Origin of the sequence: Variovorax sp. 54 (assembly GCF_002754375.1) — a bacterium.
GTDB lineage: Bacteria > Pseudomonadota > Gammaproteobacteria > Burkholderiales > Burkholderiaceae_C > Variovorax.
Map to the genome: position 1 here is coordinate 1695614 of NZ_PEFF01000001.1, position 57671 is coordinate 1753284.

Annotated in this window: 51 protein-coding genes (2 of these 51 running past the window's edge); 18 read left to right on the forward strand and 33 right to left on the reverse strand. The window is 68.1% G+C overall.

Annotated features, from left to right (window positions below):
• From urtD to ppk2, 8 genes are all read right to left on the reverse strand, one after another.
• A protein-coding gene (urtD, locus tag CLU95_RS07615) for an urea ABC transporter ATP-binding protein UrtD (RefSeq protein ID WP_099791901.1) crosses the window boundary here: on the reverse strand, window positions 1-376 show its beginning. It extends 503 nt beyond the left edge of the window; 376 of the gene's 879 nt are visible here — the first part of the coding sequence; the start codon lies at window positions 374-376; its stop codon lies beyond the left edge, outside the window.
• Complete coding sequence (urtC, locus tag CLU95_RS07620; protein ID WP_099791903.1) at window positions 373-1590, reverse strand: urea ABC transporter permease subunit UrtC; 1218 nt, start codon at window positions 1588-1590, stop codon at window positions 373-375. Before urtC ends, urtD begins: the two co-directional genes overlap by 4 nt.
• Window positions 1587-3134: an urea ABC transporter permease subunit UrtB gene (gene urtB / locus CLU95_RS07625; RefSeq protein ID WP_099791905.1), complete on the reverse strand. Its 1548-nt coding sequence runs from the start codon at window positions 3132-3134 to the stop codon at window positions 1587-1589. Before urtB ends, urtC begins: the two co-directional genes overlap by 4 nt.
• A gap of 193 nt (window positions 3135-3327) precedes the next feature.
• The gene (gene urtA, locus CLU95_RS07630; RefSeq protein WP_099791907.1) at window positions 3328-4596 is read right to left on the reverse strand and encodes an urea ABC transporter substrate-binding protein; all 1269 of its coding nucleotides are present in this window, start codon (window positions 4594-4596) and stop codon (window positions 3328-3330) included.
• A 116-nt stretch (window positions 4597-4712) separates the two neighbouring features.
• On the reverse strand, window positions 4713-5036 hold the full coding sequence (locus tag CLU95_RS07635; protein ID WP_099791909.1) for a nucleotide pyrophosphohydrolase: 324 nt from the start codon (window positions 5034-5036) through the stop codon (window positions 4713-4715).
• Between the two features lie 97 nt (window positions 5037-5133).
• On the reverse strand, window positions 5134-6588 hold the full coding sequence (locus CLU95_RS07640) for an MFS transporter (RefSeq protein WP_099791911.1): 1455 nt from the start codon (window positions 6586-6588) through the stop codon (window positions 5134-5136).
• Window positions 6589-6659: 71 nt separating this feature from the next.
• The gene (locus CLU95_RS07645) at window positions 6660-7694 is read right to left on the reverse strand and encodes an extracellular catalytic domain type 1 short-chain-length polyhydroxyalkanoate depolymerase (RefSeq protein ID WP_099797160.1); all 1035 of its coding nucleotides are present in this window, start codon (window positions 7692-7694) and stop codon (window positions 6660-6662) included.
• 52 nt (window positions 7695-7746) lie between these two features.
• Entirely contained in the window at window positions 7747-8670 is a 924-nt protein-coding gene (ppk2, locus tag CLU95_RS07650; protein ID WP_180288564.1) for a polyphosphate kinase 2, read from the reverse strand.
• Window positions 8671-8829: 159 nt separating this feature from the next.
• On the opposite strand from ppk2, the gene CLU95_RS07655 reads away from it, so the two are divergent.
• From CLU95_RS07655 to CLU95_RS07690, 8 genes are all read left to right on the forward strand, one after another.
• The gene (locus tag CLU95_RS07655; protein ID WP_099791913.1) at window positions 8830-10473 is read left to right on the forward strand and encodes an inorganic phosphate transporter; all 1644 of its coding nucleotides are present in this window, start codon (window positions 8830-8832) and stop codon (window positions 10471-10473) included.
• A 12-nt stretch (window positions 10474-10485) separates the two neighbouring features.
• Complete coding sequence (locus tag CLU95_RS07660) at window positions 10486-11526, forward strand: transporter (RefSeq protein ID WP_099791915.1); 1041 nt, start codon at window positions 10486-10488, stop codon at window positions 11524-11526.
• 97 nt (window positions 11527-11623) lie between these two features.
• Entirely contained in the window at window positions 11624-12481 is an 858-nt protein-coding gene (locus tag CLU95_RS07665; protein ID WP_099791917.1) for a 3',5'-nucleoside bisphosphate phosphatase, read from the forward strand.
• On the forward strand, window positions 12478-13455 hold the full coding sequence (locus CLU95_RS07670; RefSeq protein WP_099791919.1) for a DMT family transporter: 978 nt from the start codon (window positions 12478-12480) through the stop codon (window positions 13453-13455). The genes CLU95_RS07665 and CLU95_RS07670 overlap by 4 nt, the downstream gene beginning before the upstream one ends.
• A gap of 16 nt (window positions 13456-13471) precedes the next feature.
• Window positions 13472-14107 (forward strand): L-threonylcarbamoyladenylate synthase, encoded by a 636-nt coding sequence (locus CLU95_RS07675; protein ID WP_099791921.1) that lies wholly within the window; start codon window positions 13472-13474, stop codon window positions 14105-14107.
• Between the two features lie 43 nt (window positions 14108-14150).
• Complete coding sequence (locus CLU95_RS07680; protein ID WP_099791923.1) at window positions 14151-14822, forward strand: site-2 protease family protein; 672 nt, start codon at window positions 14151-14153, stop codon at window positions 14820-14822.
• 17 nt (window positions 14823-14839) lie between these two features.
• A complete protein-coding gene (locus CLU95_RS07685; protein ID WP_099791925.1) occupies window positions 14840-16171 on the forward strand; it encodes a tryptophan--tRNA ligase in 1332 nt (443 codons plus the stop codon).
• Between the two features lie 76 nt (window positions 16172-16247).
• Window positions 16248-16850, forward strand: coding sequence for a LuxR C-terminal-related transcriptional regulator (locus CLU95_RS07690; RefSeq protein WP_056578680.1), 603 nt, complete (start codon window positions 16248-16250; stop codon window positions 16848-16850).
• A gap of 76 nt (window positions 16851-16926) precedes the next feature.
• Here the strand turns inward: CLU95_RS07690 and shkS are convergent, their stop codons facing one another.
• Window positions 16927-18342 carry a surface-behavior sensor histidine kinase ShkS gene (shkS, locus tag CLU95_RS07695; RefSeq protein ID WP_099791927.1) on the reverse strand — a complete coding sequence of 472 codons (1416 nt, stop codon included), beginning with the start codon at window positions 18340-18342 and terminating at the stop codon, window positions 16927-16929.
• Window positions 18343-18540: 198 nt separating this feature from the next.
• Between shkS and CLU95_RS07700 the strand changes: the two genes are divergently transcribed.
• On the forward strand, window positions 18541-18942 hold the full coding sequence (locus CLU95_RS07700; protein WP_099791929.1) for a phage holin family protein: 402 nt from the start codon (window positions 18541-18543) through the stop codon (window positions 18940-18942).
• Between the two features lie 28 nt (window positions 18943-18970).
• Here the strand turns inward: CLU95_RS07700 and CLU95_RS07705 are convergent, their stop codons facing one another.
• A complete protein-coding gene (locus CLU95_RS07705; protein WP_099791931.1) occupies window positions 18971-20356 on the reverse strand; it encodes an amidohydrolase in 1386 nt (461 codons plus the stop codon).
• Window positions 20357-20534: 178 nt separating this feature from the next.
• On the opposite strand from CLU95_RS07705, the gene CLU95_RS07710 reads away from it, so the two are divergent.
• From CLU95_RS07710 to CLU95_RS07725, 4 genes are all read left to right on the forward strand, one after another.
• Window positions 20535-21485 carry a LysR substrate-binding domain-containing protein gene (locus CLU95_RS07710; protein WP_180288565.1) on the forward strand — a complete coding sequence of 317 codons (951 nt, stop codon included), beginning with the start codon at window positions 20535-20537 and terminating at the stop codon, window positions 21483-21485.
• A gap of 187 nt (window positions 21486-21672) precedes the next feature.
• Window positions 21673-22893 (forward strand): efflux RND transporter periplasmic adaptor subunit, encoded by a 1221-nt coding sequence (locus CLU95_RS07715; protein WP_099797162.1) that lies wholly within the window; start codon window positions 21673-21675, stop codon window positions 22891-22893.
• Between the two features lie 9 nt (window positions 22894-22902).
• Entirely contained in the window at window positions 22903-26064 is a 3162-nt protein-coding gene (locus CLU95_RS07720) for an efflux RND transporter permease subunit (protein WP_099791935.1), read from the forward strand.
• Window positions 26064-27518 (forward strand): efflux transporter outer membrane subunit, encoded by a 1455-nt coding sequence (locus CLU95_RS07725; protein ID WP_099791937.1) that lies wholly within the window; start codon window positions 26064-26066, stop codon window positions 27516-27518. Before CLU95_RS07720 ends, CLU95_RS07725 begins: the two co-directional genes overlap by 1 nt.
• Before the next feature lie 33 nt (window positions 27519-27551).
• On the opposite strand, the gene CLU95_RS07730 is transcribed toward CLU95_RS07725, so the two are convergent.
• Entirely contained in the window at window positions 27552-28607 is a 1056-nt protein-coding gene (locus tag CLU95_RS07730) for a hypothetical protein (protein ID WP_143605976.1), read from the reverse strand.
• 58 nt (window positions 28608-28665) lie between these two features.
• The gene (locus tag CLU95_RS07735; RefSeq protein ID WP_099791941.1) at window positions 28666-30126 is read right to left on the reverse strand and encodes a short-chain fatty acyl-CoA regulator family protein; all 1461 of its coding nucleotides are present in this window, start codon (window positions 30124-30126) and stop codon (window positions 28666-28668) included.
• A gap of 120 nt (window positions 30127-30246) precedes the next feature.
• On the opposite strand from CLU95_RS07735, the gene CLU95_RS07740 reads away from it, so the two are divergent.
• The 5 genes from CLU95_RS07740 to CLU95_RS07760 all read left to right on the forward strand — a co-directional run bounded on the left by CLU95_RS07740 (window position 30247) and on the right by CLU95_RS07760 (window position 36553).
• On the forward strand, window positions 30247-30657 hold the full coding sequence (locus CLU95_RS07740; protein WP_099791943.1) for an acyl-CoA thioesterase: 411 nt from the start codon (window positions 30247-30249) through the stop codon (window positions 30655-30657).
• Window positions 30654-31811, forward strand: coding sequence for a bifunctional 2-methylcitrate synthase/citrate synthase (prpC, locus tag CLU95_RS07745; RefSeq protein ID WP_099791945.1), 1158 nt, complete (start codon window positions 30654-30656; stop codon window positions 31809-31811). The genes CLU95_RS07740 and prpC overlap by 4 nt, the downstream gene beginning before the upstream one ends.
• Window positions 31812-31872: 61 nt before the next feature.
• Window positions 31873-34467 (forward strand): Fe/S-dependent 2-methylisocitrate dehydratase AcnD, encoded by a 2595-nt coding sequence (gene acnD, locus CLU95_RS07750; RefSeq protein ID WP_099797163.1) that lies wholly within the window; start codon window positions 31873-31875, stop codon window positions 34465-34467.
• 2 nt (window positions 34468-34469) lie between these two features.
• Window positions 34470-35660 (forward strand): 2-methylaconitate cis-trans isomerase PrpF, encoded by a 1191-nt coding sequence (gene prpF, locus CLU95_RS07755; protein ID WP_099791947.1) that lies wholly within the window; start codon window positions 34470-34472, stop codon window positions 35658-35660.
• 29 nt (window positions 35661-35689) lie between these two features.
• On the forward strand, window positions 35690-36553 hold the full coding sequence (locus tag CLU95_RS07760; RefSeq protein WP_099791949.1) for an isocitrate lyase/PEP mutase family protein: 864 nt from the start codon (window positions 35690-35692) through the stop codon (window positions 36551-36553).
• 6 nt (window positions 36554-36559) lie between these two features.
• Here the strand turns inward: CLU95_RS07760 and CLU95_RS07765 are convergent, their stop codons facing one another.
• The 21 genes from CLU95_RS07765 to fliD form a co-directional block, all read right to left on the reverse strand.
• On the reverse strand, window positions 36560-37294 hold the full coding sequence (locus CLU95_RS07765) for an RNA polymerase sigma factor FliA (RefSeq protein ID WP_099791951.1): 735 nt from the start codon (window positions 37292-37294) through the stop codon (window positions 36560-36562).
• A gap of 25 nt (window positions 37295-37319) precedes the next feature.
• Window positions 37320-38123, reverse strand: coding sequence for a MinD/ParA family ATP-binding protein (locus CLU95_RS07770; protein ID WP_099791953.1), 804 nt, complete (start codon window positions 38121-38123; stop codon window positions 37320-37322).
• 5 nt (window positions 38124-38128) lie between these two features.
• On the reverse strand, window positions 38129-40462 hold the full coding sequence (flhF, locus tag CLU95_RS07775; RefSeq protein ID WP_099791955.1) for a flagellar biosynthesis protein FlhF: 2334 nt from the start codon (window positions 40460-40462) through the stop codon (window positions 38129-38131).
• Window positions 40459-42570 (reverse strand): flagellar biosynthesis protein FlhA, encoded by a 2112-nt coding sequence (gene flhA / locus CLU95_RS07780; protein ID WP_099791957.1) that lies wholly within the window; start codon window positions 42568-42570, stop codon window positions 40459-40461. Before flhA ends, flhF begins: the two co-directional genes overlap by 4 nt.
• Window positions 42567-43709: a flagellar biosynthesis protein FlhB gene (flhB, locus tag CLU95_RS07785; RefSeq protein ID WP_099791959.1), complete on the reverse strand. Its 1143-nt coding sequence runs from the start codon at window positions 43707-43709 to the stop codon at window positions 42567-42569. The genes flhA and flhB overlap by 4 nt, the downstream gene beginning before the upstream one ends.
• 123 nt (window positions 43710-43832) lie before the next feature.
• Complete coding sequence (gene cheZ / locus CLU95_RS07790; RefSeq protein ID WP_099791961.1) at window positions 43833-44465, reverse strand: protein phosphatase CheZ; 633 nt, start codon at window positions 44463-44465, stop codon at window positions 43833-43835.
• A gap of 322 nt (window positions 44466-44787) precedes the next feature.
• Window positions 44788-45183: a chemotaxis response regulator CheY gene (gene cheY, locus CLU95_RS07795; RefSeq protein WP_180288722.1), complete on the reverse strand. Its 396-nt coding sequence runs from the start codon at window positions 45181-45183 to the stop codon at window positions 44788-44790.
• Between the two features lie 39 nt (window positions 45184-45222).
• Window positions 45223-46314 carry a protein-glutamate methylesterase/protein-glutamine glutaminase gene (locus CLU95_RS07800; RefSeq protein ID WP_099797164.1) on the reverse strand — a complete coding sequence of 364 codons (1092 nt, stop codon included), beginning with the start codon at window positions 46312-46314 and terminating at the stop codon, window positions 45223-45225.
• A gap of 2 nt (window positions 46315-46316) precedes the next feature.
• A complete protein-coding gene (gene cheD, locus CLU95_RS07805; protein ID WP_099791965.1) occupies window positions 46317-46910 on the reverse strand; it encodes a chemoreceptor glutamine deamidase CheD in 594 nt (197 codons plus the stop codon).
• Window positions 46907-47734 carry a CheR family methyltransferase gene (locus CLU95_RS07810; RefSeq protein ID WP_099791967.1) on the reverse strand — a complete coding sequence of 276 codons (828 nt, stop codon included), beginning with the start codon at window positions 47732-47734 and terminating at the stop codon, window positions 46907-46909. Before CLU95_RS07810 ends, cheD begins: the two co-directional genes overlap by 4 nt.
• Before the next feature lie 91 nt (window positions 47735-47825).
• Window positions 47826-49112, reverse strand: a complete 1287-nt coding sequence (locus CLU95_RS07815; RefSeq protein WP_099791969.1) for an EAL and HDOD domain-containing protein — start codon at window positions 49110-49112, stop codon at window positions 47826-47828.
• A 26-nt stretch (window positions 49113-49138) separates the two neighbouring features.
• Window positions 49139-51175 (reverse strand): chemotaxis protein CheA, encoded by a 2037-nt coding sequence (cheA, locus tag CLU95_RS07820; RefSeq protein ID WP_099791971.1) that lies wholly within the window; start codon window positions 51173-51175, stop codon window positions 49139-49141.
• A 52-nt stretch (window positions 51176-51227) separates the two neighbouring features.
• Window positions 51228-52136, reverse strand: a complete 909-nt coding sequence (gene motB, locus CLU95_RS07825; RefSeq protein WP_257214556.1) for a flagellar motor protein MotB — start codon at window positions 52134-52136, stop codon at window positions 51228-51230.
• 13 nt (window positions 52137-52149) lie between these two features.
• Complete coding sequence (motA, locus tag CLU95_RS07830) at window positions 52150-53010, reverse strand: flagellar motor stator protein MotA (protein WP_099791973.1); 861 nt, start codon at window positions 53008-53010, stop codon at window positions 52150-52152.
• 62 nt (window positions 53011-53072) lie between these two features.
• Complete coding sequence (gene flhC, locus CLU95_RS07835; RefSeq protein ID WP_099791975.1) at window positions 53073-53663, reverse strand: flagellar transcriptional regulator FlhC; 591 nt, start codon at window positions 53661-53663, stop codon at window positions 53073-53075.
• The gene (gene flhD / locus CLU95_RS07840; RefSeq protein ID WP_099791977.1) at window positions 53660-54040 is read right to left on the reverse strand and encodes a flagellar transcriptional regulator FlhD; all 381 of its coding nucleotides are present in this window, start codon (window positions 54038-54040) and stop codon (window positions 53660-53662) included. Before flhD ends, flhC begins: the two co-directional genes overlap by 4 nt.
• A 339-nt stretch (window positions 54041-54379) precedes the next feature.
• The gene (locus tag CLU95_RS07845; RefSeq protein WP_099791978.1) at window positions 54380-54685 is read right to left on the reverse strand and encodes an EscU/YscU/HrcU family type III secretion system export apparatus switch protein; all 306 of its coding nucleotides are present in this window, start codon (window positions 54683-54685) and stop codon (window positions 54380-54382) included.
• Window positions 54682-55905 (reverse strand): flagellar hook-length control protein FliK, encoded by a 1224-nt coding sequence (gene fliK, locus CLU95_RS07850; RefSeq protein ID WP_099797165.1) that lies wholly within the window; start codon window positions 55903-55905, stop codon window positions 54682-54684. Before fliK ends, CLU95_RS07845 begins: the two co-directional genes overlap by 4 nt.
• Window positions 55906-55946: 41 nt before the next feature.
• Window positions 55947-56279 (reverse strand): flagellar protein FliT, encoded by a 333-nt coding sequence (locus CLU95_RS07855; RefSeq protein ID WP_257214557.1) that lies wholly within the window; start codon window positions 56277-56279, stop codon window positions 55947-55949.
• Between the two features lie 29 nt (window positions 56280-56308).
• Window positions 56309-56728 (reverse strand): flagellar export chaperone FliS, encoded by a 420-nt coding sequence (gene fliS / locus CLU95_RS07860; RefSeq protein ID WP_099791980.1) that lies wholly within the window; start codon window positions 56726-56728, stop codon window positions 56309-56311.
• Window positions 56729-56742: 14 nt separating this feature from the next.
• On the reverse strand, window positions 56743-57671 hold the 3' portion of the coding sequence (fliD, locus tag CLU95_RS07865) for a flagellar filament capping protein FliD (RefSeq protein ID WP_099791982.1). 520 nt of this gene lie beyond the right edge of the window; the window shows 929 of its 1449 coding nt (coding positions 521-1449); its start codon lies beyond the right edge, outside the window; it ends in the stop codon at window positions 56743-56745.

Consider the following 57671-nt stretch of genomic DNA (forward strand, 5'->3'; position numbering starts at 1 on the left):
GCGCAATGTCGGCTTCGCGGTGACGCAGCAGGTCGATGGTGCTGCCGAAAAACACGGTGCCCGAGTCGGGCCGGGTCTTGCCGGTGATGATGTCCATCATCGTGGTCTTGCCCGCGCCGTTGGGGCCGATGATGCAGCGCAGCTCGCCCGGCGCAATGTCGAGCGAGAGCTTGTTGATGGCCTTGAAGCCGTCGAAGCTCACGCTCACGTCTTCGAGGTACAGGATGCGGCCGTGGGTGATGTCGACCTCGCCCGGCGTGGCGATGCGACCGAAGCCGGCCTCGCGGCCACCCGATTCGGTCTGGCCCGTGCCCGCATGCGGGTGGGCCGCGCGTGCGGCGCGCTCGGCGCCGGCTTCCATCAGGTCGGGCGTCATGCGCGGGCTCCCTTCGCGTCCACGGGCAGCGAGACCAGCGCCTCGGGCTCGACGCCCTTCTCCGCGGCGATGGCGCGGCTTGTGTGCGCCGCCGGCTCGGGTGGCGCCTGCGTCTTCTCCCTCGACATCCACTTGCGCACCAACCCCACGATGCCGTTCGGCAGGAACAGCGTGACAGCAATGAACAAGGCGCCCAGGAAGTACAGCCAGTACTCGGGGTAGGCCACGGTGAGCCAGCTCTTGGCCCCGTTGACGATGAAGGCACCGATAATCGGCCCGATCAGCGTGGCGCGTCCGCCCACCGCAGCCCACACCGCGATCTCGATGGAGTTGGCCGCGCTCATCTCGCCCGGGTTGATGATGCCCACCTGCGGCACGTACAGCGCGCCGGCCACGCCGCACATGATGGCGGAGATGACCCAGATCGTGAGCTTGTACGGCAGCGGGTTGTAGCCCGAGAACATCACGCGCGTTTCGGCGTCGCGAATGGCCTGCAGCACGCGGCCGAACTTGCTGCCGATGAGCCACTTGGCGAACAGGAAGAAGCCGAGCAGCGTGAGGCCGGTGAGCGCGAAGAGCGTCATGCGCATCTCTTGCGTGGCGATCGGGATGTTCAGGATGCGCTTGAAGTCGGTGAACCCGTTGTTGCCGCCGAAGCCCGTCTCGTTGCGGAAGAACAGCAGCATGGCCGCGAAGGTCATGGCCTGCGTGATGATCGAGAAGTACACGCCCTTGATGCGCGAGCGGAAGGCGAAGAAGCCGAACACGAAGGCGATGAGGCCGGGCACCGCGACGATGAGCAGCAGCGTCATGCCGAAGCTGCCGCTGAAGGTCCAGTGCCAGGGCAGTTCCTTCCAGTCGAGGAACACCATGAAGTCGGGCAGGTCGCTCTTGTAGTTGCCGTCGCGGCCGATCTGGCGCATGAGGTACATGCCCATCATGTAGCCGCCGAGCGCGAAGAACAGGCCATGGCCCAGCGAGAGGATGCCGGTGTAGCCCCAGATCAGGTCCATGGCCAGCGCGCAGATGGCGTAGCACATGATCTTGCCGACGAGCGCGACGGCGTAGTCGCTCATGTGCAGCGGGCTGTCGGCGGGCACCCAGATGTTGAGCACGGGCGCCACCGCGCACACCACGATGAGTGCGACGAAGAAGGCCGTCCAGCCCTTGCCACTCAGCAGCGGCCCCTTGGTTGGCAACGTGACCTTGCTCATGCCTCTGCGCTCCGACCCTTCATGGCGAAGATGCCCTGAGGTCTCTTTTGAATGAAGATGATGATGAAGACAAGCACCGCGATCTTCGCGAGCACCGCGCCCGCCCAGCCTTCGATGAACTTGTTGAGAATGCCCAGCCCCAGCGCCGCATACACGGTGCCCGCGAGCTGGCCGACGCCGCCCATCACGACCACCATGAAGCTGTCGACGATGTAGCTCTGACCCAGGTCGGGGCCGACGTTGCCGATCTGGCTCAGCGCGCAGCCCGCCAGGCCCGCAATGCCGGAGCCGAGCGCGAAGGCGTAGGTGTCGATGCGCGCGGTGTTCACGCCCATGCACGAGGCGATCGGGCGGTTTTGCGTCACGCCGCGCACAAACAAACCGAGGCGCGTCTTGCCGATGAGCCAGCCCATCGCAAGCAACACCAGTGCCGCGAAGACGATGATGCAGATGCGGTTCCACGGCAGCGTGACGTTGCTCAGCATGGTGAAGCCGCCGCTCATCCAGCCGGGGTTTTCGACGCCGACGTTCTGCGCGCCGAACAGCGTGCGCACGAGTTGCTGCAGCATCAGGCTGATGCCCCAGGTGGCGAGCAGCGTTTCGAGCGGCCGGCCGTACAGGAAGCGGATGACGCCACGTTCGAGCACCGCGCCCACCAGCGCCGATGCGAGGAACGACACAGGAATTGCGGCCACCAGGTACAGGCCGAACGCCGCCTCGGGCATGTACTTCTGGAAGATGCCTTGCATCACGTAGGTGGCGTAGGCGCCGATCATCATCAGCTCGCCGTGCGCCATGTTGATGACGCCCATCAGCCCGTAGGTGATGGCCAGGCCCAGCGCGGCCAGCAGCAGCACCGAGCCCAGGCTGATGCCACTGAACACGGCGTTGATGCGATCGCCCCAGACCAGCGAGCCGTCGATGTTGGCGATGGACGCGACGATGGCGGCCTTGACGTCGGCTTCGGTCTCGTCGGCCAGGCGCTGGTTGAGCAACAGCTTGGTGTCGGGGTTCTGGTTGTTGCCCAGCTCCTTGGCGGCGGCGAGGCGCTTGGCCTTGTCGGTGCTGGTGAGCATGCTCGCAGCGCGCACGAGTTCGAGCTGCGCCTTGATCTTCGGATTCTTTTCGGCGGCCAGCGCCTTCTCGACCATCGGCACGCGCGATTCGTCGGGCTCCTTGAAGAGCGCCTGCGCGGCTTCGGCGCGCACCGCGTCCTCGGTGCTCGTGAGCTTGAGCGCGGCCTGCGCGGCATCGAGCGCGCCGCGCATGAGGTTGTTGTTGACGACGTCTTCGGCGGTGTCGGGCACTTTCAATTCAGTGCCCGTCACAGGGTCGTAGCCTTTGTCGTCCTTCATCACGAAGACCTTGTCTTCGGTGTACTTCACAGCATCGTCGGCCATGGCCTGGATGAAGGCGGAGGTCTTGTCGTCGGCGGTGAGGACGGCCTTGTTGAGCGCGGCGATGCGGGCTTCGGACTCGCCGGAGGCGATGGCCCGGGCTTCGTCGGCGGTCAGCGCGTGGGCGGCCGACGCTGCGAGGAGCATGGCGGCGAAGGCGCAGTGAAGGGTTCGTCGAAGCATGTTGAGATTCGTGTTGCCCCCTCTCCCCTTGGGGAGAGGGTTGGGGTGAGGGCCAGCGGCCTTCCAACCAACACGGCGGCCAGATCGACCGCCGTTGCCCTCACCCCCGCCCTCTCCCCGAGGGGAGAGGGCGCAAGACAAGGGAGGGGTCGACGAGTTACATCGACTTGCCAGCCGGGTAATCCGGCTTCTTGTCGTTGCCTTCGATGTACGGGCTCCAAGGCTTGGCCTTCACCGGACCCGGCGTCTTCCACACCACGCCGAACTGGCCGTCGGCCTTGATCTCGCCGATGAACACGCTCTTGTGCAGGTGATGGTTCTTCTCGTCCATCTTCGACACGATGCCCGAGGGGGCAGTGAAGGTCTGGCCGGCCATGGCCGCGATCACCTTGTCGGTGTCGGTCGACTTGGCCTTCTCGACCGCCTGCTTCCACATGTGGATGCCGATCCAGGTGGCTTCCATCGGGTCATTCGTGAGCGGCTTGTCCTTGTGGCCGGCGATGTTCTTGGCCTTGGCGTAGTCACTCCACTGCTTGATGAACGCCGTGTTGGTCGGGTTCTTGATCGACATGAAGTAGTTCCATGCGGCCAGGTGGCCGACCAGCGGCTTGGTGTCCACGCCGCGCAGCTCTTCTTCGCCCACAGAGAAGGCGACGACCGGCACGTCCTTGGCCTTGAGGCCGGCGTTGCCGAGTTCCTTGTAGAAGGGCACGTTGGAGTCGCCGTTGATGGTCGAGACCACCGCCGTCTTGCCGCCGGCCGAGAACTTCTTGATGTCGGCAACGATGGTCTGGTAGTCGCTGTGACCGAAGGGCGTGTACTTCTCGTCGATGTCGGTGTCCTTAACGCCCTTGCTCTTCAGGTAGGCGCGCAGGATCTTGTTGGTCGTGCGGGGGTACACGTAGTCGGTGCCCAGCAGCACCCAGCGCTTGGCGCCGCCGCCTTCCTTGCTCATCAGGTAGTCGACGGCCGGAATGGCTTGCTGGTTGGGCGCGGCGCCCGTGTAGAACACGTTCTTCGAGAGCTCTTCACCCTCGTACTGCACGGGGTAGAACAGCAGGCCGTTCATTTCCTCGACCACCGGCAGCACCGACTTGCGCGACACCGAGGTCCAGCAGCCGAAGATCACCGAGACCTTGTCCTGGCCGAGCAGCTGCTTGGTTTTTTCGGCGAACAGCGGCCAGTTGGAGGCCGGGTCGACGATCACGGGCTCGAGCTGCTTGCCCAGCACGCCGCCCTTCTTGTTGATGTCGTCGATGGCCATCAGCACCGTGTCTTTCAACACGGTTTCCGAGATGGCCATCGTGCCCGACAGCGAGTGCAGCACGCCGACCTTGATGGTGTCGGCGGCAAATGCGGGCGCAGCACCAATGCTGGCCAGCGCGACGGCGGCGGTGAGCGCCTGGAGGGTGAAACGACGTTGCATGTGGACTCCTGCTCCGGGTTGATTGAACCGTTCGCCAACACAGGGCTGGCGATGGAGAGGAGTCTGCGGAACGCACCACGAAGGGGAAATACGCCGGGTGGCGTACACGGAGGTACTCAGGCGGGTGGCGGCACCGGGTACTTCACTGCGTTGGCGAGCATCTTGTGCTTCGCCGCCTCGACCGGGTCGATGCCGAGCTTGTCGGCCAACTGCAGCAGGTAGAGCAGGACGTCCGCGATCTCGGTGCCGATCTCGGCGCGCTTGTCTTCAGGCAGCGCCCGGCTCTGCGCTTCGGTGAGCCACTGGAAGTGCTCGAGCAGTTCGGCGGCTTCGACCGACAGCGCGGCGGCGAGGTTCTTGGGGGAGTGAAATTGCTCCCAGTCGCGAGCCTGCGCGAAGTCGCGCAAGTCTTGAGTCAGTCGCTGCAAATCGTTGGCCATGCGTGTCGTTCCTGTTGTGCAGAACGAGTGTGGCATGGGGCGAAAAGCCCATATTGGGCATGGCGCTACCCAATTTGGGCACGATGGCAGCGGCGGATCACGGAATCGCTTCTGCGCTCCGGCCTTGGCGGGTACCCCGCCCATGCAACGCCGCCACGAGCAGCGCCGACACCATCAGATAAACCAACGCCACGCCGAACGCCGCCGTGTAATCCGCCTCGCGCCCCAGCTGCCCATAAAACAAGATCCCGATCAACGCCACCCCCAGCGCATTGCTCGCCTGCTGCACCATCGACAGCACGCCCGACGCCACGCCCGCGTGCTGCGGCGGCAGGCCGGCCAGCACGGTGGACACCAGCGGCGCCATCACCATGCCGAGCCCCGCGCCCTGCACGAACAGCAGGGGCACCATCCACGCCACGATGTGCGCGTGGCCCGGCCAGCCGGCCACGTTGATGCATTGCAGCGCATGCCCCGCCGCGAGCACGAGGGCGCCGAGTGCGATCGGCGGCTTGCCGCCGAAGCGACGGGCGATGCGGGCACCGGCCATCGAGGTCGCGAAGAAGCCGACGGCCAGTGCTGTGAAGACGATGCCGGAGCTGAGCGGGCCCAGCGACAGTCCTTGCTGCAGGTAGAGCGCGAGCACGAAGTAGAACGAGGCGTTGCCCGCATAGAAAGCCAGCGTGGTGAGCAGCCCGGTCACGAAGCGGCGGTTCGCGAGCAGCACCGGCGCCACCAGCGGTGCACCGCCGCGTGCCGCGAGGCGGCGTTGCTGCCTGGCGAAGAAGCCCCACAGCGGCACCGCGGCGGCGAGGCACAGCCAGCTCCACAGCGGCCAGCCCTGCTGGCGGCCTTCGACCAAGGGCAGCACCACGGCCACCGAGCCGGCCGCGACCAGCGCCACGCCGGCCAGATCGAGCCGGCTGCTGCCACTCCCTTGGGCCAGCGCCGGCACCACGCGCGGCGCGAGCACCAGCGCCAGCAGGCCGACGGGCACGTTGATGAGAAAGCAGCTGCGCCAGCCGAGCCCCGCCAGGTCGGCATGGATCAGCACGCCGCCCACCAGTTGCCCCAGCGTGGCGCCCAGGCCCAGCGTGAGCCCGTAGGCCGCAAAGGCGCGCGCCCGGTCTTCACCCGTGTAGGCGAGGCCGATCATCGCGAGCACCTGCGGCTGCAGCAGCGCACCGGCCAGGCCCTGCAGCACGCGCGCGGCCACGAGCAGCTCGGCGTTCGGTGCCACGCCGCAAGCGGCCGAGGCGAGCGTGAACAGCAGCAGGCCGAGCATGAACATGCGGCGCCTGCCGAACAGGTCACCCAGGCGCCCGCCCGTGACCAGGCCCGCGGCGGTGGCCAGTCCGTAGCCCGCCACCACCAGCTGCAGCGTGCCCGCGCTGGCCTGCAGGTCGTGCTGCATGGACGGCAGCGCGACGTTGACGATGAAGAAATCGAGCACCACCAGGAAGGTGCCGCTGAGCATGACCCACAGGCCCAGCGGGCCGGGTGCGGCGGAGGTGATCGGTGCGACAGAAGCGGCAGGGTTCGACGAGGTCATGGCCCCCACTGTCGGCACCGGCGGGCATCGCGGCAATGACCTCCAAGGTCATGCGCGCAAGGCGCAGGCGCTCAGCGCTTGTCGAACTGCGCGGACGCAAACGCCCAGGTCATGCGCGTCGCATCGGGCCCGATCGGGTCGCTGAAAAGCTGCCCCCGCGCCCCGCCGCTCCACGAGTGGCCGAGCCCCGCGATCTCGCACAGCGTGACCAGCGTGACGCCCTTGCGCTTGAAGTCGGTCACGCGCATGGCGTGGCGCTTGCCGCGTTGCAGGTCGCGCGGCGTGCCGGGGCGCGCGCCCAGGGCGGTGGCCCAGACGGCCGCGCTGCTCACGGCGTTGCTCGGCGCGACCACGGCGTCCGCGTCGCCGTGCAGCACCAGCAGGGGCGGCAGCGTCGAGAAGACGGCCGCGGCGCCCATCGCCTTGCCGACCGCGGTGACGGGCATCGGCGGCACGTGCTGTCCACGCATGGCGCCGAGCGCGGTCGCCGATGACTTCGCGGCACCGGGTGCCACGCCCGAGTGCATGACCACGGCGCGAAAGCGGTTCGGGTAGCGCGTGGCCAGCAGCGCCGCCATGCTCGCGCCTGCCGACAGGCCGGCCACGGCCACGCGGTCGCGGTCCACGGGGTAGAGCACGCAGGCCTGGTCGACGGCGGCCATCAGCGTGGCGGCCTCGGCGTCGGCCTTGCCGGAGCGGCGCTCGTACCAGTTCCAGCAGCCCTGCGGATGGGCGATGCGGTCCTGCTCAGGGTAAAGCACGAGGAAACGCTGGCGCACTGCGAGCGCATTCATGCGCGTGCTGGCCGCGAAGTCGCGCCCGGTCTGGCCGCAGCCGTGCAACATGACCATGAGCGGCAGCTTCTCGCCGGGCTGCAGCGCCAGGTCGGCCGGACGGAACAGGTGATAACCGCGCGCCCCACCCGCGCCCATCGCCATGCCGCTGAGCCAGTCGCCCTTGCCGGGCGGCGGCTTGAGCCGCTTGGCAGTAGCGCGTTGCACCTGGCCCGCCACGCGCTTGCCGTTGCTCAGCGTGAGCTTGGTGAGCGCCTTCAGGTTGCGCTCATAAGCACGGGCGAAGAAGGAAGCGGTGGAGCGACGGGCCATGGCGCAGTGTGCAGGCAAAAGCGCCATGCGGCCAAGCAGCCGCTGCTGAACCTCAATAGATCTCCGGCACGACCATGTTGGCGGGCACGGGCTGACGCAGGTAGTCGTCATGCCGCTCGCGCGCAGGCAGCTCGACCGGCGCATGCGCCACTTCCTGGTAGGGCAGCTGGCCCAGCAGGTGGCTGATGCAGTTCAGGCGCGCCTTCTTCTTGTCGACGGCCTGCACCACCCACCACGGTGCCTCGGGGATGTGGGTGCGCTCCAGCATGATCTCTTTGGCCTTGGTGTATTCCTCCCAGCGGCGGCGGCTTTCGAGGTCCATCGGGCTGAGCTTCCACTGCTTGAGCGGGTCGTGGATGCGGCCCAGGAAGCGCATGTGCTGCTCGTCGTCGGTGATGGAGAACCAGTACTTGATGACCTTGATGCCCGAGCGCACGAGCATCTTCTCGAACTCGGGCACGGTGCGGAAGAACTCCTCGTACTCGTCGTCGCTGCAGAAGCCCATCACGCGCTCGACGCCGGCGCGGTTGTACCAACTGCGGTCGAACAGCACCATTTCGCCGGCCGCCGGCAGGTGCGCCACATAGCGCTGGAAGTACCACTGGGTGCGTTCGCGGTCGTTGGGCGCGGGCAGCGCGGCCACGCGGGCCACGCGCGGGTTCAGGCGCTGCGTGATGCGCTTGATGACACCGCCCTTGCCCGCTGCATCGCGGCCTTCGAAGAGGATGACGACCTTCTGCTTGCTGTGCTGCACCCAGTCCTGCAGCTTGACCAGCTCGCCCTGCAGGCGGAACAGCTCCTTGAAGTAGGCCTGGCGCGCCGCCTTGTCGGTCGGGGTGTTCGCGCTGGCGGGGTCGAGCCCGTCGAAGTTGCGGTCTTCGATCTCCAGCTCGAGTTCTTCGTCGTAGCTGTCGATCAGGTCGCGGGCGATGCGTTGCATCAGGTCTTCGTGGTCGGGAAGTGCGCTCGTCAGCATGATGAAAAGGGAAAGAGTGGCGGGGGTAGACAAAAAGCATGCTGCACCCGCTGCATGACGGCGGCGTGACGGTTTTGCGGCGGGTTCCTGTCAGCCGACACGCCGTTGTCACATGGCGCGAACACCATCCGGAGCACTACAACAGCCCAAAAACCGTCCATGAACACGCTCGCCGCCCCGCCTTCGCAAGCCCCGGAGATGCCGGCCGCGCCCAGCGCGGCGCACCGGCCCCAGCTCGACGCCAAGCCCGGCGCGATCACGCTGATCACCTTCGTGGGCCTGCTGGCCGCGGGCCTGTTGTTCACGGCCTGGAGCCTGGTGGGCGACGTCACGGCCTCGGGCGCGCCGGTGACGACCTGGGTGCCCTATATCTTGCTGGGCGTGGCGCTGCTGATTGCGCTGGGCTTCGAGTTCGTCAACGGCGTCCATGACACGGCCAACGCCGTGGCCACGGTGATCTACACGCACTCGCTGCCGCCCAACTTCGCAGTGGTGTGGTCGGGCTTCTTCAATTTCCTGGGCGTGCTGGTGTCCAGCGGCGCGGTGGCCTTCGGCATCATTGCGCTGCTGCCGGTCGAGCTGATCCTGCAAGTGGGTTCGGGCGCCGGCTTCGCGATGGTGTTCGCGCTCTTGATCGCCGCGATCATCTGGAACCTGGGCACCTGGTGGCTCGGGCTGCCGGCGTCGTCGTCGCACACGCTCATCGGCTCGATCATCGGCGTGGGCGTGGCCAATGCGCTGATGCACGGGCGCGACGGCACGAGCGGGGTCGACTGGGCGCAGGCCACCAAGGTCGGCTATTCGCTGCTGCTGTCGCCGATGGTGGGCTTCGGCTGCGCCGCCCTGCTGCTGCTGGTGCTGCGCGCCTTCGTGAAGAACCGCGCGCTGTATGAAGAGCCCAAGGGCAGCACACCGCCGCCGTGGTGGATTCGCGGCCTGCTCATCCTCACCTGCACCGGCGTGTCGTTTGCGCACGGCTCGAACGACGGCCAGAAGGGCATGGGCCTGATCATGCTGATCCTGGTGGGCACGGTGCCGATGGCCTACGCGCTGAACCGCGCGATGCCCGCGAACGAAACCGTGAAGTTCGTGGCGGTGGCCGAGATGGCGCAGAACGCACTGAACCGCAAGGCGCCCACCGCCCTGCCCGCGCTGGAACCCGCCGCCGCGCGCGACGCGCTCTCCACCTACGTGCGCACCCGCGAGTTCAACGACCGCGTGGTGCCGGCACTGGCCGTCACGGCCGGCAGCATCGGCCAGCAGGTGCGCCAGCACGGCTCGCTGGCCGCGGTGCCGGCCGAGGCGGTGGCCAACGTGCGCAACGACATGTACCTGGCGTCGGAAGCCATTCGCCACCTCGACAAAAGCGGCGCCGCGAAGTTCGACGACGAGACCAAGCTGCGCGTCAACACCTTCCGCCAGGAGCTGGACAGCGCCACGCGCTTCATTCCGCTGTGGGTCAAGATCGCGGTGGCCATCGCGCTGGGCCTGGGCACCATGATCGGCTGGAAGCGCATCGTGGTCACCGTGGGCGAGAAGATCGGCAAGACGCACCTGAGCTACGCGCAGGGCGCCTCGGCCGAGCTGGTGGCGATGTGCACCATCGGCGCGGCCGACATGTACGGCCTGCCGGTGTCGACCACGCACGTGCTGTCGTCGGGCGTGGCCGGCACCATGACGGCCAGCGGCTCGGGCCTGCAGATGTCCACGCTGCGCAACCTCGCGCTGGCCTGGGTGCTGACGCTGCCGGTGGCCATGGCGCTGTCGGGCTCGCTGTACTGGCTGTTCACCCGTCTTTTCTGATCACGCACCACCTTGTCGTCGGTATTCCATGACCTGTCCGCCCAAACCTACGGCGGCGACGAAGCCGGGCTGATCTGCGGCTACCTGTTCGATGCCGCGGCGCCGGAGCCGGCGCGGGCGATCGATTCGGCGCAGGCGGCCGCGTGGCTGGCTGCGCACAACGGTGCGGAGGACGACGGCGGCGCCTACGTGTGGCTGCACTTCAACCTGAGCCATGCGCATGCCGAGCGCTGGCTGACGCGGCACGCGGCGCTGTCCGACACCTTCTACGAGACGCTGCACGAAGGCCTGCCCTCCACGCGCATCGAGCGCGCGGACGACTCGCTGATCGCGGTCATCAACGACGTGCACTTCGAGTTCAGCTTCGAGCCCTCGGACATTTCCACGCTATGGATCAGCGTCGGCCCGCGCCTGGTGGTCACGGCGCGCACCAAGCCGCTGCGCTCGGTCGACGCGCTGCGCACGGCCGTGAAGGCGGGCGACGCGCCGCGCTCCAGCACCGAGCTGCTCGAACACCTGCTGCGCGCGCAGGCCGACGTGCTGGTGAAGGTTGTGCGCGGCGTCACCTCGCGCATCGACCGCATCGAGGACGAGCTGCTGGCCGGCCGCCTGGACCACAAGCGCGCGCGGCTGGGCGTGCTGCGCCGGCTGCTGGTGCGGCTGCAGCGGCTGCTGGCACCCGAGCCGGCTGCCCTGTTCCGCCTGCTGCAGGGCCCGCCGGCCTGGATGGCCGAGCCCGACGCACAGGCGCTGCGCGGCTCGACCGAAGAGTTCTCGGTGGTGCTGCGCGACATGCAGGCGCTGCAGGAGCGCATCAAGCTGCTGCAGGAAGAAATTGCGGCCAACGTGAACGAGGACAACAACCGCAGCCTGTTCGTGCTGACGGTGGTCACGGTGCTGGCGCTGCCGATCAACATCCTGGCCGGCCTGTTCGGCATGAACGTGGGCGGCATTCCGCTGGCGGAGCACAAGCACGGGTTCTGGATCGTCGTGGCAATCGTGCTGACCTTCACCGCGGTGGCCGCATGGGCGGCGTTCCGCAAGAAGCGCTGAGCCGCATGCAGCGGCGCATTAATGCTATTTATTTAGTAGCGCCTTTCATAGCATCCATGCGCCCGCGTCAATATTCCAGACCCCCTAGAATGGTGGGGTGTCTTCCATTCTCAATGCCGATCTTCACTGCCACTCCGTGGTCTCCGACGGCACATTGACGCCCGAAGCGCTGGCGGCCCGCGCCGCCGCCAACGGGGTCGAGCTCTGGGCCCTCACCGACCACGACGAGGTCGGCGGCCAGCACCGCGCCGCCGCGGCCGCGCGCGAGAACGGCATGCGCTACCTCACCGGCACCGAAATTTCGGTGACCTTCGCGAACCAAACCGTGCACATCGTCGGCCTGGGCTTCGACCCCGACGACGCGGCCATGTCGCAGGGCCTGTACGACACGCGCGGTGGCCGCGGCAAGCGCGCGCAGGAAATGTCCGAGGGGCTGGCCAAGGTCGGCATCCTCGGCGCCTACGAAGGCGCGCTCAAGTTCGTCGGCAACCCCGAGCTGATTTCACGCACGCACTTCGCGCGCTTCCTGGTCGAGAAGGGCCACTGCCGCGACACGCCCGAGGTGTTTCGCAAATTCCTCACCGAAGGCAAGCCGGGCTACGTGCCGCACCGCTGGGCCTCGCTGAAGGACGCCGTGCACTGGATCACCGCCGCCAAGGGCATGGCCGTGATCGCGCACCCGGGCCGCTACAAGTTCACGGCCAACGAGGAGTACGCGCTGTTCCTCGAATTCAAGGCACACGGCGGCCAGGCGATCGAGGTCGTCACGGGCAGCCACACGCCGGCCGAGTTCGTCGAGTACGCCGACAAGGCGCTTGAGTTCGATTTCGCCGCTTCGCGCGGCAGCGATTTCCACAGCCCCGACGAGAGCCACTGCGATCTCGGCAAGCTGCCACCGTTGCCCGGCAGCCTCACGCCGGTGTGGGAACTGCTCGGCCACCGCATCCAGCAGTGAGCCAGAGCCCCGGGCCCGGCATCGACAACGCGGCCACCGCCGCGCTGGCCCAGGCACGCGCCGCAGCACAAACCAGCCGCCGCACCGAATCCGAACGCATCCTCGCGGGCATCGGGCTGGTCATTCTTGCGGTGGCCTGCTTCGCCACGCTCGACACCGCCACCAAGTATTCGACCCTGGCCGTGCCGGTCCTCATGGGCGTGTGGTTCCGCTACGCCTTCCAGGCCGTCGCCACCACGCTGGTGCTGCTGCCGCTGCGCGGCACGGCCCTGCTGCGCACGCAGCACCCGCGCTACCAGGCGCTGCGCGGGGCGCTGCTGCTGGGTTCGAGCCTGTTCGCCTTCTTGAGCCTGCGCTACATGCCGCTGGCCGAGTTCACGTCGATCGTGCTGATCGCGCCGCTGGTGATCACGCTGCTGGCCGCGACCACGCTCAAGGAGCAGGTCTCGCCGCTGCGCTGGACGCTGGTGGCAGGCGGCTTCCTCGGCACGCTGGTGATCCTGCGCCCGGGTGGCGGCAGCTTCAGCTGGGCCATGCTGCTGCCGCTGGGGCTGGTGCTGACCAACGCCTGGTTCCAGGTGCTCACCAGCAAGCTGGCGCAAACCGAGAACCCGCTGACGATGCACTTCTACACGGGCTGGGTCGGCACGCTGCTCGCCTCGGTGGCCGTGCCCTTCGCCTGGACCGCCCTGCCCTCGTGGGAATGGTGGGCGCTGCTGTGTCTCATGGGTTTCATGGGCACGGTGGGACACTTCATGCTGATCCTGGCCTACCAGCGCGCGCCGGCCTCCACCCTCACCCCGTACCTGTACGCGCAGATCGCCTTTGCGATGCTGGGCGGCTGGCTCATCTTTTCCCACGTGCCCGACCGCTTCTCGCTGATCGGCATGGCGATGATCGCCGTGTGCGGCGCCGCCGGCGCGTGGCTCACCGTGCGCGAACGGCGTGTGCCGATCGAGCCTGCGGAATCCTGATCAGGAGCAATTCACCATGGCCCAGTACTTCGAAGTCCATCCCGAGAACCCCCAGCAGCGCCTCTTGAAGCAGGCCGTGGCGCTGCTCGCGCGCGGCGAGATCGTGGCGGTGCCCACGGACTCCAGCTACGCGCTGGCCTGCCACCTGGACGACAAGGACGCGGTCGACCAGCTGCGCCGCATTCGCCAGGTCGACGACAAGCACCACCTCACGCTGCTGTGCCGCGACCTGAGCGAGCTGGCCAACTACGCGCGCGTCGACAACAAGCAATACCGCCTGCTGAAAGCCGCCACGCCCGGGCCCTACACCTTCCTGCTCGAAGCCACCAAGGAAGTGCCGCGCCGTGTGAGCCATCCGCAGCGCAAGACCATCGGCCTGCGCGTGCCCGACCACAAGGTGCTGCTGGAGCTGCTGGCGCTGCACGGCGCGCCGCTCTTGGCCACCACCCTCATCGCCCCCGGCGAGACCGAGGCGCTGAACGACGCGCAGGAAATCCGCGAGCGCTTCGAGAAGCAGATCGGCGCCGTCATCGACGCCGGCGCCTGCCCGTCGCAGCCGACCACCGTGGTCGACCTCACGCCCATGGGCACGGGCGACGACCCGGTCGTGGTGCGCCAGGGCCGCGGCGCACTCGCGGTGCTTGGCCTCTGACAAACGGCTCGGCCGCCCCATTCCTCTCTGACACAATCGCGCAGTGGATATTTCCAATCTGATACAGACGGTCCTGATTTACGCACTGCCGGTGATCTTCGCGATCACCGTGCACGAAGCGGCGCACGGCTACGTGGCACGCCACTTCGGGGACAACACCGCGGCCATGATGGGCCGCGTGACGCTCAACCCCCTGAAGCACATCGACCCCGTCGGGACCATCCTGATGCCGCTGATGCTGTACTTCGCGACCTCGGGCGCCTTCCTGTTCGGCTATGCCAAGCCGGTGCCGGTCAACTTCAACCGCCTGCGCCACCCCAAGCGCGACATGGTGTGGGTCGCGCTCGCGGGCCCGGCGTCCAATTTCATCCAGGCCATCCTGTGGGCCGTGCTGCTGATCGTGATCGTCGCGGCCGGCGTCAATGAAACCTTTTTCATCAAGATGTGCCAGGGCGGCGTGCTGGTCAACCTCGTGATGTGGGCCTTCAACCTGTTCCCACTGCCGCCGCTCGACGGCGGCCGCGTGCTGGCCGGCCTGCTGCCCAACGGGCCAGCGCAGAATTTCCTGGCGCGCATCGAGCCCTACGGCTTCTTCATCGTGATGGGCCTGGTCATTGCGGGCGTCGTCAGCACCTACTGGCTGCAGCCGCTGATGGACGTCGGCTACTTCGTCATCAACCTGATCATTACGCCGCTCAAGGCAATGCTGCTCTAAGTTTCTCCTTCCGTCCCATGGCTTCGTCTTCTCCCGCTCCCCTGCGCGTCCTGACCGGCATCACGCCGTCGGGCACGCCGCACCTCGGCAACTACGTCGGCTCGATCCGCCACTCGGTGCGCCAGAGCGTCGCGGCCGGCGTCGAGAGCTACTTCTTCCTGGCCGACTACCACGCCCTCATCAAGGTGCAGGAGCCCGCGCTCATCCAGCGCTCCACGCTCGAAATTGCGGCCAGCTGGCTGGCCTGCGGGCTCGACCCCGAACGCGTCACGTTCTATCGCCAGTCGGACATCGCCGAGATCACCGAGCTCACCTGGTTCCTGACCTGCGTCACCGGCAAGGGCGTGCTCAACCGCGCCCATGCCTACAAGGCCCAGCTCGACAAGAACATCGCCAAGGGCGAAGAGCCCGACGCCGACGTCACGGCCGGCCTGTTCATGTACCCGGTGCTGATGGGCGCCGACATCCTGATGTTCAACGCCCACAAGGTGCCCGTGGGCCGCGACCAGGTGCAGCACATCGAAATGGCGCGCGACATGGCGCAGCGCTTCAACCACCAGTACGGCGAGCACTTCACGCTGCCCGACGCCGAGATCGACGATGCGGTCGCCACCTTGCCCGGCCTCGACGGCCGCAAGATGAGCAAGAGCTACAACAACACGATCCCGCTGTTCGCGCCGCGCGCGCAGCTGCAAAAGCAGATCTCGAGCATCGTCACCGACTCTCGCGCGCCCGGCGAGCCCAAGGACACCGAGGGCTCGGCCCTGTTCCAGATCTACCAGGCCTTCGCCAGCGCCGAGGAAACCGAAGCCCTGCGCAAGGCCTATGCCGACGGCATCGCCTGGGGCGACGCCAAGCAGGTGCTGTTCGAGCGCATCGACCGCGAAGTGGCGCCGCTGCGTGCGCGCTACGAGGCGCTCATGAACGACCCGGCCGAGATCGAGCGCATCCTGCTGCGGGGTGCCGAGAAGGCGCGCAAGCTGTCGCGCCCCTTCATGACCACGCTGCGCCATGCGGTCGGCCTGCGCAACCTCGCGGCAGGCCGCGACGGCGGCGGCACCAAGGCTGCCAAGGTGGCAAAGCCCAGCTTCAAGCAATACCGAGAGAAGGCCGACGGCCTGTTCTATTTCAAGCTGCTCGATGCGCGCGGCGAAACCCTTTTGCAAAGCCGTGGATTCGCGTCACCGCAGGAAGCGGGCCGTACCATCGCCGACTTGCAGGCGCAACGCGGCGCGGCGCTCACGGCATTGGCCGCGCAGCTCGAACCGGTCGACGCGCAACAGGCTCACGCCGCCACCGAGGCGCTGGAGGCACTGGCGGAGGCAACGTCCACCACCCAGGGACATTGATCCGGCTACAACCCGCAGGCCATCCGCCGGCGGGTGCGACAAGAGAGAAGACGGTGCGATCACAAAGGAAGAAAACATGAGCATTTATGTCATCGACGACCACCCCCTGATGCGCGACGCGATCGTGATGGTCCTGCGACGCCTGCGCCCCGCCGAGAACATCGTCGAGCTCGAGCGGCTCGACAAGCTCGCCAGTTCGGTCCAGCAGCGTGGCGCGCCCACCCTGTTCTGCCTGGACCTGAAGCTGCCGGACACCAATGGCGTCTCGGGCGTGATCGCGGTCAAGCAGGTCTATCCCAACGTGCCGATCGCCGTCTACTCGGCGGCCCCGGCCGCCGACATGGAAGACGCCTGCATCGAGGCCGGCGCTGATACCTACATCGAGAAGTCGGCCAGCTCCAACGAGCTGGCAGCCGCCCTGCGCGGCCTGCTGATGGCCGGGTCGGAAGACGACACCGAAGAGATGCCGGCCGCCAACAGCGGCAAGCTCTCCAAGCGCCAGACGCAGCTGATCGCCATGCTCGACAAGGGCATGAGCAACCGCGACATCGCGACCGACCTGGAGATCAGCGAACACACGGTGAAGGTGCACCTGTGGCGCCTGTTCCGCCGTCTGGGCGTGAAGAGCCGTACGCAGGCCCTGCACTATGCCCGCACGAATGGGCTGCTCTCGGGCTGAGCCCGGAACAGAGCTGGCTTGATCAGGAACCGCGCCTCGTGCGCGGTTTTTTTATGGGCGGAACAACAACCGCCGCTCAACCGCCCGACGCACTCACCCGCGCCTGCGCCACCGCCTCGTCGGCATCGTGCAGCGCCACGCGGAACACGCTGCCGCTGCCCAGGCGCGAGCGCACGCTGACGGGGTGGCCCAGCACGTGCGACAGCCGCGCGACGATGGCCAGGCCGAGGCCGAAGCCGTCGGAGGTGCCGGCGTGGTCGGCGACCTTGTAGAACTCCAGGAACACGTCACGCAGGTGCTCGGGCGCGATGCCGATGCCGGTGTCCCACACCTCCACGCGCATGCCCTCGCGGGTCTGGCGCGCGGCCAGCAGCACGCCGCCTTCGGTCGTGTACTTGATGGCGTTGGCGAGCAGGTTGCCGATCATGCGGCGCACGCGGATCGGGTCGGTGAGGAACGAGCCCTCGGTCACGTGCACGCGGAAGTCCAGGCCCCGGCTCTCGGCCACGGGGCGGTACTGCAGCTCGAGGTCGTGCAGCAGCTCGGCCACGTCGACGCGCTCGATGTGCAGCCGCACCTGGCCCGCGTCGATGCGCGCCAGGTCGAACATGGAGTCGAACAGCGCGTTCACCGCGTGGGTGGCGCGCACGATCTTCGGGGCGAGTTCGAGCACCAGCTCGGGCTCGTTGCGCAGCCAGTCGGCGTACAGCGACAGCGCCAGCACGGGCTGGCGCATGTCGTGCGCGGCGCTGGCCAGGAAGCGGTTCTTCATGGCCACGGCCGACACCGCCGCCTGCCGCTGCTGCGTGAGCGACTTGATCAGGATGTGGTTGTGGAACAGCAGCTCCAGGCTGTTGCGCGCGGTCTCATGGATGTTGCGGCCGGCGCGCAGCAGCAGGAACCAGTGCAGCATCGGCAGCAGCGGCATCAGGTAGCCGTACTGGAACTGCGGGCTCTGCAAGGTCACGGCCACCAGGCGCACCAGCACCGCGCCGAGCATGGTGATGAACAGCGTGTTGACGTAGCGCTTGAGCAGCGGTGGGTGCAGCGCCAGCCCGTTGAGCGGGAAGGTGCCCACACCGGCCACGATGAGCCAGCTCATGAACTGGTTGACCTGCGGCGTGCGCTCGAAGAACAGCAGCACCGAGCAGCCCCACACCACCGCGCTCGTGCTCCACACGAAGCCGTAGCGGTCAGTGAACTGCTGCTGTGCGACCGCGCTGCGCCCGGCGTAGCGCACGGCGTACACACGTGCGCCCCAGGCCCGGCAGGCGGTGGCGATCAGGCCGGCGGCCAGCCAGGTCAGCAGCTCCCAGCGGGGCACATGGCCCCAGCTCAGGCCGACCATGGCGGGCATGAGCGCCGCCGAGACGAGGTAGGAGCCGCGCGCCGAGCGCATCAGGCTGCGGATGAGTTCCCCGCGCACCCACGACTCGGCCTCGTCGGCCGACGCCGGAGCGGGTGTCACGCTTGCGATCGACGCATTCGCCATGGATGCATGACCGTGGTTGATGCGGCCAAACCAGAGAAAGATGGAGACAGACGCCTGCGCAGGCGCCAGAAGTTCGCGATCTTAACGGCCTGTCGGCCATGGTTTCGGGAAGTAACCGCAGAAAATCTGCCCGCCCCGCAGGGCGGTCCGCCGTGACGCCCCGTTTACCATGCGGGCTGCCGACACACACCGCACGCCATGCTGAACCACCTCACTCCCTTCCTCGTCCACTGGGCCATCACCGGCATCTCGCTGTGGGTGGCCAGCCATCTCTTCAAGGGACTCAAGTTCGAGAGCACCTCGGCACTGATCGTGTCGGCGCTGCTGCTCGGCCTGGCCAACGCCATCGTCAAGCCGCTGCTGATCGTGCTCACGCTGCCGCTGACGCTGCTGACCTTCGGCCTGTTCCTGCTGGTCATCAACGCGCTGATGATCCTGCTGGTGGCGGCGCTGGTGAAGGGCTTCAAGGTGTCGGGCTTCTGGACCGCCCTGTTCGCGAGCATCTTCATCTCGCTGCTGAGCATCCTCATCGGCTCGCTCGTGACGGGCGGCGACCCGGCCGAGCAGATCCAGATGCCGCAAGGCGGCAACTGGCTCTGACGGGCTCGGGCCGATTGAAGCGCGCCGGCTAGCGCTGCTGCTGCTGCGCGCCCGCCATGTAGTCCACCGTCAGCTGCGACAGCGTGCGCACGCCGATCAGCAGGCTGGCTTCATCGACGAAGAAGCGCGGCGAGTGGTTGGGCTCGGCCTTGTTCGCATCGCGACCGGGCGGCGTGGCGCCGATCATCACGAACAGGCCGGGGGCCTTCTGCGCGAAGAACGAGAAGTCTTCGCCGCCCGTGCCCTTCGGAATCACCACCGGCTTGGCGCCCGGCACGCGCTGCAGGCTGGGCACCATCTTGGCGGTCAGGGCGGCGTCGTTCACGGTGGGGGCATAGCCGTCGGCCTCGAAGCGGACCTCGGCCGTGCCGCCGCCGCTTTGCGCGATGTGCGAGGCGGTCTCGCCCATGCGCTTGATGATGAACTGGCGCATCTCGTCGTCGTAGGTGCGCAGCGTGCCGCTCATCTCGACCGCGTCGGGAATGATGTTGTAGCGCGTGCCCGCGTTGAAGGTGCCCACGCTGAGCACCGACGGCTCCTTGGTCACGTTGACCTGGCGGCTCGCGATGGTCTGGAAGCCCAGCACGATCTGTGAGCCGAGCACGATCGGGTCGACCCCGCTCCAGGGTTGCGAGCCGTGCGTCTGGCGGCCCTTCACGCTCACCTTGAAGGTGTCCGAACTCGCGGTGATGGGACCGGGCTTGTAGCCGATCTGCCCGGTGTTCAGCGCCGAGACCAGGTGCAGGCCGAACACCGCGTCGGGCGTGGGCGCGTCGAAGGCGCCTTCGGCCAGCATGCGACGCGCGCCGCCGATCTCGGCGTTGGGCAGTTTTTCTTCGGCCGGCTGGAAGATCAGCTTCACGGTGCCGGGCAGCTGCGCCTTCATCGACGCCAGCACCTCGGCCACGCCCATCAGGATCGCCACGTGGCCGTCGTGCCCGCAGGCGTGCATGACGTCGACATTCGCAAAGCCCCACTGCGCGCGGGCCTTGGAGGCGAAGGGCACATCGACCTGCTCCTTCACGGGCAGCGCGTCCATGTCGGCGCGCAGCGCCACCACCGGGCCGGGCTTGGCGCCGCGCAAGGTGGCGACCACGCCGGTCACGGCCACGCCTTCGCGCACCTCGTAGCCCAGCGCCTTCAGGTGGGCCGCGACCAATGCGGCGGTGCGCTTTTCCTGGTTGCCCAGCTCGGGGTGCTGGTGGATGTCGCGGCGCCAGTCGATCACCTTCTGCTCGATGGCTTTGGAACGCTCGGCGATCAGCGGGTACAGCGGCACGGCGGCGGCCGGTGCGGGCGATGCAGCCGCAGCCGCAGCGGCGGCAGGCGCCTCCTGCGCCGAAGCGCACAGGGACGAGACGGCAAGAACGATGGGCAGGCACAGGCGCGTGGCCGGACGGAATCGGTGAGGCATGGTGAGGTGTTGTCTGAAGAGGAAGGGAAGGACCCGCCGGGCGGGAGCCCTTCGTCCGCACGGCCCCGTCGGGCCGGCAGCCGATGCGCCCTTGTCTGCCGCCCGACCCCGTGAGCGTAGGAACCCCACCGATTGGCGTCCAATCGCTTTTGCATCGACTGATAATGATTGCCTATCGATGACTTCTGACACCCCCACACCGTCTTCCGTGCTGCACGAGCGGCTGCTCGCGCGCCTGCGCCTGCGCCACCTGAAGCTGATCGACGCGCTGGCCGCGCACTCGCACCTGCGCCGCGCGGCCGACGCGATCCACATCAGCCAGCCGGCGGCCACGCAAATGCTGCAGGAGGTCGAGAGCCTGATCGACACGCCACTCTTCGAGCGCCACGCGCGCGGCATGCGCATCACCGAGGCCGGGCGCCTGCTGGCGCTGCATGCGCGCATGGTGATCGACGCGATGCAGGTCGCCAGCGACGGCCTCGCGGCGCTGGCCGCGCAAGAGACCCGCGCGCTGCGCATAGGCGCCATCGAGGCGGCCATCGCCAGCGTGCTGCAGCCCGCATTGAACGTGCTGCATGCCAAACACCCCAAGCTGCGCCTGTTCATCGAGGAAGGCAACATCGAACGGCTCACGATCGGCCTGCGCGCGGGCGCCTTCGACGCCGTGCTGCTGCGCCAGCCGGCGCGCGTGCCCGACGCCCACCGCTTCGTGCCGCTGCGCAGCGACTCGGTGGTGGTCATCGCCGGCATCAATCACCCCGCCGCGCAGCGCAAGCGCCTGCGGCTGCGCGACCTCGCCGATTCGCGCTGGGTGCTGCCGCCCTCGCACTTCGCGGTGCGCCAGGTGATGGAGGCCGCCTGGGCCGCCGAGCAGATCGTGCCGCGCCCGCACGCCATCCAGGTGCTCACGCCGCAGCTGGTGCGCGCCCTGCTCTCGCAACCCGACGTGGTGGTGCCGGTGCCGCGCACCGTGCTCGACCAGCTCGACCGCTCGGCCGTGGTCGAGCTGCCGCTGCGCATGAACGCGCCCATCGCGCCGCTGGGCATCCTCTACCGCATAGACAACGCGGTCGGGCCGCTGGTGCTGCTGGTCGACTTCCTGGTCGCGCAGGCGAAGAAGAAGCCCTGACGGGCGCGGGAATCGCCCTGCTTCACACCCGCTTAACTGTCGGGCAGCACACTCGAAGCCACCCGCCAGCCCTTCCCGGGCATGGCACGGTTTCCGCTCTGTAAAGTTCGCCGCCCCCGCGCCGCGCGCATTGAACTCGACGGCGCGTGCCCGCTCCATCTTTGGCTTTCGTTACTTCTGCCTGCCCATGCCCGTCCACTTTGCCTCCCGTTCCGCCCCGCTCCTCACGGCCCTGTGCATCGCCGCCGCCCTCGTGGGGTGCTCGCGCACCAACGTGGAGTCTCCCGGCACGGCCAAGGCGGCCCCCGAGAAGGAAGTCGGCATCGTCACGCTGAAGTCCGAGGTGCTGGCCCTGAGCACCGAGTTGCCCGGGCGCACCGCCGCCCCGGTCATCGCCGAGATCCGCCCGCAGGTCGGTGGCATCCTCAAGGAGCGGCTCTTCACCGAGGGCTCGCAGGTCAAGGCCGGCCAGGTGCTCTACCAGCTCGACCCGGCCTCGCTGCAGGCAGCGCATGCGAGCGCGCAGGCCAGCGTGCGCAAGGCCGAGTCGGCCCTGGCCACGGCCCGCACCGTGGCCAAGCGCAATGCCGAGCTGGTGAAGATCGACGCCATCAGCCGCCAGGTGTTCGACGAAACCCAGGCCACCGAGCAGCAGGCCGAGGCCGACCTCGGCGTGGCGCGCGCTGCCGAGCAGACCGCGCGCATCCAGCTGGGCTACACGCGCATCACCTCGCCGATCACCGGCTGGGCCGAGCTGTCCGCCGTGACGCCAGGCGCGCTGGTCACCGCCAACCAGGCGGCTGCCATGACCACCGTGCAGCAGCTCGACCCGATCCATGTGCACGTCACGCAGTCGAGCAGCGAGCTGCTGCGCCTGAAGCGCGAGCTGGCCAGCGGCCGGCTGCAGCGCGCCAGCGAAGCCGAGGCGCGCATCCAACTGCTGCTCGAAGACGGCAGCCCCTACCCGCACGCCGGGCGCCTCACCTTCAGCGGCGTGACGGTCGATGCCGGCACCGGCAGCGTCACGCTGCGCGCCGTGGTGCCTAACCCCGACAAGCTGCTGATGCCTGGCATGTACGTGCGCGCCGTGCTGCAGGAAGGCGTGAACGACGCCGCGCTGCTGGTGCCGCAGCAGGCCGTGACGCGCGCGCCCGACGGCAGCGCCTCCACGTTGCTGATCGACGCCGACAACAAGGTCGAGAAGCGGCCCATCCGCATCGGCCGCGCCATCGGCACGCGCTGGCAGGTGATCGACGGCCTGGCCGCGGGCGACCGCGTGCTCATGGAAGGCTCGCAGCGCGTGAAGGTGGGCGACAAGGTGCGCACGGTCGACCTGGGCGCCAGGCCGGCGGGTGCCGCCGTCGCGAGCGCCACGCCCGACGCTGCATCCACCACCCTCGCTCGCTGAGGCCGACGCATGGCCCAGTTCTTCATCGACCGCCCCATCTTCGCGTGGGTGCTTTCCATCGTCGTCATGCTCGCCGGCCTGATGGCCATCCGCACGCTGCCGCTCGAGCAGTACCCCGACATCGCGCCGCCGCGCGTGTCCATCGGCGCCACCTACACCGGCGCCTCGGCCAAGACGGTCGAAGACTCCGTCACCCAGGTCATCGAACAGCAGATGAAGGGGCTGGACAACCTGCTGTACATGCAGTCGACCAGCAACTCGTCGGGGCAGGCGCGGCTGTCGCTCACCTTCGACGCGGGCACCAACATCGACGTGGCCCAGATGCAGGTGCAGAACAAGCTGCAGCAGGCCATGTCGCGCCTGCCGCAGCAGGTGCAAAGCCGCGGCGTCACCGTCACCAAGGGCGGCAACGACTTCCTCATGATCGTCTCGATGTTCTCCGGCGACGGCAGTGCCTCGGCGGTGGACGTGGGCGACTACATCAGCAGCAACCTGGTCGACGTCATCAGCCGCATCGACGGCGTGGGCGAGGTACAGACCCTGGGCACCGGCTACGCCATGCGCCTGTGGCTGGACCCCGACAAGCTGCGCAAGTACGCGCTCATGCCTTCCGACGTGGGCAGCGCCATCACCGCGCAGAACGCGCAGGTCTCGGCCGGCCAGCTCGGCGCGCTGCCGGCCGGCGCGCAGCAGCAGCTCAACGCCACCATCACTGCACGCAGCAAACTGAAGACGGTCGAAGAGTTCGAGAACGTGGTGCTGCGCGCCACGCCCGACGGCGCCGTGGTGCGCCTGAAAGACGTGGCCCGCGTCGAGCTGGGCGCCGAGAACCTCACGGTGCGCTCGGTGCTCGGTGGCCGTCCGGGCGCCGGCATGGGCATCGTGCTGGCCGACGGCGCCAACGCGGTGCAGGTGGCCGAGGCCGTGAAGGCCAAGGTGGCCGAGCTGCAGCCGCTCTTTCCGAACCAGATGCAGACCTTCGTGAGCTACGACACCACGCCCTTCGTGAGCGCGTCGATCGACGAGGTGGTGAAGGCGCTGGCCGAGGCCATGCTGCTGGTCGTGCTGGTGATGTACGTCTTTCTGCAGAACTTCCGCGCCACGTTGATCCCGGCCATTGCCGTGCCCGTGGTGCTGCTGGGCACCTTCGGCGTGCTCTCGCTGGCCGGCTACTCGATCAACACGCTCACCATGTTCGGCATGGTGCTCGCCATCGGCCTGTTGGTGGACGACGCCATCGTGGTGGTGGAAAACGTCGAGCGCGTGATGCACGAGGAAGGGCTCTCGCCCAAGGAGGCCACGCGCAAGTCGATGGCGGAAATCACGCCTGCGCTGGTGGGCATCGCGCTGGTGCTGTCGGCGGTGTTCATTCCGATGGCCTTCTTCGGCGGCTCGACTGGCGTGATCTACCGCCAGTTCTCGATCACCATCGTCTCGGCCATGGCGCTGTCGGTGTTCGTGGCGCTCACGCTCACGCCGGCGCTGTGCGCCACGCTGCTGAAGCCGGTGGCCAAGGGCGGCCACGCGGCACCCCGCAAGGGCGTGCTGGGCGCAGTCGACCGCTTCTTCGCGGGCTTCAACCGCAACTTCGACAAGGGCGCCGACCGCTACCAGGGCGTGGTCGGCGGCATCATGCGGCGCGGCAAGCGCAGCCTCGTGGTGTACCTGCTGATCGCGGCCGTGATGGCGCTGCTGTTCATGCGGCTGCCCACCTCGTTCCTTCCCGATGAAGACCAAGCCTTCCTGCAGGTACAGGTGACGCTGCCGCCGGGCGCGTCCGATGCGCGGCTGCAGCCGGTGGTCACGCAGATGCAGGACTACTTCACCAAGCAGCCCGAGGTGGTGAGCGTGAACGTCATCACCGGTCAGAACGGCGACCAGAGTTCGGCGCGCGCCTTCGTGAAGCTGAAAGACTGGGCCGAGCGCGAAGGCGCCGGCCAGTCGGCCGCCGAACTCGCGCGGCGCGCCAACAAGGAGCTCTCGACCATTCGCGACGCGCGCATCTTCGTGCTGCTGCCGCCGGCGGTCCGCGGGCTCGGCGCCAACGCGGGCTTCAACTTCCACCTGAAGGACATCAACGGGCTGAGCCACGACGCGCTCGTGAAGGCACGCGACCAGCTCATCGACCTGCTCTCCAAGCGGCCCGAGGTGGCGAACGTGCGCAGCAACAACCTGGACGACACGCCGCAGTTCGCGGTGGACATCGACGACGCGCGCGCCGGTGCGTCCAGCCTGGCCACGAGCGACATCGACAGCACCTTGTCGAGCGCCATGGGCGGCACCTACATCAACGACTTCCTGGACAACGGCCGCGTCAAGCGCGTGTACATGCAGGGCGACACGGCCTTTCGCATGCTGCCCACCGACATCGACCGCTGGAGCGTGCGCAACAGCCTGGGCCAGATGGTGCCGTTCCCGGCGTTCTCGAGCTCGCGCTGGACCTACGGCTCTCCGCAGCTGCAGCGCTACAACGGCAGCCCCAGCTACGAGTTCGTCGGCGATGCCGCACCTGGCGTGAGCTCGGGCGTCGCCATGGCCGCCGTCGATGAAGTGATGAAGCAGATGCCCGCCGGCATCGGCTACGAATGGACCGGCGCCTCGTTCCAGGAGCGCCTGTCGGGCGCGCAGGCGCCGCTGCTCTATGCCATTTCGATCCTGTTCGTCTTCCTGTGCCTCGCCGCGCTGTACGAGAGCTGGTCGGTGCCGTTCTCGGTGATCCTGGTGGTGCCGCTGGGCATCGTCGGTGCGCTGCTGTTCACCAGCCTGCGCGGGTTGAGCAACGACGTGTACTTCCAGGTCGGCCTGCTGACCACGGTGGGGCTGTCGTCGAAGAACGCGATCCTGATCGTCGAGTTCGCCAAGCAGCTGCAGGAGCAGGGCAAGGGCGTGATCGAGGCGACATTGGAAGCCGTGCGGCTGCGGCTGCGCCCCATCCTCATGACCTCGCTGGCCTTCGGCTTCGGCGTGCTGCCGCTGGCCATTGGCACGGGTGCAGGCGCGGGTGGCCGCCAGTCGATCGGCACCGCAGTGCTGGGCGGCATGGTGGTCGGCACGGCGCTGGGCATCTTCTTTGTGCCGCTTTTCTTCGCATTGATTCGCGGCTGGCTGGAAGGCCGGCGCAAGCCGGTCGAAGCGCCGGATGTGTTGCCCACGGAACAGGGAGCGCACTGATGAATCGCACCACCCTGCCCCGCCTTCCCCTGCGCGCCCTGGCCTGCGCCGCCCTGGCCTCGGCCGTGCTCGCGGGCTGCGTCAACCTCGCGCCCGCATATGAAACGCCCGCCTCGCCAGTGCCGTCGGCCCTGCCCTCGGCCGGCATCACCACCGCCACGCCGCTGGACATCGGCTGGCGCGACTTCTTCGTCGACAAGCAGCTGCAAGGCGTGATCGAACTCGCGCTCGCCAACAACCGCGACCTGCGCGTGGCGGCGCTCAACATCGAGCGTGCGCGCGCCCAGTACGGCATTGCGCGGGCCGACCTGTTCCCCACCGTCAACGCCGGCGCGGCCGGCACGCGCTCGCGCACGCCGGGCAGCCTGTCGACCAGCGGCGAATCGCGCATCGCCTCGCAGTACAGCGCCAACCTCGGCATGACGGCCTACGAGCTCGACCTGTTCGGGCGCGTGCGCAACCTCGGCGACTCGGCGCTGCAGAGCTACTTCCAGACCGAGGAAACGCAGCGCAGCACGCAGATCAGCCTCGTGGCCTCGGTCGCCACGGCGTGGCTGCAGCTGGCCGCCGACGAGCAGCGCCTGCAACTCGCGCGCAGCACGCTCGAGAGCCAGCGCAAATCGTTCGAGCTGGTGCAGCGCAGCCATGCGCTCGGTGCGCAGTCGGGCCTGGCGCTGGCGCAGTCGCAAAGCACCGTCGATGCCGCGCGCGCCGACGCCGCGGCCTTCGACAGCCAGGTCGAGCAAGACCGCAACGCGCTCGCGCTGCTGGTCGGCGCCACGCCGCCGCCCGAGCTGCTGCCGACCGCCGCGACGACCGCCGACGTCGCGCAACTGCTCGTGCCGCCGGCCGGCCTGTCGTCGAACGTGCTGCAGCAGCGGCCCGACGTGCGCGCCGCCGAGCACGCGCTGCGCGCGAGCAACGCCGACATCGGCGCAGCGCGCGCGGCTTTTTTCCCGCGCATCGCGCTCACCGCCTCGGCCGGCACCGCGAGCAGCACGCTGTCGGGCCTGTTCACCAGCGGCAGCAAGGCCTGGAGCTTCGCACCGTCGATCAGCGTGCCGATCTTCGACGGCGGCGCCAACCGCGCCAACCTGCGGGTCGCGCAGGCGCAGCAGAAGATCCAGATCGCGACCTACGAGAAGGCCGTGCAGACCGCCTTCCGCGAAGTGGCCGACGCGCTGGCCGAGCGCCGCACGCTCGCCGAGCGCCTCGACGCACAGCGCTCGCTGCGGGGCGCGACCTCGCGCAGCTTCGAGCTCTCGCAGTCGCTCTTCAAGAGCGGCGCCGCCAACTACCTCGACGTGCTGGACGCGCAACGCAGCGACTATGCGGCGCAGCAGACGCTCATCGGTCTGCAGCTCACGGAGCAGACGAACCGGTTGGCGATCTACAAGGCGTTGGGGGGTGGGTGGAGCGAGGCGAGCGCCCCGCCGCCTCCCGCCTCGCTCTGACCCTGTCGGAATGACCCCCTCCTGGCGCGCTCCCTAGCGTGCCTCGAGGGTCCATGGGACGGACGGTTCGAGCACGGTGCATCCCGAGAGCTTCATCGTGCTCTTCACGCGGTTCTCCGCCGTGAGCATCACCACCGTCCCCGCTGCGTAGGACACCCATTCGCAAGCGACCGATGGCGATGCGTCAGAGAAGCGCGATGCCGGGATCACCCGGTCATCGAATGCAAAGTCTCCCTTCGGTTTTGGAATCTGCCCGATCAGAAGCGATCTTTCACTTGCTGTCCCCGTTCTCGCCTTGACGACCGCGTCGAAGTTCTTCGTGGTGACTTCCTTCGCTTCGTACCTCAGGTCGCGAGCGAAGTAGAGCTCGAACCGGCGATTCCTGAATCGCTCGGGCACTGGGTCGACACGCGCTTGCAGCACCTCGTCGACTGCGAAGCACTGCTCGGACAGGCATTGATCCCCGGCATCCACGAAGAGCCAGACTTGGCCACCCTCTTGAAGGACCAACGCAGGCGATGCGTTTGCGTTCTTCTTCGGCAGGGTCACATGCAGGAACTGTCGCTCCGGAAACGATGGCTTCGAATCCGATTCGTCAGGAAACAAGGCGTCCTTGCCAAGCCAGACCAGGGAGGTCCAACCGTAGGCATCGACGAAGTAACCGACGAAGGTGTCCGGCGCGTTTTGCTTCGCGAAGGCCGGCCGGCCAAAACCATTGACCCCGGACAAATGCGATCGCAACGAGAACCCGAAACGGCCCTCTGTGAGTTTGGCAATCTTCGAAGGGTCTTGCAGGGCAACTTTCTTGGCGGACCAGCCCACAGGGCGAACCAGAAAAGAAACGTCGCGGGGGCCGCTGCAGCCTTCGACCGTTGCCTTGCTGGACAGCTGGCATTTTTTCAAGAGATGCAACTCCTCATTGGCATCGAGATTCATCAATTTCATCTCGACCATCCGTTCGGTCTCGACATCGCGCGAGACAGAGGGGATCAGGACCGGAGGGCATCCAGCAAGGCACAAGAGAACGCCAAGGGATGCGATGGCCTTGCAGACGCTTGCCAACGAGCGGTTGTGATGCGGTTTCAACATCTGGAGATCCTTCCCTCTTTGCTTGGAATCGGTGCAGCAGCCCGTACCTTGGTTCTACCTACGCCCCCGCCACCGCATACGGCGTGAACCTGCTTTCGTTCTCGTTCACATCCAGCGCCCGACCGATGAACGGGAACGCCCGCTGCGGGCAGGCCACGCGCTCGCAGACCTTGCAGCCCATGCCGATGGGCGTGGGCACGTCGGGGTCCTTCAGGTCGAGGCCCTTGGCGTAGACCAGGCGCGGCGCGTGGCGGATGTCGCAGCCCAGGCCGATCGAGAAGGTCTTGCTTGGTGAACCGAAGCCGCGCTGGCCGTGCGACACGGTGCGCGCGATCCACAGATAGGCGCGGCCGTCGGGCATGCGCGCCAGCTGCGGCAGCACGCGCCCGGGCTGCGCAAAGGCCTCGTACACGTTCCACAGCGGGCAGGTGCCGCCGGTCTTCGAGAAGTGGAAGTGCGTGGCCGACTGCCGCTTGGAGATATTGCCGGCCCGGTCCACGCGGATGAAGAAGAAGGGCACGCCCGACGCGCCCGGGCGCTGCATGCTGCTCAGGCGGTGGCAGACCGTTTCGAAGCCGACACCGAACTGGCGCGCGAGCAGATCGATGTCGTAGCGCAGCGCCTCGGCCGCCTGCAGGAACGGGCCATAGGGCAACAGCACGGCCGCCGCGAAGTAGTTGGCCAGGCCGATGCGCGCGAGCGCGTGGGCCGGCGCATCGCCGAAGTCGGCCTGCGCCACCAGCGATTCGATGAGCGCCGCCTGCTCGAGCAGCGCGAGCTGCGTGGCCAGCTGGAAGGCCTGCTGGCCCGGTTCCAGGCCGGCCGACAGGCGCAGCACGCGGCTGGCCGGGTCGTAGCGGCGCTGGCTGTCGAGCGCGCCTGCGGCTTCGTTGTCCGGCACCACGCGCACGCCGTGCACCCGAAGCAGCCGCTGCTGGAGCCATTCGGCGAGCGGTCCGCCGTGCGCGCGGGCTTCGGCCGCGAGCGGTCCGCCGTGCGCGCGGGCTTCGGCCGCGAGCGATTCGGCGGCGGTGTCGAGTGGGTCGAAATGGTTCTGGTGGGCAAAGAAGAAATCGCGCACCACCTCGAAAGGCATCGGCCGGCTGCGCGAGATGTCGCCGCGCCCGTCGCCGAGTTCGGCGGCCATGCGCTCCAGCCGCTCCTGCGCCTCCTGGTGGCGGCGGTGCAAGGCGAGCAGCGCGCGCGCCACGGCGGGCATCTGCGACGCCACCTCGCGCAGTTCGGGCAGCGCCACGGCCTCGCCGCCGGGGTTGTCCGCCAGCGCCTCGCGCATGCTGGCCACGAGCCGCGCCTCTTCGTCGTCGGAAAACTGCTGCACATCGACGCCGAGCGTCTTGCTGATGCGCAGCAGCACCGCCACGGTGAGCGGGCGCTGGTTCTGTTCGATCTGGTTCAGGTAGCTCGGCGACAGGCCGAGCATCTGCGCCAGCGCCACCTGCGTGAGGCCGCGTTCGGCGCGCAGCGTGCGCAGGCGCACGCCCATGAAGGTCTTGCTCATCGGGTCACCTCGTGGGTCTTTGCAGTCTTCGCAATATTTGCAAAATCAACTATTTTCATTCGCAATGATTCGCCAATTCAGTCCTTCATTATGGGCGTTCGATTGCGTAAATTGCGAAACATGACCCACCGATCTGCCGCCATCGAGCTGACCGACATCGTGTTCCCCGCGCACGCCAACCACTACGGCACGCTGTTCGGCGGCAACGCCCTGCTGCTGATGTCGAAGGCCGCATTCCTCGCCGCGCGCGCCTTCGCCAAGTCCGACGTGGTCATGGCCAGCCTGGGCGACGCGCAGTTCCTCGCACCCGTGCCGGTCGGCCACGTGCTGCGCCTGCGGGCCTGGGTGACGCGCGCCGGGCGCAGCTCGCTCACGGTCTGCGTCACGGGCGCGGCCGAAGCGCCCGACGGCGAGCCCCGCCCTTCTTTGAAAGGCCTGTTCGAGATGGTGGCCGTCGACGGCCGTGGCCGTCCGGCGCGCCTGCGCAACGCCTACCTGCACCCCGTGCCTACAGACAAGGAACCCGCATGAACGACATCGCCACCCCCACCGGCTTCAAGCCCAAGAAATCCGTCGCCCTGTCGGGCGTGACCGCCGGCAACACGGCGCTGTGCACCGTAGGCCGCACGGGCAACGACCTGCACTACCGCGGCTACGACATCCTGGACATCGCCGAGGTCTGCGAGTTCGAGGAAATCGCGCACCTGCTGGTGCACGGCAAGCTGCCCACGTCCGCCGAGCTGCGCGCCTACAAGGCCAAGCTCAAGGCCATGCGCGGCCTGCCCGCGAGCCTGAAGGAGGCGCTGGAGCAACTGCCCGCCAGCGCGCACCCGATGGACGTGATGCGCACCGGCGTCTCGTCGCTGGGTTGCCTGCTGCCCGAGAAGGAAGACCACAACCTGCCCGGCGCGCGCGACATCGCCGACCGCCTCATGGCCTCGCTCGGCTCGATGCTGCTGTACTGGTACCACTGGTCCACGCAGGGCCGGCGCATCGAGGTCGAGACCGACGACGACTCCATCGGCGCGCACTTCCTGCACCTGCTGCACGGCCGCAAGCCCAGCCCGCAATGGGAGCGTGCGATGCACACCTCGCTCAACCTCTATGCCGAGCACGAGTTCAACGCCTCGACCTTCACGGCGCGCGTGGTCGCGGGCACGGGCTCCGATGTGTACTCGGCCATCACCGGCGCCATCGGTGCGCTGCGCGGCCCGAAGCACGGCGGCGCCAACGAGGTGGCCTTCGAGATCCAGAAGCGCTACGACACGCCCGACGAAGCCGAGGCCGACATCCGCCGCCGCGTCGCAGCCAAGGAGGTCGTGATCGGCTTCGGTCACCCCGTCTACACCGTGAGCGACCCGCGCAACGTGGTCATCAAGGGCGTGGCGCGCACGCTGTCGCAGGAGGCCGGTTCGACCAAGATGTTCGACATCGCCGAGCGGCTTGAAACCGTGATGTGGGACGTGAAGCAGATGTTCCCCAACCTCGACTGGTTCAGCGCCGTGAGCTATCACATGATGGGCGTGCCCACGGCCATGTTCACGCCGCTGTTCGTCATTGCGCGCACATCAGGCTGGGCGGCGCACATCATCGAGCAGCGCATCGACAACAAGATCATCCGGCCGAGCGCCAACTACACAGGCCCCGAAGACCTGAAGTTCGCGCCGATCCAGGATCGGAAGTAAAAACACCCGAAGAAGAAAAAGCACCCGTGCCTGCGTGCGGGTGCCGAGCGACAAGCGCCCCATGAACACCGACTACCGCAAGAACCTTCCCGGCACCGCGCTGGATTACTTCGATGCACGCGAAGCCATCGAAGCCATCCGCGCCGGCGCCTGGGCCACGATGCCCTACACCGCGCGCGTGCATGCCGAGAACCTCGTGCGCCGCTGCGACCCGGCGATCCTCGTGCAGAGCCTCACGCAGCTCGCCCTGCGCCGGCGCGAACATGACTTTCCGTGGTTCCCTGCGCGCGTGGTCTGCCACGACATCCTCGGCCAGACCGCGCTGGTCGACCTGGCCGGCCTGCGCGACGCCATCGCCGAACAGGGCGGCGACCCCTCGCAGGTGAACCCCGTGGTGCCGGTGCAGCTCATCGTCGACCATTCGCTGGCGGTGGAGTGCGGCGGCTTCGACCCCGATGCCTTCGCGAAGAACCGCGCCATCGAGGACCGGCGCAACGAAGACCGCTTTCACTTCATCGAATGGACGAAGCGGGCCTTCCGCAACATGGAGGTGATCCCGCCGGGGAACGGGATCATGCATCAGATCAACCTGGAGCGGATGTCGCCCGTCGTGCATGCGCAGGACGGCGTGGCCTACCCCGACACGCTGGTCGGTACCGACAGCCACACGCCGCACGTCGATGCGCTGGGCGTGGTCGCCATCGGCGTGGGCGGGCTCGAGGCCGAGAACGTGATGCTCGGGCGCGCCTCGTGGATGCGGCTGCCCGACATCGTCGGCGTGCGCCTCGCGGGCCGGCCGCAGCCGGGCATCACGGCCACCGACGTCGTGCTCGCGCTGACCGAGTTCCTCCGCGCGGCGAAGGTCGTGGGCGCGTACCTCGAGTTCCACGGTGAAGGCGCGGCCAGCCTCACGCTGGGCGACCGCGCGACCATCTCCAACATGGCGCCCGAGTACGGTGCCACCGCCGCGATGTTCGCCATCGACACGCAGACGCTCGACTACCTGCGCCTCACGGGCCGCGCCGACGAGCAGGTGCGCCTCGTCGAGATCTATGCGAAACAGGCGGGCCTGTGGGCCGACACGCTGGGCGACGTTGAATACGAGCGCGTGCTGCACTTCGACCTGTCGACGGTCGTGCGCAACATGGCCGGCCCTTCGAACCCGCATGCGCGCGTGGCCACGGCCGACCTCACCGCGCGCGGCATCGCCGCCCCGTGGGACGACGTGCCCGGCCAGATGCCTGACGGCGCGGTGATCATCGCGGCCATCACCAGCTGCACCAACACCAGCAACCCACGCAACGTGATCGCCGCGGGCCTGCTCGCGCGCAATGCCAACCGCGTGGGCCTGACGCGCAAGCCCTGGGTCAAGACCTCGCTGGCGCCGGGCTCGAAAGCGGTGACGCTGTATCTGGAAGATGCGGGCCTGATGCGCGAACTCGAACAGCTGGGCTTCGGCGTGGTGGCCTATGCCTGCACCTCGTGCAACGGCATGTCGGGCGCGCTCGATCCGGCCATCCAGCAGGAGATCGTGGAACGCGACCTGTACGCCACCGCCGTGCTCTCGGGCAACCGCAACTTCGACGGCCGCATCCATCCGTACGCGAAGCAGGCCTTCCTGGCCTCGCCGCCACTGGTGGTGGCCTACGCCATCGCAGGCACCGTGCGCTTCGACATCGAGAAAGACGTGCTCACCGTCGTCGACGGCAAGGAGATTCGCCTCAAAGACCTCTGGCCGACCGACGAAGAGATCGACGCCATCGTCAAGGCCAGCGTGAAGCCCGCGCACTTTCGTCAGGTGTACGAGCCGATGTTCGCGATCCAGCCCGACACGGGCGAGAAGGTGGCGCCGCTGTACGACTGGCGCCCCGCCTCCACCTACATCCGCCGCCCGCCGTATTGGGAAGGCGCGCTGGCCGGCGAACGCACGCTCAAGGGCATGCGACCGCTGGCGATCCTGCCGGACAACATCACGACCGACCACCTGTCGCCGTCGAACGCGATCCTGCTCGACAGCGCGGCCGGCCAGTACCTGCACCGCATGGGCCTGCCCGAGGAAGACTTCAACTCCTACGCCACCCACCGCGGCGACCACCTCACGGCGCAGCGCGCCACCTTCGCCAACCCGACGCTGAAGAACGAGATGGTGCGCAAGGCCGACGGCACGGTGCGCGCCGGTTCGCTGGCGCGCGTGGAGCCCGAGGGCGAGGTGATGCGCATGTGGGAAGCCATCGAGACCTACATGCTGCGCAAGCAGCCGCTGATCATCGTGGCCGGTGCCGACTACGGCCAGGGCTCGTCGCGCGACTGGGCCGCCAAGGGCGTGCGGCTGGCCGGCGTCGAAGCGATTGCGGCCGAGGGCTTCGAGCGCATCCACCGCACCAACCTGATCGGCATGGGCGTGCTGCCGCTCGAGTTCAAGCCGGGCACGAACCGCCTCACGCTGGGCCTGGACGGCACCGAGACTTACGATGTGACCGGCGAGCGCACCCCGCGCGCCGACCTCACGCTGGTCGTGCACCGCCAGAGCGGTGAACGGCTCGACGTGCCCATGACCTGCCGCCTCGACACCGCCGAAGAGGTGTCCATCTACGAAGCCGGCGGGGTGCTGCAGCGCTTCGCACAAGACTTCCTCGCCGCCACGAAAGCCGACTGACGATGCCGCACATTCCGCAGATCAAGATTGCCGCCACCTACATGCGCGGCGGCACCAGCAAAGGCGTGTTCTTCCGCCTGCAGGACCTGCCCGAGGCCGCGCAGGTGCCGGGCAAGGCACGCGACGCGCTGCTGCTGCGCGTGATCGGCAGCCCCGACCCCTACGGCAAGCAGATCGACGGCATGGGCGCCGCGACGTCGAGCACGAGCAAGACCGTCATCCTGTCGAAGAGCGAGCGGCCCGACCACGACGTGGACTATCTGTTCGGCCAGGTGTCGATCGACCGGCCCTTTGTCGACTGGAGCGGCAACTGCGGCAACCTGTCGGCCGCTGTCGGGCCGTTCGCGATCAGCAACGGCCTCATCGATGCCGACCGCGTACCGCGCGACGGCGTGGCCGTCGTGCGCATCTGGCAGGCCAACATCGGCAAGACCATCGTCGCGCACGTGCCGATGACCGGCGGTGCGGTGCAGGAAACCGGCGACTTCGAACTCGACGGCGTGACCTTCCCCGCGGCCGAGGTGCAGCTCGAATTCATGGACCCCGCCGCCGAAGAAGACGGCGCGGGCGGCGCGATGTTCCCGACCGGCAACCTCGTCGACGACCTCGAGGTGCCCGGCCTCGGCACGCTGCAGGCCACGATGATCAACGCCGGCATCCCCACCGTCTTCGTGAACGCCGACGCCATCGGCTACACCGGCACCGAGCTGCAGGACGCGATCAACGGCGACGCCGCCGCGCTCGCCCGCTTCGAGGCCATCCGCGCGCACGGTGCGCTGCGCATGGGGCTGATCCGCACGCTCGACGAAGCGGCCAGCCGCCAGCACACACCCAAGGTCGCCTTCGTGGCCAAGCCGGCGGGCTACACGGCCTCGAGCGGCAAGGCCGTCGCGGCCGGCGACATCGACCTGCTCGTGCGCGCGCTGTCGATGGGCAAGCTGCACCACGCCATGATGGGCACGGCGGCCGTGGCCATCGGCACCGCCGCCGCCATTCCCGGCACGCTGGTGAACCTCGCGGCCGGCGGCGGCGCACGCGAGGCCGTGCGCTTCGGCCACCCCTCGGGCACCTTGCGCGTGGGTGCGCAGGCCAATCAGGTCGATGGCGAATGGCAGGTCACCAAGGCCGTCATGAGCCGCAGCGCCCGCGTGTTGATGGAAGGCTGGGTCCGTGTACCCGGAGATGCCCTTTGAGCTTTCAGATCCATTCACAGGAAATTCCGATGTCGACTCGCAAGACCCTCCGTTCCCTGGCCGAGGCCCGCCGCGGCGTGCTGGTGCCGGGCGCTTTCAACGCGCTGTCGGCGCGCGTCATCGAAGACCTGGGCTTCGAGGCCATCTACGTCACCGGCGCGGGCGTCACCAACATGTGGTTCGGCCTGCCCGACCAGGGCTTCATGGGCCTGCACGAGATCGCCGACCACACGGCGCGCATCCGCGACGCCGTGAACCTGCCGCTGATCGTCGATGCCGACACCGGCTTCGGCAATGCGCTGAACGTGCGCCACACGGTGCGCGTGCTGGAGCGCGCGGGCGCCGACTGCATCCAGTTCGAGGACCAGGTCGCGCCCAAGCGCTGCGGCCATTTCGCGGGCAAGGACGTGATCTCCACCGAGGAAGCCGTGAACAAGATCAAGGCCGCTGTCGATGCCCGCACCGACCCCGACCTGCTCATCATGGCGCGCACCGACGCGGCGGCGACGCTGGGTTTCGAGGCCGCGATCGAGCGCGCGCAGAAGTTCAGCGAGGCCGGCGCCGACATCCTCTTCGTCGAAGCCGTCACCACGGCTGACGAAATTCGCGCGCTGCCGCAGCGGCTTGCGAAGCCGCAACTCATGAACATGGTGATCGGCGGCAAGACACCGATCTTCGGTGCCGAGGAACTCGGTGGTCTGGGCTACGGCATCGTGCTGTATGCCAATGCCGCGCTGCAGGGCGCGCTAGCCGGCATGCAGAAGGCGCTCACGGTGCTGCGCGACACACGGCGCATGGACGAAGACCCGTCGCTGGTCGCGCCCTTCGCCGAGCGGCAGCGACTGGTGCGCAAGCCCGAGCTGGATGCGCTCGACGCGCGCTACGCCAGTTGAGTTTTTCTACAGCGCGTCTTTGAGCTTCGCACGCAGCCGGCTCACCGCCTGCCCGTGCAGCTGGCACACGCGCGACTGGCTCACCTCGAGCACCGCGCCGATCTCGCGCAGGTTCAGCTCTTCCTCGTAGTAGAGCTTGAGCAGCAGCTGGTCGCGCTCAGGCAGCTCGCCAATCGCGTCGACCAACTGGTGGCGGAAGCCGCTCTCCAGCAGACGCGCCAGCGGGTCGTCGAACTGGCCGCGGCCCTTGCGCGCATCTTGCGCGTGCAGGTCGAGAAAGGGATTGTCGGGGTCGCCCTTGGCGAAGTCTTCCACGTACAGCAGCTGGCTTCCCTGGATGTCCTGCAGCATCGACTGGTAGGTGTCCAGGTCGACCTTCAGCTCCTTCGCGATCTCGCCTTCGGTGGGCGCGCGGCCCAGCCGGTGGCCCAGCGCCTGGATCGCTTTCTCGATGCCGCGCGCCGACTGGCGCAGCCCGCGCGAACCCCAGTCGCTGGCGCGCAGCTCGTCGAGCATGGCGCCGCGGATGCGCTGGCTGACGAAGGTCTCGAACTGCGCGCCGCGGTGGTCCTGGTAGCGGCTCGACGCATCGAGCAGGCCGAGCATGCCGGCCTGGATCAGGTCGTCCAGCTCCACGCTGGCCGGCAGCCGCGCCATCATCTGCAGCGCGATGCGGCGCACCAGCGGCTGGTGCTGTTCCAGCAGATGCGATTTCTCGATGGTGCCCTGCGCGGTGTACACGGCCGTCCGTCCTCGTCGTCGTGTCTCAGGCGGCGAGCGCCTGTGGGAACACGGCCGGCCGCGCGGGCGTGCGCCACGGCCAACGGCCCATGTCGTCGGCGATGGCGCGGAAATCGACCGCTGCGGCGCTGGCAGGGAAAGCCTCGACCACGGTCTGGCGCAGCCGCGCCGCGTCGGCCAGCCAAGGGTCGGTGCGCACCCAACCCACGGGCAGCAGCGACAGCGCGAGGTAGCGGCTGGCCGCCTGCGCGAGGTTGTGCATGACCTGCTGCGCGGTCGCCACATCGGCCACGCCGTTGAGCAGGAAGCGCAGCTGCTTCAGCGCATGCGCTCGGTGCAAGCGCTTGATGCCCGCGTAGGCCGAGGTGATGGCTGCCGGATGCGGTTGCAGCACCAGCAGCAGTTCGTCGGCGCCTTCCGCCAGCGGCGACAGGTGGCCTTCGTCGTCGAAGGCCGCATCGACCAGCACGATGCCGCGCGGCCACAGCGTGCGCGGGTCGGTGATCACTCCGGGTGATGCGGGCAACACCTGCACACCACACACCGCGCTGGCCGCAGCCTGGTCGATGCGCAACCGCCGCCCCGTCACGTCGGCCAGCGTTCCGCGTGGATCGAGCGCCCACACATCGCACACCGAGCGCACCTTCGGGTGATGCTCATCGAGCAACAGCACGTCCTTACCCTGCTGCGCCAACGCGGCGCCCAGACTCATCGCCACTGTGGTCGCGCCCGCGCCTGGGCCCATGCCCGCGACAGCGATGACGCGCACCGGCGCCTGCCCGAGCAGCCGCCGCAACCCGTCGGCCTGGTCCGTGACGCGTGCGTTCATGACCTTCAGCCCTGGCGTTCCAGCGCGCGCGGCGCTTGCGCGGGCCCTGCCGATTCGGTGCCCAGCGCATCGAGCAGCAGGAACAGCTTGCCCACGCCCGCGTACAGCGCGCCGCCCGTCATGGCGCGGCCGGCACGCGGGGCGCGGCCCGTGAGCTGGCCCAGCAGCAGACGCGTGCGGTCGGCCCATTCGCCCCCGGCCTGCAGCAGGCGCCACACGGTGGTCGTGACCTGGCCGGCGACGAGCAGGCGCTTCATCATGTGCGGATCGCCGGGCTCGCCCATGCCGCCCACGAGCTGCACGCCGTCGCGCAGCAGGCGGAAGCACGGCTCGGCGTCAGCAGCCCAGCCCTGCCATTGCGCGAGCTGCGGTGCGCTCACTTCGTCGCCCAGGTTGGTGAGCACGCAGGTCTGCGACAGCGGCTTGCGGCTGCGCGCATCGACCACGCGCACGGCCACGCAGCGCAGCGTGGACAGGGTGTCGCGATCGATGGCGGTACGTGGCAGCACCTCGACCTGCGCTTCGCATTGCAGCGCGGCCTTGCCGCGATAGCGCACGGGTCGTTCGGTCGCGTCATCGAACACGAAGGCCAGGCGCGCGAGCGTGATCGCGGCGCCGGTGCGCACGTCGGTCACGGCCGTGCTGCCCGGCGCGCGCGCCAGCCACATCGAGCCTTCGGCCTGCCACGCCAGCATCTGTTCGACGGCCGGCGGCTTGCCCAGCACATGCACGAGACGCTTGCCGAAATCCTGTTGCCCCAGCCACTGCGCCTGACGCGATCCCGGTTGCGCCGACTGGCGCGCCGCAGCGGTCGAAAGCCACTGATTCGGCGCCGCCAGCGGCAGGCCGTCGCGGTCGGACAGCAGCAGGCTGCCGTGGCACACGTAGGCATCGCCGCTGTCCGTCGCGCGCAGGCCCACCTGCCCGGCCAGCGCGAGCACGTGGGTGTCGCAACCCGCAGCCACTTCGCCGCGCGCGTAAGTCGACAGGTCGTGCAGCACGGCCTTGGCATCGATGGCCTCGTCACCCGCCTGACGCCACAGCGTGCGCGCACCGTCGAAGCCGATGTGCGCACCGGCGAGCGCACCAGCCGTCGTCGCCAGTTCCTGCGCGTCATGCGCCATCGCGCGGATCAGGCTCTGGTAACGCAAGCGCAGGCGATCGGTCTCGCCCTGCGCCTGCGCCGAAGGCGCGGCCTCGTCCGCCAGATCAGCTTCCGCCGGCACGAACAACGGGCTGTGCTGGCGCGGCTGGAACACGCTGTCCACCAGCTGCACGCGGTCGGCGCGCACCAGGTTCTCGGGCACCTTCTGGCCGCCCGAGATGTAGTGCACCGGCAGGCGGTGGCGGATCACGGTGTCGATCAGCGCGCCCGGGTGCGTGGCCTCGTCGACCTTGGTGAAGATGCAGCCCGCCAGCGCATGGCCCTGGCGGTAGGCGTGCACCACTTCGTTGAGCGTGTCGCCGTGGCTGGTGGCGTTGAGCAGCAGCAGCCGCTTCACCGGCCGCTGGCTGCTGCCGAGCATCGCGATCTGCTCGGGCACGGCGCGGTCGCGCTGGCTCATGCCGACGGTGTCGATGAGCACCATGTGGCGGTCGCGCAGGTCGTGCAGCACCAACTGCAGGTCGGCCGCGTCCTTCACGGCATGCACCGGCACGTTGAGGATCTGGCCGTAGATGCGCAGCTGCTCATACGCGCCGATGCGGTAGCTGTCGGTGGTGACGAGCGCGAGCTTGTCTGCGCCGAAGCGCATCACGCAGCGCGCGGCCAGCTTGGCGGTGGTGGTGGTCTTGCCGACGCCGGTCGGGCCCATGAGCGCGTAGACGCCGCCCTGCGCGAACAGCGCGTCTTCGTCTTCATGCACCGGCACCGCGCGCGCGAGCTCGGAGCGCACGAAGGCCATGCCGTCGGCGTAGCTCTGGCCCATGGGCAGCTTCTCGAGCATGGCCTTCGACAGGCGCGCGCTGAAGCCGGCGCCGAGCAGCGTGCGCAGCAGGCGACCGCGCACGGGGTCGCGGCGCTGGCTGTCGCTCCAGACCACGCTGGCGAGCTGCTCCTCGAGCATGCCGCGCATCGAATGGAGCTCGCTGAGCACGGTGGGGTCGGCGGATGCGGTCACGACAGGTGCGACAGCAGGAACGGCCGCCTCTACGGTCTCCTGCACATCGCCCTCGGCCATCGCGACGATCTCGACGCCTTGCGCCGTGGCGCGGTGCGTGAGCACGATGGCCTCGGCACCGAGCGATTCGCGCACCAGGCGCAGGGCCTCGCGGCCGGTGGCCGCGACGAATTTGCGTGCGGTGGTGCGCACGTCGCGCGCGTCAGTCTGTGGATTCAAACGGCTCGTCCTCCAATGGCGGCGGTGATCTTGATGGTCCGGGCGTCAGGAATCTCGGCGTGCGAGAGCACCTTGAGCTGCGGCAGGCTGCGCCGCAGGAAGCGCGACAGCAGCACGCGCAGTGCGTGCTGCACGACCAGCACCGGCGCCAGCCCCATCTGCTCCTGCCGCACGATGGCGGCCTGCGCCTGCTTGAGCAGGTTGTCGGCAATGCCCGGTTCGATGCCGCTGCTGTTGTTCAGGGCCTGCTGCAACACGCTGTCGAGCGAGCCGTCGAGGCCGATCACCTGCATCTCTTCTTCGCCCGGGAACAGCTGCTGCGTGATGGCGCGGCCCAGCGCCAGGCGCGTGAGCGTGGTGAGCTCGGTCGGGTCTTTCACCGTGGGCGCGTGCTCGGCCATCACGTCGAGGATGGTGCGCATGTCGCGGATCGGCACCTCTTCGTCGAGCAGGTTCTGCAGCACCTTGTGCAGCGTGCTCAGCGACAGCACCTTGGGCACCAGGTCTTCGGTGAGCTTGGGGGCGGTCTTGGCGATCTGGTCGAGCAGCTGCTGCACTTCCTGGCGGCCCAGCAGCTCGGCCGCGTGGGTGTGGATCAGGTGGTTCAGGTGCGTGGCCATCACGGTGCAGGCATCGACCACGGTGTAGCCGTACACCTGCGCCTGTTGTCGCAGGCTGCCGTCGATCCAGGTGGCCTCCAGGCCGAAGGCCGGGTCGCGCGTGGGCGTGCCGGTCAGCGTGCCCGTCACCTGGCCGGGGTTGATCGCCATCCACTGGTTGGGGAAGGCTTCGCCGCGGCCGATCTCCACGTCCTTCAGGCTGATGACGTAGGCGTTGGGCTTGATCTCCAGGTTGTCGCGGATGTGGACCACCGGCACCAGGAAGCCCAGCTCCTGCGCGATCTTCTTGCGGATGCTCTTGATGCGGCCCAGCAGCTCGCCCTGCTGCGACTGGTCCACCAGCGGGATCAGCCGGTAGCCGACCTGCATGCCCAGCGGATCGACCATCGCCACGTCGTCCCACGTGGCTTCGGCCTGCTCGGCCGCGGCCGGCACGCCCGCCGCACCTTGCGCGGCGGCAGCGGCTGCGGCCTGCTCCGCCGCCTCCTGCGGCTTGCGCTGCACCAGCCGCCGCCCGAGCCACACCAGCCCACCCGCGATCAGCAGGAAGGCCAGGTTCGGCATGCCCGGGATCATGCCCAGCAGGCCGACGATGCCGGCCGTGAGGAACAGCACCTGCGGGTTGGAAAAGAGCTGGCCCGTCAGCTGGCTGCCCACGTCTTCGTCGGTGGTCACGCGCGACACGATCACGCCGGCCGCGGTCGAGATCACCAACGCCGGAATCTGCGCCACCAGGCCGTCGCCGATGGCCAGCAGCGTGTAGGTCTTGCCGGCCGTGGAAAAGTCGAGCCCGTGCTGCACCATGCCGACCACCAGGCCGCCGATGATGTTGATGACCATGATGAGAAGGCCCGCGATCGCGTCGCCGCGCACGAACTTGCTGGCACCGTCCATCGAGCCGTAGAAGTCGGCCTCTTGTGCCACTTCGGCGCGGCGCTTGCGGGCGATCTCTTCGCCGATCAGGCCGGCATTGAGGTCGGCATCGATCGCCATCTGCTTGCCCGGCATGGCGTCGAGCATGAAGCGCGCGCCCACCTCGGCGATGCGGCCCGCGCCCTTGGTGATCACCATGAAGTTGATGAGCACGAGGATGATGAACACCATCACGCCCACCGCGAAGTTGCCGCCTACGAGGAAGTGGCCGAAGGCCTCGATCACCTTGCCGGCCGCGTCGGGCCCGGTGTGGCCGTGCATCAACACCACGCGCGTGGAGGCCACGTTGAGCGACAGGCGCAGCAGCGTCGAGAACAGCAGCACGGCAGGGAAGGCTGCGAAATCGAGCGCCTTCATGGTGTACATGCTCACCAGCAGCACCATCACCGACAGCGCGATGTTGAAGGTGAACAGCAGGTCGAGCAGGAACGGCGGCAGCGGCAGCACCATCATGCTCAGGATGAGAATGATGAGGATCGGGCCCGCCAGCCCCTTCACGTGCGAGCCGGAGAACATCCGCGCCGGCAGGCGCATCAAATCGTTCAACGCGTTCATGCAGTGGCCGGCGAATACTGCAGATCGGCCGGCACCGGCAGGTCGGTCGGCGTGCGCGGCGCTTCACCGCCTTCGCTGTTCCATCGCTTGAGCTGGTACACCCACGCCAGCACCTCGGCCACGGCGGTGTACAGCCCTGCGGGAATCTCTTCGCCCAGCTTCGTGTGGCGGTAGAGCGCGCGCGTGAGCGGCGGCGCTTCGAGGATCGCGACCTTGTGTTCCTTCGCCAGTTCGCGGATGCGCGCGGCCACCAGCTCGGTGCCCTTGGCCACCACGCGCGGCGCGCGCATGTCGCTGTCCAGGTACTGCAGCGCCACGGCGAAGTGCATCGGGTTGGTGAGCACGATGTCGGCCTTGGGCACCTCGGCCATCATGCGGCGGCGTGCCATCTGCTGTTGCTGCCGGCGGATCTGCGCCTTGATGTGCGGATCGCCTTCGCTTTCCTTGTGCTCCTGGCGCACGTCTTCGCGCGACATGCGCAGCTTGCGGTAGTAGTTCCAGAGCTGAAACGGCACGTCGACGAGCGCGACGAGGAAGAGCGTGGCGGCGATCAGCGCGCAGTGCTTGGCCACCAGCACGAGCGCATGCGGCAGCGCCTCGTGCGCGGGCTGCGACATGAGCGCCATCACGGCCTCGATGTCGTCCACGATGACCCACCACGCCACGCCGCCGATCAGCGCCGACTTGGCGAGCGCCTTCACGAGTTCGGCCAGCGCCTGCGCCGAGACCATGCGGCCGATGCCGGCCAGGGGATCGAGCTTGCCGAAGTTGGGTGCGACGGCCTTGCCGGAGAACATCCAGCCGCCGAGCATCAGCGGTGCGGCCACGGCGGCGACGACCATCATGGCGAACAGCGGCCCGATGGCGAAGAGCGCCTGCAGCACCATGCGCCCGCTCTGCGAGAGCATGTGCGCGGGGTCGAAGGCGCTGGCGCGGTCGAACTGCAGGCCGTGGCGCAGCGCGCCGCTCATGCTCGCGCCGAGCGACTCCGCGGCGAACCACAGGCCGGCGCTCGCGGTGGCGAGCATGACGAAGGTGGTGAGCTCGCGCGAACGGGCCACGTTGCCTTCCTCGCGCGCCTTCTCCAGGCGCCGCTCGGAGGCGGGTTCCGTTTTCTCGAGATCGCTTTCCTCAGCCATTCATGCTCCGAACCAGCACTGGCGAAGTACGCCTTGCCCAGACCCAAATTATTGAATCCGGTGGTTCGGAACAATCCGCCGATCAGGGCCGGTATCGCCCTGCAATTCGGCCAATCGAGCGACTCAGAACCCGAGGCTCTCCAGCAGGTCGTCGACCTGCGACTGGTCGGTCACGGCATCGGGGTTGCCGGCCTTCACCTGCGGTCCGTTCTGCAGGCTCTGCGCCGCTTCGTGGCGCTTCTCGGGCGGCGAGTTGTCGATGAGCACCTGCAGCAGCTGCGTCTCGACGTCGTTGACAACTTCCATCATCTTCTTGATGACCTGGCCGGTGAGGTCCTGGAAGTCCTGCGCCATCAGGATCTCCATGAGCTGCGTGTTGATGGCGCTCGCGCGCTGCGGCACGTCGCTCAGGTAGCCGCGCGTGTCGAGCACGAGCTCGCGCGCGTGGTCGAGTTCGATCGGGTTCTCGAACCACTGGTCCCAGCGCTGCGTCAGGGCCTTGGCATCGGTCGCCAGTGCTTCCTGCAGCGGCTGCGCGACGTCGATGGCGTTGAGCGCGCGGTGCGCCGCGCGCTCGGTGGTGGCCGCCACGTAGTTGAGGCGGTCGCGCGCATCGGGAATGGCCTGCGCGGCCTTGGCCACCTGCTTGTCCAGGCCCAGCTCGCGCAGGCCTTCGCGCAGCTGGCGCGTGAGGTGGCCGATGCGGCCGAGCAGTTCTTCGGTGGTGTTCGCTGGGTCCGGGGCGTTGTCGTTCATGTCAGTTGTCGATAGGGTTGCGCGCTGCGGTTGTTCTTTCGGGGTGCGTGCACAGGACACCGGGTACTCCCCTCCGCGAATGTCCCCCGGGGCTGCGCCCCTCTTCCTTGATTTCGCTGCGGGGAGCACCCAGTGCCCTGCGCACCTGGGCACGCTCTGCGTTCGCAGCCGATCAACGACCGCTGCGAACAACGATCACGCTGATGGGGTGCCTTGCGCAGCGAAATCAAGGAGGAGGCCGAAGGCCGGGGGACATTCGCGGAGCAAGGTGCCCCGTCGGCGTGATCGCGCCCCGAAGGCAGACCACGCACACCCCAAGACATCAAGCCGCCTCTTTGGCCAGCTTCTCGAAGATCTTCGTGATCTTCTCTTCCAGCGTCGCCGCGGTGAAAGGCTTCACCACGTAGCCGTTGGCGCCGGCCTGCGCAGCTGCGACGATGTTTTCCTTCTTGGCTTCGGCCGTGACCATCAGCACCGGCAGCTTCTTCAGCTCGGGGTCGGCGCGGATGGTCTGCAGCATGGTCAGGCCGTCCATGTTCGGCATGTTCCAGTCGGACACCACGAAGCCGAAGTTGCCGCCGCGCAGCTTCTCCAGGCCGGCCACGCCGTCCTCGGCCTCGTCGACGTTGAGGAACTCCAGCTCCTTCAGCAGGTTGCGCACGATGCGCCGCATGGTCGGGAAGTCATCCACAACCAGAATCTTGATGCTCTTATCGATCACGATGTTTCCAACTCCACAGGTCGTTATTCAAAGTCGTCAAACCCGGTTCGCGCGTTCACCGAACGTGCGCAGGTGCGCCATGACACGGCGGCTGATTTCGTTCAGGGGCGACACCTCGTCCACCGCACCCAGCGCCACCGCCTCGCGCGGCATGCCGAAGACGACGCAGCTGGCCTCGTCCTGCGCCAGCGTGTGCGCGCCCGCGCGCCGCATGCGCAGCAGGCCCTCGGCACCGTCCTTGCCCATGCCGGTGAGGATGATTCCGATGGCGTTCTTGCCCGCGTGCTTCGCGGCCGAATCGAACAGCACGTCGATCGACGGCCGGTGGCGGTTCACGGGCGGCTCCTGGTCCAGGTGCGCCACGTAGTTGGCGCCGCTGCGTGCCAGCGACAGGTGAAAGCCGCCCGGCGCGATGTAGGCATGGCCCGGCAGCACGCGCTCGCCCTGCTCCGCCTCCTTCACGCGAATGCGGCACAGGCCGTCCAGCCGCTGCGCGAAGGAGCGCGTGAAGCCGGCCGGCATGTGCTGCGCGATGAGCACCGCGGGCGCGTCGGGCGGCAGCGGCTGTAGCACCTCGCGGATGGCCTCGGTGCCGCCGGTGGAGGCGCCGATGATGAGCAGCTTCTCGGTGCTCAGCAGCGGGCTGCGCAGCAGCGCCTCCGGCGCGGCCTCGTGCGCGGGGCGCGCCGCCGTGGCCGCGGGCCGTGCCGGCAGCAACCGCGCGCTCGCGGCCGTGCGGATCTTGCCGGCGATGAGTTCGGTGTAGTTGAGCAGGCCGTCGCGCACGCCCAGGCGCGGCTTGGTCACGAAGTCGATGGCGCCCAGCTCCAGCGCGCGCAGCGCGATCTCCGAGCCGCGCTCGGTGAGCGACGACACCATGACCACCGGCATCGGCCGCAGGCGCATGAGCTTCTCGAGAAACTCCAGGCCGTCCATGCGCGGCATTTCGACGTCGAGCGTGAGCACGTCGGGGTTGGTGACCTTGATGAGGTCGCGCGCCACCAGCGGGTCGGCCGCGGTACCGACCACGGTCATGTCGGGCTGGCTGTTGATGATCTCGCTCATCACGCTGCGGATCAGCGCCGAATCGTCGACGCAGAGCACCTTGATCTTCTTCTTGCTTGTCAGGCTCACCGGCTTCCTTTGGTTCTGTCGATCTCGTGCGGCAGGCCGGGCACCGACAGCCGGCGCAGCAGCTCGCCTTCGTCGTGGCGCACGCGCAGCACCTCGGTCTGCGCGCGCAGGCGGCGCACCACGGCCTTGCCGCTCTCGGGCAGGAAACACACGCGGCGCGCATGCGGTCCGCGCAGGTCTTGTGCCGCCACCTCGATGCGTTCCGCCTCCAGGTAGCGCAGCACGAAGTCGGCGTTGCGGTCGCCGATGTTGAGCGTGGTCATGCCGGCCAGCACGGCGCCGCCGCCGAACACCTTGGCCTGCAGCCGCTCGCGCCGCGCGCCCGCGCGCACCAGTTCGCGCACCAGCACGTCCATGGCGTAGGCGCCGTAGCGCATCGAGCCGGCACCGGGCTCGCCGTCGTCGGGCAGCATGAAGTGGTTCATGCCGGCCACGCCCGCCTGCGCATCGTGCAGGCAGGCGGCCACGCACGAGCCGAGCACGGTGCTGAGCACGGTGTGGTCGGTGGTCACGTAGTACTCGGAGGGCAGCAGCTTGACGGCCATGCGCCCGACATCGCGGTCGAAGTAGTGATGGCTCGCCAGGCTCATGCAAGGCCCGGCGTGCGCGACAGCTCGTACACCGTCTGCCCCAGCGGCCGGAAGGCCGGGTTGACGAGCGAGGCGTTCTCGGAATGCCCGGCGAACAGCAGGCCACCCGGCTTGAGCAGCGGCGCAAAGCGGTCGAGCACCTTCTTCTGCGTCGGCTTGTCGAAATAGATCATCACGTTGCGACAGAAGATCGCGTCCACCGGCTCCTTCACCGCCCAGGAACCGTCCAGCAGGTTGACGCGCGAGAACTTCACCAGCGCGGCGACCTCGGGGCGCACGCGCACCTTGCCGGCGTTGGTGCCGGTGCCCTTGTTGAAGAAGCGCCGCAGCCGTTCGGGCGACAGGCGCCGTACCTGCTCGGTGGTGAAGACGCCGGTGGCGGCCTTGGCCAGCACGGCCGTGTCGATGTCGCTGGCGATGACGCGGGCCGAGCCCGCACGGTCGCCCAGCGCTTCCATCAGCGTGATCGCGATCGAGTACGGCTCCTCACCCGTCGAGGCGGCGGCGCACCAGACGGTGATCGGGCCGGTCATCTTGCGCACGTGCGCGCCGAGCGTGGGAAAGTGATGCGCCTCGCGAAAGAACGAAGTCAGGTTGGTGGTGAGCGCGTTGATGAACAGCTGCCACTCGTCGCCGTCGTGGCGCGCCTCGAGCTCGTCCAGGTACGACGCGAACGCGGGCACCTGCAGCTCGCGCAGGCGCCGCGACAGCCGGCTGTACACCATCTGCCGCTTCTGCTCGCCCAGGGCGATGCCGGCGCGGCGATGGATGAGGGTCCGGATTCTGGAGAAGTCGTGGTCGGTAAAAAGGAACTCGGTCGTCACAGCCAGCCTGGAAGCGTGACTTTCAATGGTCACAGCAACCGCCGTTTCCAATCGGCCGATCAGACGCGCAAAAGCCCTGCATTTCCGGGGGTCAGGCAGGCGGCGCGGTCACGGCGGGGCCGGCGTCGAGCGCCCACACCAGTGCCGACAGCTGCGCCGAATTGACCTGCGCTGCGCTCAGGAAGAGCGCCTCGGACAGTCGCGCCGCACGGCCGTCGTCGGTCTCGCAGCTTTCGGCCAGCGCCACGAAGGGGCCGTAGACGCCGCTGCGCGAAAGAATCGCCTGCTGCACGGCCTCGGTGAGCTGCACCTTGCGCAGCACGCCTTCCATCGGCACGCCCAGCAGCTGGTCGAGCAGCGAGAACATGCCCGCGACGAACAGGTTGTCGGCCTCGCTGGGCGGCAGCATGCCCTGCCCCATCAGCTCGACAAAGCGCCCGCGCAGGATGGCCTTCTTCATCATGAAGGGCGAGCTGACCTTGTTGCTGGTGGCCAGCAGCAGCGACAGCCAGCGGTACAGCGGAGAGTAGCCAAGCATGGCGACCGCATGGCGCAGCGAGTGGATCTCCACGGCCAAGCCGACCGACGGCGAGTTGATGTAGCGCAGCAGCCGGTAGGTGAGCGCGGCGTCGTGCTTGAGCGCGCCCTCGATGGCGCGCACGTCTTCGTTGCGCAAGATCATCTGCATCAGGTGCACGATGAGCTGCGACTCGGGTTGCAGCGCGTCGGCGCTGTCGCGCGCCGGCGGCAGGCGCACGGCGCCGTCGACGAACACCTGCACGCCGCGTGCGGCGCAGGCCTCGAACTCGGCCCAGTTCGCCACGCGCGCGGCGATGGGCACCGGGCCTGCGGGCGACACGTCCGCCAGGTGGGCCGGCGCCACCTCGCGGTGCGTGACGATGGCGCGCAGCTCGTCGTCGTCCGGCAGCGCGACGCCGCCGCACAGCATGAAGCCGAAGCCCTGCTCGCGCAGGAACAGCAGGATGGAGCGCATGTCGGCGTCCATCAGTTCGTCGGCCTTCATGCACAGCACGACGTTGCGCGGCGGCAGCGACTGCAGCTCGCTCTGGAACAGCGCATCGACCGTGACATCGACGAACACCCGCTGTTCGCCCAGCAGCCAGCCGTGGCCGCCGGGGTTCAGGTGCAGGCCCAGCGTGTCCATGAGCGCCTTGACGCCGGCTGCCGCGCCGGCATCGGTGCCCTGCCCGGCCGCGCGCCAGGCCATGCGGTAGCCGACCACGCGGCGCTTGCCGTCGAGCAGCATGGCGTAGGCCACGTGGCCGTCGGCGCCGACTGCGGGTGGAATGGCGAGAGCTGCTTCAGCGGGCACGCCGTTGCCGTCGACGCCGGGGCGCCGGAAGAAATCGAACCTCATGCGGCCGTCCGTCGAATGAATCGGTGTCAGGACGCGAGGGCGTCGGTGCTGCGGCGCGCCGCGCCGGCCAGTGCCGCCGCGCTCGCGGCCTGTGCGCGCTGGATGCGCGGCATCGCGCCCACGTCGACGATGAAGGCCACGCTGCCGTCGCCCACGATGGTGGCGGCCGAAATGCCCGGCACCTTGCGGTAGTTGGTCTCCAGGTTCTTCACCACCACCTGGTGCTGGCCGAGCAGTTCGTCGACCAGCAGCGCGAAGCGGCTGTCGTCGGCCTGCACGATCACCAGGATGCCCTGCGTGGGCTGCGTCTGCGCGCCGGCCACGTCGAACACGCGGTGCAGTTCGATGAGCGGCAGGTACTCGCCGCGCACGCGGATCACGTGGCCGTCGGCGGTGATGGAGTGCAGGTGCTCGGGCAGCGGCTGCAGCGACTCGATCACGTAGCTCAGCGGCAGGATGTAGGCCTCGCTGCCCACGCGCACCGACATGCCGTTGAGGATCGCGAGCGTGAGCGGCAGCACGATGCGCGTCGACGTGCCCTGGCCGCCGCGCGAATGAATCTCGACGTGGCCGCCCATCTCCTGGATGTTGCGCTTGACCACGTCCATGCCCACGCCGCGCCCCGAGATGTCGGTGACCTGCTCGGCCGTGGAGAAGCCGGGCGCGAAGATCAGTTGCCACACCTCTTCGTCGGGCATGGCGTCGTTCACCGGCAGGCCCTGCTGGCGTGCCTTGGCGAGGATGCGCTCGCGGTTCAGGCCCGCGCCGTCGTCGCTCACCTCGATCACGATGTTGCCGCCGTGGTGCTGCGCCGACAGCAGCAGCTGGCCGGTGGCGTCCTTGCCCTTGGCCAGTCGCACGTCGGGGGCCTCGATGCCGTGGTCCAGGCTGTTGCGCACCAGGTGCGTGAGCGGATCGACGATGCGTTCGATGAGCCCCTTGTCGAGCTCGGTCTCCTTGCCGTAGGTGTCCAGGCGCACCTGCTTGCCGAGCTTGGCGCTCACGTCGCGGATCACGCGCGGGAAGCGGCTGAACACGTAGTCCATCGGCATCATGCGGATCGACATCACCGATTCCTGCAGGTCGCGCGCGTTGCGCTCCAGGTGGCCCAGACCGCTCAGAAAGCGCTCGTAGGCCACGGGGTCGAGCACGGTCGCGGCCTGCGTGAGCATCGACTGCGTGATGACGAGTTCGCCCACGAGGTTGATGAGCTGGTCGACCTTCTCGACATCGACGCGGATGGAGCTGGATTCCTTGGCACTGACGGGTGCCGCGGGCGCAGGAGCGGCGGCGGCCGGTGCACGGGCCGGTGCGGCGGGTGGCTGCACGATGGGTTCTGCCACTGCGACCACGGGTGCGGCAACGTCGGCCTCTTGTGCCACCTCGCGCGTGATGTCGATCTGCGATTCGTCGATGACGAAGCAGCACACGGCCACGATGTCGTCGGGGTCGCAGGTGGTGGCAAGCCGCACGGTCAGCTGGTCGTTGCTGCGCGTGCGCGTCAGCACCGTGCCGAGGTTGGTCAGCTCGCCGGCGAGCAGGTCGCATTCGCTGTCGGACAGGCGCGCGAAGCGGATGACGAGCACGCCGTCGCTGTCGCTTTCGTCGGCCGGCGCTGCGGCTTGAACGACGGGCGCCGGTGCGGGCGCGGGAACCGGCGCGGGCGCTGCGGCGTGGTTGTTCTCCATCGCCAGTTGCTGCAGCACGCCGCAGATGTGGGCGACCCGGTCGGCGTCCGGCTCCTTGCCGGCCTGGTAGGCGGTGAGTTGTTCTTGCAAGGCGTCCTTCGTTTCCAGAAAGGCATCGATCATCGGAGCGCTCAGGTGCAGCTGCCCGTGGCGGGCCCTGTCCAGCAGCGTTTCGAGCACGTGCGTGGTGTTGGTCAAGGCGGTGAAACCGAAGGTGGCCGCGCCGCCCTTGATCGAGTGCGCCGCGCGGAAGATGGCATTGAGCTGTTCGCCGTCGGGCGCCTCGACGTCGAGGTCGAGCAGCAGCTGCTCCATCTCCGCCAGCAGCTCGATGGCTTCGACGAAGAAGGCCTGGGTGAATTGACTGAGGTCCATCTGTGGTGCTCCGGGGCCCACGCTCACGCGCGCGGCCGCTTCCTTGTTCTTGTTATCCCGCCGTGTGTCCCGCCGCCGTGCGGGCCTGCGCGGCCGGTGGCGGCAGGCCGATGCGCGTGGCGCCGGCGTCGTTGCTGTTCTCGCGCTCGATGCGCTCCTGCGTGCGGTGGTTCAGCAAGATGATGCTGATGCGGCGGTTGATGGGGTTGCGCGGGTCGGCGCGGTCCAGGTGCATGCTGTCGGCCAGGCCGATCACGCGCAGCACCTTGTCCTCGGTCATGCCGCCCGTGACCAGCTCGCGGCGCGAGGCGTTGGCGCGGTCGGCCGAGAGCTCCCAGTTGCCGTACGAACGGTCGTTGGTGTAGACGATGGCGTCGGTGTGGCCCGACAGCGTGAGCTTGTTGGGCAGGCCGTTGAGCACCGGCGCCAGCTCGCGAAGAATGGCGCGCATGTGCGGCACGACGCGGGCGCTGGCCAGCTCGAACATCGGGCGGTTCTCGCTGTCCACGATCTGCAGGCGCAGGCCTTCGGTGGTGATGTCGATGAGGATCTGCGAGCGGAACTGCTGGAACACCGGGCTCTTCTCGATCAGCTCGTCGAGCTTCTTCTTCATCTCGGCCAGGCGGCTCGCGTCGGCCGCGTCCTCGCTGTCGGCCTCGGTGTGGCGCACCTCGCCCTCGGCGTGCATCACGTCGGCGCCGCCGCCGGGGATCATGCTGGTGCTCAGGCTGCTCTTGTCGCCGCCGGCCAGCGCCACGCGCAGCGGCATGCGAAAGTGCTCGGCAATGCCTTCGCGCTGCTTGGGGCTCGAAATCGACAGCAGCCACATCACGAGGAAGAAGGCCATCATGGCCGTCATGAAGTCGGCGTAGGCGATCTTCCAGCCGCCGCCCGCATGGCCGCCGCCATGCCCGCCGCCGTGGGCGCGCTTGATGATGATGCGGGGCTTCGCGTCGCTCATGGCCGGCAGCGGATCAGCGCGCCTTGACTTCGCGGACGTGGTCGTCCAGCTCGGTGAAGGACGGGCGCTCGGTCGAGAACAGCACCTTGCGGCCGAACTCCACGGCCAGCTGCGGCGCGTAGCCGTTCAGGCTGGCCAGCAGCGTGACCTTGGCGCATTGATAAACCTTCATGGCCTCTTCGACCTTCTGTTCGATCAGCGAGGCCAGCGGCGACACGAAGCCGTAGGCCAGCAGCACGCCCAGGAAGGTGCCGACCATGGCGTGCGCAATGAGCGCGCCCATTTCCGAAGGCGGCAGGTGGGCCGAGCCCAGCGCATGCACCACGCCCATCACGGCCGCGACGATGCCCAGCGCGGGCAGTGCGTCGCCCACGCGCGAGAGGCTGTGGCCGGGCACGGCGGCCTCGTGGCGGATCGTCTCGATCTCGTGGTCCATGAGGGCCTCGATCTCGTGCGCGTCGGTGTTGCCGCTGATGACCAGGCGCAGGTAGTCGCACAGGAACACGGTGATGCCCTCGTGCGCCAGGATGGTCGGGTAGCGGCTGAAGATTTCGCTCTGCGCCGGCGCTTCCACGTCGGACTCGAGCTTCATCATGCCCTCCTTGCGGGCCTTGGCGAGCAGCTCGTACAGCAGCGCCAGCAGGTCCATGTAGAGCTGGCGGTTGTGCTTGGAAGAACGCAGCAGCAGCGGCAGCTCCCGGATGGTCGCCTTGATGGTCTTGCCGTTGTTGCCCGCAATGAACGCGCCGAGCGCGGAGCCGCCGATCATGAGCAGCTCCACCGGCTGGAACAGCACGCCGAAATGCCCGCCCATGAGGCCGTAGCCGCCGAACACGGCGCCGATCACCACCAGATATCCCAACAGAACCAGCACGCGCTTCCCCTATGCCCTGAGGCGTCCAAAACAAAAAACCCGCGCCGGGCGCCGGGGCACTTTCACGAGACCGCGCCGCCGATGTCGAGCACCGGGCCGCCGGCAATCAGGCCGGCGCGGCGCACGGGCGCGAGCTTGGGCTTGCGCGCCTTTCCCGCGCGCGAGGGCGGGCGGCACAGCACGCACACATAGCCGTGCTTGTGGTCGTGGGCATGCGCCACGAAGTGGCCGCCGCAGCGGCTGCACGGGCTCAGCTGCAGCATGTCGCTATCGAAGAAACGCACCATGGTCTCGGCGCGCGTGAAGTCGAGCACGACCTCGCTGCCTTGCGATTCGACCTGCTCGGTGTACAGGCGGTAGGCCTTGATGAGCGCGGGCAGTTCGCCCTCGCCGGCCTCGTCGCGCATGAAGCGGTATATGTTGTAGAACATCGACGAGTGGATGTTGGCCAGCCAGGTCATGTACCAGTCGGTGGAGAACGGCAGCAGGCCCTTGGGCGGCGAAACGCCCTTGAGTTCCTTGTACAGGCGGATCAGCCGTTCGCGGCTCAGCGTGACCACGGCCTCCAGGAACTGCAGGCGCGCACCCAGGCCGATGAGCTCGACCGCGAGCTGCACCTGCCGGACCTCGCCCAGGATGCTCTTGCGGGTCATGCGCTGGCCGAGCCCGCTTCGCGCATCCGCGACGGCACCCGGGCCTGCGCCTGGCCCGCGCTCATCAGGATCGACATGTGGGCCTGCTGCAGCGCGGGCTCCTTGCCCTCGCCGACCACCGCGAACATGGGGCGGTCGTCCAGGCGAAAGCTGCACAGCAGGAAGTTGGACGCGGCCAGCTTCACGATCTGGCTGAGCGACATGTTCATGAGCAGATCGGCCAGTTCGCGCCCCACGCCGAGCCGGAACATGGCTTCCGCGCGGTCCCGCTTCACCAGCTTCTGTGCAAGCAGCATATAGGCCAGATTGATCTCGCCGATTTCCTTCGAAATCACCCCGCCTGCGTTGACATTGCAATTTTCCACGTCTACTTCCATTTCCGATTCCATGTCCACTCCGCGCGTCAATTCATAATGTATACATTATATGCACAAAGTTTTACATTTAAAAGACCATATAGAACAAAAGGCGAGAGACCGAACAGGATTTCCGTCCAGGACGCGCCCTCTCCTCCTCTGATAGCGATGATTTCAGAGCCGATGTTGGCACGCGACCGGGGGACAATCAATTGTTACCAAAATGACACTTTTTGAGTATTTATCAATCGCTTCTTTGATTGAATACATAAATACTATCGGCCTCCGTGAAAGTTAAATCGCGAGGCCTCCCCGTTAATACCTCGATAGGTCAATGACTTTCTATTGACATGCAATCCGTCAAGACATGGCACGTCCGACATCCCCCGCCGGGACTTCGGCGCCGCCTTCGAGCCCGTGAATCCACGCCATCACTTCCGCGACCGCCTGGTACAGCTGCGGCGGAATCTGGCGGTCGAGGTCGACCTGCATCAGGAGCTTCACGAGGTCGGCCGACGCATGCACGTAGAGCCCGTGCGCGCGCGCCTCGCGCATGATCGATTCGGCGACCACGCCGTAGCCCTTGGCGACCACGACCGGCGCCTTGCGCGTGTCCGCGTGCGAGAGCACGACGGCGCTGTGGCGGTTGCGTAATTCATCGCTCATCCCGCAGCCTTCGCCGTCACCTGCAACTGCTGCAGCTGAAGCCCGACAGCCTCGAAGCGTTGCGCGAGCCGGCCGGCGTCGCCGCGCAGGCGCGCCACGGTGGCGTTCTCGCGTGCATGCAGGTGCGCCTGCACGGTCGGGCCGCTGAGGCTCAGGCGCAGGTCGACTTCGCCCAGCCGCGGCAGCACCAGCGACACGGTGGTCGACCAGCGGCGTGCGCCTTCTTCGTCAGCAGGTTCACCTTCGCGTGCGCCGGACCTGGCTTGCTCTTCCTCGATCGCCCACGCCATCGGCACTTCGGGCCAGGCCTGGCCGCTCCAGCGGAAAGCGGCGCTGGCCAGCAGGTCGAGCTGCTGGTGCACGACGGTGACGGCTTGCGGGTGGATCACTTCGGCGCCGCGCGGGGCGGGTGTGTGGGCGACATCGACTGCAGCGCGTGCTTGTTCCGCAATGCGGGGCGCGAGCACTTCCGGCACGGCATCGGACAAGCCGTAGGCCGCTTGCACGCGCGCCGCATCCGGTGCGGGCGCTGCGGCGCTTTCGCTGCGCGCGACCACGCGAGCGGGTTGTGCGGTTGCGGCCTCGGGCGCATCAGCCCCGGGAGCTTGCGCTGCTGCATTCGGTGCGGGCGGCGTCGCAACATCAGTCGCCGCCAACGCCGTCGCCGCAACCACCACACCCTGCCCTGCTGTTGCAGTCGTCATCGCCACCATCACCGGACTCGCCCAACGCGCCTGAGGCTCCCGCGCCATCTGCGCGAGCGTGCGCGTGCCCGCAGCGAACTCGGCGAGGTGCGATTCGTAGAACAGCCCGCTGTCCGACACCGTCTGCGCCAGCGTGCCCGCGAGTGCCGCGGTGTTCGCTCCTTGGCGCGAGACGGGCGACAGCAACGGCGCTTCGCCGCGCACCGGCCCGGGCTCGGCCTGCAGGTCGGCCAGCACCGCGCCGATCACGCGCGCAGCCACCGACAGGCGGGTGTCGATCGAAGCCGGCGCACCGCCAGTCGGAGGCGCAGCCACATCGCCACCGGACGCGCCCGACGGCACCAGCCGGTCCAGCGCCGCACGCGACGGCAGGCGCACGTCGTTCGCCGTCTTCGGCACGGCCACCGCTGCACCGGGCGCACCCACCGTGGCCTCCGGCTTGAGGCCGAGCAGGTCCAGCCGCGGCGTCAGGCGTGCGGCCATCAGGGCGTCGATCAGTCCGGTGAGTCCCAGCATGGCCACGGTGGTGTTGTCCTGTGTCCGGTAAGTCGCGCGCGTCAGTGCGCGAGGCCGTAGGCCTTGCCCAGGTTCTTCTGGTGGTTCAGCGAATCCATGCGGCGGATCAGGTCGTCGAGCTGCGGCTTGATGAGCCCCGACAGCTCGGCCTGCTCGGTGCGGATGCGCTCGAGCAGGCACAGCACCATGTCGCGCTGCGCGGGCTCCAGCGACGCCAGCGGCTGGATCTCCTTCAGGCGCTCGACCACCACCGCGCACCGCGACTCCAGCTCGGGAAGCCGCCCCCACTCCTTGGCGCGCGCCAGCGCCAGCATCGCCGAGATGCTGGTGGCGATCTGTTCATAGCAATGCACGATTTCGCTGCGTACGGCCATCTGTTCCTGTCCCCAAGTCACGCTCTGCATCAGTTGGGAGGCCTGTCGTCGATCTCCCGCCAGGCGGAAGCCAGGTGATCGAGCAGGCGGTCGGCCTCGTCCAGCGCCTGCACGTCGTTGCGCAGGTTGGCCAGCAGCAGGCGTTGCACGACGTAGTCGTACAGCGACGAGAGGTTGCCGACGATTTGGGTGCCGGCCTCGCCGGCCGCCCCGGCGTCGAGGCTGGCCTTCAGGCCGTTGTCGACGATGTTGATCGCCTTCGAAATCGCCTGCCCCTTGGCGCCGATGTCGCCGGCCGCCATGTGCAGGCGCGCCGCACCGATGGCGGTCTTCGCGCCATCGAACAGCATGTGGATGAGCTGCAGCGGCGACGCGCTCATGGCGCGCGTCTCGATGCCGACACGTGCGTAGACGCCGGCGCCGGTGCGGGAGTGGTGAGAGCTGTACATGCGGCCTCCGGTCCTCAACCCTTGCTGGCGTTCATCGCGTCGAACTGCTGCGCGAGGTACTTCAACGTGTTGTTCATGCTGTTCATCGCCACGTCCAGCTGCACGAACTGCTTGCGGTAGCGTTCCACGGTCGCGTCGGCGCGCTCCTTCATGGCGGTGTACTGGGTGTCGAGCTGCTTGAGCGAGGTCGTCACGCCGTCGGTGGCGACCTTGAGCGCGCCCTTGCTGCCGGTGAGGTCGTCGACCAGCGCCGTGAGCTGCTTGCCGTAGCCGGCGGTGCTGCCGGTGGCGCTGGAGAAGAGCTTGGCCACGCCTTCGAGGTTGGTGTCGATCGCCTTGTCGAGCTTGTCGTTGTCGATGGCCAGCGTGCCGTCCTTCTGGAACGAGATGCCGATGGACGTGAGCACCTTCAGGTCGTTCGGGCCGCCCACCTGCGGCGCGACCAGTGCCTGACGAATGCGCGTCTGCAGGTTGCGCAAGGTCGAGTCACCCACCAGCGGCGCGGCCGTTTCGGCGTCGGTGTCGAAGGCCGTGAGCGACTTCGCGGTGCTCTGCAACGCGTTGTAGGCCTTCACGAAATCGGTGATGGCCGTCTTCACCGACGCCGTGTTGGCCTTCATCACCAGGTTGAGCTTGCCCGTCTGCACCAGCGTGAGCGTGGTGCCCTGGATGGCGTCGGTCACCGAGTTGCTCGTGCTGGTGACAGCGATGTTGTTGACGGTGAGCTTGGCGTTCTGCGCCGCGGCGGTCTGCTTCAGGTTCTGTGTGCCGGCGGGGTCGTTGCCCAGCAGGTTCTGCAGCGCGGCGTCGCCGTCCACCGAGATGCGCATGGCCGAGGTTTCGCCGGTCTGGGTGGACGTGAGCACCAGCCGGTTGGGCGTGCCGCTGCCGTCGTTCACGATGGTGGCCGACACGCCCGCGTTGGCCGCGTTGATCGCGTCGC

Excerpts from the sequence above, each read along its gene's own strand:
- urtC (WP_099791903.1), bottom strand. The coding sequence starts at position 1,590 with ATGAGCAAGGTCACGTTGCCAACCAAGGGGCCGCTGCTGAGTGGCAAG.
- urtB (WP_099791905.1), bottom strand. The coding sequence starts at position 3,134 with ATGCTCCTCGCAGCGTCGGCCGCCCACGCGCTGACCGCCGACGAAGCC.
- urtA (WP_099791907.1), bottom strand. The coding sequence starts at position 4,596 with ATGCAACGTCGTTTCACCCTCCAGGCGCTCACCGCCGCCGTCGCGCTG.
- CLU95_RS07635 (WP_099791909.1), bottom strand. The coding sequence starts at position 5,036 with ATGGCCAACGATTTGCAGCGACTGACTCAAGACTTGCGCGACTTCGCG.
- CLU95_RS07640 (WP_099791911.1), bottom strand. The coding sequence starts at position 6,588 with ATGACCTCGTCGAACCCTGCCGCTTCTGTCGCACCGATCACCTCCGCC.
- CLU95_RS07645 (WP_099797160.1), bottom strand. The coding sequence starts at position 7,694 with ATGGCCCGTCGCTCCACCGCTTCCTTCTTCGCCCGTGCTTATGAGCGC.
- ppk2 (WP_180288564.1), bottom strand. The coding sequence starts at position 8,670 with ATGCTGACGAGCGCACTTCCCGACCACGAAGACCTGATGCAACGCATC.
- CLU95_RS07655 (WP_099791913.1), top strand. The coding sequence starts at position 8,830 with ATGAACACGCTCGCCGCCCCGCCTTCGCAAGCCCCGGAGATGCCGGCC.
- CLU95_RS07675 (WP_099791921.1), top strand. The coding sequence starts at position 13,472 with ATGGCCCAGTACTTCGAAGTCCATCCCGAGAACCCCCAGCAGCGCCTC.
- CLU95_RS07685 (WP_099791925.1), top strand. The coding sequence starts at position 14,840 with ATGGCTTCGTCTTCTCCCGCTCCCCTGCGCGTCCTGACCGGCATCACG.
- CLU95_RS07690 (WP_056578680.1), top strand. The coding sequence starts at position 16,248 with ATGAGCATTTATGTCATCGACGACCACCCCCTGATGCGCGACGCGATC.
- shkS (WP_099791927.1), bottom strand. The coding sequence starts at position 18,342 with ATGGCGAATGCGTCGATCGCAAGCGTGACACCCGCTCCGGCGTCGGCC.
- CLU95_RS07700 (WP_099791929.1), top strand. The coding sequence starts at position 18,541 with ATGCTGAACCACCTCACTCCCTTCCTCGTCCACTGGGCCATCACCGGC.
- CLU95_RS07705 (WP_099791931.1), bottom strand. The coding sequence starts at position 20,356 with ATGCCTCACCGATTCCGTCCGGCCACGCGCCTGTGCCTGCCCATCGTT.
- CLU95_RS07710 (WP_180288565.1), top strand. The coding sequence starts at position 20,535 with ATGACTTCTGACACCCCCACACCGTCTTCCGTGCTGCACGAGCGGCTG.
- CLU95_RS07715 (WP_099797162.1), top strand. The coding sequence starts at position 21,673 with ATGCCCGTCCACTTTGCCTCCCGTTCCGCCCCGCTCCTCACGGCCCTG.
- CLU95_RS07720 (WP_099791935.1), top strand. The coding sequence starts at position 22,903 with ATGGCCCAGTTCTTCATCGACCGCCCCATCTTCGCGTGGGTGCTTTCC.
- CLU95_RS07725 (WP_099791937.1), top strand. The coding sequence starts at position 26,064 with ATGAATCGCACCACCCTGCCCCGCCTTCCCCTGCGCGCCCTGGCCTGC.
- CLU95_RS07730 (WP_143605976.1), bottom strand. The coding sequence starts at position 28,607 with ATGTTGAAACCGCATCACAACCGCTCGTTGGCAAGCGTCTGCAAGGCC.
- CLU95_RS07735 (WP_099791941.1), bottom strand. The coding sequence starts at position 30,126 with ATGAGCAAGACCTTCATGGGCGTGCGCCTGCGCACGCTGCGCGCCGAA.
- CLU95_RS07740 (WP_099791943.1), top strand. The coding sequence starts at position 30,247 with ATGACCCACCGATCTGCCGCCATCGAGCTGACCGACATCGTGTTCCCC.
- prpC (WP_099791945.1), top strand. The coding sequence starts at position 30,654 with ATGAACGACATCGCCACCCCCACCGGCTTCAAGCCCAAGAAATCCGTC.
- acnD (WP_099797163.1), top strand. The coding sequence starts at position 31,873 with ATGAACACCGACTACCGCAAGAACCTTCCCGGCACCGCGCTGGATTAC.
- prpF (WP_099791947.1), top strand. The coding sequence starts at position 34,470 with ATGCCGCACATTCCGCAGATCAAGATTGCCGCCACCTACATGCGCGGC.
- CLU95_RS07760 (WP_099791949.1), top strand. The coding sequence starts at position 35,690 with ATGTCGACTCGCAAGACCCTCCGTTCCCTGGCCGAGGCCCGCCGCGGC.
- CLU95_RS07770 (WP_099791953.1), bottom strand. The coding sequence starts at position 38,123 with ATGAACGCACGCGTCACGGACCAGGCCGACGGGTTGCGGCGGCTGCTC.
- flhA (WP_099791957.1), bottom strand. The coding sequence starts at position 42,570 with ATGAACGCGTTGAACGATTTGATGCGCCTGCCGGCGCGGATGTTCTCC.
- flhB (WP_099791959.1), bottom strand. The coding sequence starts at position 43,709 with ATGGCTGAGGAAAGCGATCTCGAGAAAACGGAACCCGCCTCCGAGCGG.
- cheZ (WP_099791961.1), bottom strand. The coding sequence starts at position 44,465 with ATGAACGACAACGCCCCGGACCCAGCGAACACCACCGAAGAACTGCTC.
- cheD (WP_099791965.1), bottom strand. The coding sequence starts at position 46,910 with ATGAGCCTGGCGAGCCATCACTACTTCGACCGCGATGTCGGGCGCATG.
- CLU95_RS07815 (WP_099791969.1), bottom strand. The coding sequence starts at position 49,112 with ATGAGGTTCGATTTCTTCCGGCGCCCCGGCGTCGACGGCAACGGCGTG.
- cheA (WP_099791971.1), bottom strand. The coding sequence starts at position 51,175 with ATGGACCTCAGTCAATTCACCCAGGCCTTCTTCGTCGAAGCCATCGAG.
- motB (WP_257214556.1), bottom strand. The coding sequence starts at position 52,136 with ATGAGCGACGCGAAGCCCCGCATCATCATCAAGCGCGCCCACGGCGGC.
- flhC (WP_099791975.1), bottom strand. The coding sequence starts at position 53,663 with ATGACCCGCAAGAGCATCCTGGGCGAGGTCCGGCAGGTGCAGCTCGCG.
- flhD (WP_099791977.1), bottom strand. The coding sequence starts at position 54,040 with ATGGAAGTAGACGTGGAAAATTGCAATGTCAACGCAGGCGGGGTGATT.
- CLU95_RS07845 (WP_099791978.1), bottom strand. The coding sequence starts at position 54,685 with ATGAGCGATGAATTACGCAACCGCCACAGCGCCGTCGTGCTCTCGCAC.
- fliK (WP_099797165.1), bottom strand. The coding sequence starts at position 55,905 with ATGCTGGGACTCACCGGACTGATCGACGCCCTGATGGCCGCACGCCTG.
- CLU95_RS07855 (WP_257214557.1), bottom strand. The coding sequence starts at position 56,279 with ATGGCCGTACGCAGCGAAATCGTGCATTGCTATGAACAGATCGCCACC.
- fliS (WP_099791980.1), bottom strand. The coding sequence starts at position 56,728 with ATGTACAGCTCTCACCACTCCCGCACCGGCGCCGGCGTCTACGCACGT.